56 protein-coding genes and 1 pseudogene (1 of these 57 running past the window's edge) are annotated in these 55213 nt (G+C 67.1%); 27 read left to right on the plus strand and 30 right to left on the minus strand.

Annotation, left to right across the window (positions count from 1 at the left end; genetic code table 11):
• Positions 1–857, minus strand: partial view of a chemotaxis protein gene (locus SMCB_RS08560; RefSeq protein WP_045536318.1) — the 5' portion only. The gene continues 121 nt to the left of window position 1, outside the view; 857 of the gene's 978 nt are visible here — the first part of the coding sequence; its start codon is at positions 855–857; its stop codon lies beyond the left edge, outside the window.
• 92 nt (positions 858–949) lie between these two features.
• Here SMCB_RS08560 and SMCB_RS08565 point away from each other — a divergent pair, with 92 nt between their 5' ends.
• Positions 950–1588, plus strand: coding sequence for a histidine phosphatase family protein (locus tag SMCB_RS08565; protein ID WP_045536320.1), 639 nt, complete (start codon positions 950–952; stop codon positions 1586–1588).
• 49 nt (positions 1589–1637) lie between these two features.
• Here the strand turns inward: SMCB_RS08565 and ruvB are convergent, their stop codons facing one another.
• Together ruvB and ruvA are read right to left on the minus strand one after the other, a co-directional pair.
• A complete protein-coding gene (gene ruvB, locus SMCB_RS08570; RefSeq protein ID WP_045536323.1) occupies positions 1638–2699 on the minus strand; it encodes a Holliday junction branch migration DNA helicase RuvB in 1062 nt (353 codons plus the stop codon).
• 12 nt (positions 2700–2711) lie between these two features.
• Positions 2712–3305, minus strand: a complete 594-nt coding sequence (gene ruvA / locus SMCB_RS08575) for a Holliday junction branch migration protein RuvA (RefSeq protein ID WP_045536325.1) — start codon at positions 3303–3305, stop codon at positions 2712–2714.
• Positions 3306–3335: 30 nt separating this feature from the next.
• Between ruvA and SMCB_RS08580 the strand changes: the two genes are divergently transcribed.
• Both SMCB_RS08580 and ybeY read left to right on the plus strand, forming a co-directional pair.
• On the plus strand, positions 3336–4355 hold the full coding sequence (locus tag SMCB_RS08580; RefSeq protein WP_045536327.1) for a PhoH family protein: 1020 nt from the start codon (positions 3336–3338) through the stop codon (positions 4353–4355).
• A complete protein-coding gene (ybeY, locus tag SMCB_RS08585) occupies positions 4352–4846 on the plus strand; it encodes an rRNA maturation RNase YbeY (RefSeq protein WP_045536329.1) in 495 nt (164 codons plus the stop codon). Before SMCB_RS08580 ends, ybeY begins: the two co-directional genes overlap by 4 nt.
• Here the strand turns inward: ybeY and mrdA are convergent.
• The 4 genes from mrdA to SMCB_RS08605 are packed head-to-tail and all read right to left on the minus strand — an operon-like array spanning position 4822 to position 9419.
• Positions 4822–6858 (minus strand): penicillin-binding protein 2, encoded by a 2037-nt coding sequence (gene mrdA, locus SMCB_RS08590; RefSeq protein WP_045536331.1) that lies wholly within the window; start codon positions 6856–6858, stop codon positions 4822–4824. The genes ybeY and mrdA overlap by 25 nt on opposite strands.
• Before the next feature lie 29 nt (positions 6859–6887).
• Positions 6888–7418: a rod shape-determining protein MreD gene (gene mreD, locus SMCB_RS08595; RefSeq protein ID WP_045536333.1), complete on the minus strand. Its 531-nt coding sequence runs from the start codon at positions 7416–7418 to the stop codon at positions 6888–6890.
• Positions 7415–8353, minus strand: a complete 939-nt coding sequence (gene mreC, locus SMCB_RS08600; RefSeq protein WP_045536335.1) for a rod shape-determining protein MreC — start codon at positions 8351–8353, stop codon at positions 7415–7417. The genes mreD and mreC overlap by 4 nt, the downstream gene beginning before the upstream one ends.
• A gap of 19 nt (positions 8354–8372) precedes the next feature.
• Entirely contained in the window at positions 8373–9419 is a 1047-nt protein-coding gene (locus SMCB_RS08605; RefSeq protein ID WP_045536337.1) for a rod shape-determining protein, read from the minus strand.
• A 123-nt stretch (positions 9420–9542) separates the two neighbouring features.
• On the opposite strand from SMCB_RS08605, the gene gatC reads away from it, so the two are divergent.
• The 3 genes from gatC to gatB are packed head-to-tail and all read left to right on the plus strand — an operon-like array spanning position 9543 to position 12879.
• On the plus strand, positions 9543–9842 hold the full coding sequence (gatC, locus tag SMCB_RS08610) for an Asp-tRNA(Asn)/Glu-tRNA(Gln) amidotransferase subunit GatC (RefSeq protein ID WP_045536339.1): 300 nt from the start codon (positions 9543–9545) through the stop codon (positions 9840–9842).
• On the plus strand, positions 9839–11365 hold the full coding sequence (gatA, locus tag SMCB_RS08615) for an Asp-tRNA(Asn)/Glu-tRNA(Gln) amidotransferase subunit GatA (protein ID WP_045536341.1): 1527 nt from the start codon (positions 9839–9841) through the stop codon (positions 11363–11365). The genes gatC and gatA overlap by 4 nt, the downstream gene beginning before the upstream one ends.
• The gene (gatB, locus tag SMCB_RS08620; protein ID WP_045536343.1) at positions 11362–12879 is read left to right on the plus strand and encodes an Asp-tRNA(Asn)/Glu-tRNA(Gln) amidotransferase subunit GatB; all 1518 of its coding nucleotides are present in this window, start codon (positions 11362–11364) and stop codon (positions 12877–12879) included. The genes gatA and gatB overlap by 4 nt, the downstream gene beginning before the upstream one ends.
• A 1-nt stretch (position 12880) precedes the next feature.
• On the opposite strand, the gene SMCB_RS08625 is transcribed toward gatB, so the two are convergent.
• A complete protein-coding gene (locus tag SMCB_RS08625; protein ID WP_045536345.1) occupies positions 12881–13534 on the minus strand; it encodes a hypothetical protein in 654 nt (217 codons plus the stop codon).
• A gap of 17 nt (positions 13535–13551) precedes the next feature.
• Positions 13552–14349, minus strand: coding sequence for an orotate phosphoribosyltransferase (gene pyrE / locus SMCB_RS08630; RefSeq protein WP_082027324.1), 798 nt, complete (start codon positions 14347–14349; stop codon positions 13552–13554).
• A 12-nt stretch (positions 14350–14361) separates the two neighbouring features.
• Between pyrE and SMCB_RS08635 the strand changes: the two genes are divergently transcribed.
• A complete protein-coding gene (locus SMCB_RS08635; protein WP_045536348.1) occupies positions 14362–15153 on the plus strand; it encodes an exodeoxyribonuclease III in 792 nt (263 codons plus the stop codon).
• A gap of 19 nt (positions 15154–15172) precedes the next feature.
• On the opposite strand, the gene SMCB_RS08640 is transcribed toward SMCB_RS08635, so the two are convergent.
• Positions 15173–16084, minus strand: coding sequence for a 5'-nucleotidase (locus SMCB_RS08640; RefSeq protein WP_045536349.1), 912 nt, complete (start codon positions 16082–16084; stop codon positions 15173–15175).
• 155 nt (positions 16085–16239) lie between these two features.
• Here SMCB_RS08640 and SMCB_RS08645 point away from each other — a divergent pair, with 155 nt between their 5' ends.
• A complete protein-coding gene (locus SMCB_RS08645) occupies positions 16240–17859 on the plus strand; it encodes a peptide chain release factor 3 (protein ID WP_045536350.1) in 1620 nt (539 codons plus the stop codon).
• Here the strand turns inward: SMCB_RS08645 and purN are convergent.
• On the minus strand, positions 17856–18461 hold the full coding sequence (gene purN / locus SMCB_RS08650) for a phosphoribosylglycinamide formyltransferase (RefSeq protein ID WP_045536351.1): 606 nt from the start codon (positions 18459–18461) through the stop codon (positions 17856–17858). The two genes, SMCB_RS08645 and purN, sit on opposite strands and share 4 nt — an antisense overlap.
• 25 nt (positions 18462–18486) lie before the next feature.
• Here purN and SMCB_RS08655 point away from each other — a divergent pair, with 25 nt between their 5' ends.
• The 3 genes from SMCB_RS08655 (at position 18487) to SMCB_RS08665 (ending at position 21779) form a co-directional block, all read left to right on the plus strand.
• Positions 18487–19215 (plus strand): YceH family protein, encoded by a 729-nt coding sequence (locus SMCB_RS08655; protein ID WP_082027325.1) that lies wholly within the window; start codon positions 18487–18489, stop codon positions 19213–19215.
• A 185-nt stretch (positions 19216–19400) separates the two neighbouring features.
• Positions 19401–20582: an acyl-CoA dehydrogenase family protein gene (locus SMCB_RS08660; protein WP_045536352.1), complete on the plus strand. Its 1182-nt coding sequence runs from the start codon at positions 19401–19403 to the stop codon at positions 20580–20582.
• A gap of 21 nt (positions 20583–20603) precedes the next feature.
• Positions 20604–21779 (plus strand): acyl-CoA dehydrogenase family protein, encoded by a 1176-nt coding sequence (locus tag SMCB_RS08665; protein WP_045536353.1) that lies wholly within the window; start codon positions 20604–20606, stop codon positions 21777–21779.
• A gap of 1 nt (position 21780) precedes the next feature.
• On the opposite strand, the gene SMCB_RS08670 is transcribed toward SMCB_RS08665, so the two are convergent.
• The 3 genes from SMCB_RS08670 to SMCB_RS08680 all read right to left on the minus strand — a co-directional run bounded on the left by SMCB_RS08670 (position 21781) and on the right by SMCB_RS08680 (position 26960).
• Positions 21781–23943: a hypothetical protein gene (locus tag SMCB_RS08670; RefSeq protein WP_045536355.1), complete on the minus strand. Its 2163-nt coding sequence runs from the start codon at positions 23941–23943 to the stop codon at positions 21781–21783.
• Between the two features lie 117 nt (positions 23944–24060).
• Complete coding sequence (katG, locus tag SMCB_RS08675; protein WP_045536357.1) at positions 24061–26250, minus strand: catalase/peroxidase HPI; 2190 nt, start codon at positions 26248–26250, stop codon at positions 24061–24063.
• A 152-nt stretch (positions 26251–26402) separates the two neighbouring features.
• A complete protein-coding gene (locus SMCB_RS08680; protein ID WP_045537918.1) occupies positions 26403–26960 on the minus strand; it encodes an HNH endonuclease in 558 nt (185 codons plus the stop codon).
• 196 nt (positions 26961–27156) lie between these two features.
• Between SMCB_RS08680 and SMCB_RS08685 the strand changes: the two genes are divergently transcribed.
• The 3 genes from SMCB_RS08685 to lspA all read left to right on the plus strand — a co-directional run bounded on the left by SMCB_RS08685 (position 27157) and on the right by lspA (position 31714).
• Positions 27157–28218 (plus strand): bifunctional riboflavin kinase/FAD synthetase, encoded by a 1062-nt coding sequence (locus tag SMCB_RS08685; protein ID WP_045536359.1) that lies wholly within the window; start codon positions 27157–27159, stop codon positions 28216–28218.
• Positions 28219–28294: 76 nt separating this feature from the next.
• Positions 28295–31171, plus strand: coding sequence for an isoleucine--tRNA ligase (ileS, locus tag SMCB_RS08690; RefSeq protein WP_045536361.1), 2877 nt, complete (start codon positions 28295–28297; stop codon positions 31169–31171).
• 30 nt (positions 31172–31201) lie between these two features.
• On the plus strand, positions 31202–31714 hold the full coding sequence (lspA, locus tag SMCB_RS08695) for a signal peptidase II (RefSeq protein ID WP_045536362.1): 513 nt from the start codon (positions 31202–31204) through the stop codon (positions 31712–31714).
• Between the two features lie 24 nt (positions 31715–31738).
• Here lspA and SMCB_RS08700 read toward each other — a convergent pair whose 3' ends face one another.
• Together SMCB_RS08700 and SMCB_RS08705 are read right to left on the minus strand one after the other, a co-directional pair.
• Complete coding sequence (locus SMCB_RS08700; protein WP_045536364.1) at positions 31739–32164, minus strand: Hsp20/alpha crystallin family protein; 426 nt, start codon at positions 32162–32164, stop codon at positions 31739–31741.
• 181 nt (positions 32165–32345) lie between these two features.
• Positions 32346–33341: a quinone oxidoreductase family protein gene (locus tag SMCB_RS08705; RefSeq protein ID WP_045536366.1), complete on the minus strand. Its 996-nt coding sequence runs from the start codon at positions 33339–33341 to the stop codon at positions 32346–32348.
• 206 nt (positions 33342–33547) lie between these two features.
• On the opposite strand from SMCB_RS08705, the gene SMCB_RS08710 reads away from it, so the two are divergent.
• The 5 genes from SMCB_RS08710 to SMCB_RS08725 all read left to right on the plus strand — a co-directional run bounded on the left by SMCB_RS08710 (position 33548) and on the right by SMCB_RS08725 (position 36895).
• Complete coding sequence (locus tag SMCB_RS08710) at positions 33548–34483, plus strand: DMT family transporter (protein WP_045536368.1); 936 nt, start codon at positions 33548–33550, stop codon at positions 34481–34483.
• A gap of 112 nt (positions 34484–34595) precedes the next feature.
• On the plus strand, positions 34596–34835 hold the full coding sequence (locus SMCB_RS08715; protein WP_045536370.1) for a DUF4160 domain-containing protein: 240 nt from the start codon (positions 34596–34598) through the stop codon (positions 34833–34835).
• Positions 34807–35058 (plus strand): DUF2442 domain-containing protein, encoded by a 252-nt coding sequence (locus SMCB_RS12510; RefSeq protein ID WP_082027326.1) that lies wholly within the window; start codon positions 34807–34809, stop codon positions 35056–35058. Before SMCB_RS08715 ends, SMCB_RS12510 begins: the two co-directional genes overlap by 29 nt.
• Before the next feature lie 135 nt (positions 35059–35193).
• Positions 35194–36078 carry a restriction endonuclease gene (locus tag SMCB_RS12515; protein WP_231851189.1) on the plus strand — a complete coding sequence of 295 codons (885 nt, stop codon included), beginning with the start codon at positions 35194–35196 and terminating at the stop codon, positions 36076–36078.
• A 22-nt stretch (positions 36079–36100) separates the two neighbouring features.
• Positions 36101–36895 (plus strand): NYN domain-containing protein, encoded by a 795-nt coding sequence (locus SMCB_RS08725; RefSeq protein WP_197539296.1) that lies wholly within the window; start codon positions 36101–36103, stop codon positions 36893–36895.
• A gap of 134 nt (positions 36896–37029) precedes the next feature.
• On the opposite strand, the gene SMCB_RS08730 is transcribed toward SMCB_RS08725, so the two are convergent.
• From SMCB_RS08730 to SMCB_RS08760, 8 genes and pseudogenes are all read right to left on the minus strand, one after another.
• Complete coding sequence (locus SMCB_RS08730) at positions 37030–37824, minus strand: SDR family oxidoreductase (protein ID WP_045536373.1); 795 nt, start codon at positions 37822–37824, stop codon at positions 37030–37032.
• Between the two features lie 64 nt (positions 37825–37888).
• A complete protein-coding gene (locus tag SMCB_RS08735; protein ID WP_045536374.1) occupies positions 37889–38812 on the minus strand; it encodes a DMT family transporter in 924 nt (307 codons plus the stop codon).
• 28 nt (positions 38813–38840) lie between these two features.
• Positions 38841–39854, minus strand: coding sequence for a TatD family hydrolase (locus SMCB_RS08740; protein ID WP_082027328.1), 1014 nt, complete (start codon positions 39852–39854; stop codon positions 38841–38843).
• Positions 39855–40003: 149 nt separating this feature from the next.
• Positions 40004–40711 carry a choice-of-anchor I domain-containing protein gene (locus tag SMCB_RS08745; RefSeq protein WP_052468477.1) on the minus strand — a complete coding sequence of 236 codons (708 nt, stop codon included), beginning with the start codon at positions 40709–40711 and terminating at the stop codon, positions 40004–40006.
• Positions 40712–40751: 40 nt separating this feature from the next.
• Positions 40752–40796: pseudogene (locus SMCB_RS13320) on the minus strand (hypothetical protein); the annotation flags it as partial.
• A 104-nt stretch (positions 40797–40900) separates the two neighbouring features.
• On the minus strand, positions 40901–42088 hold the full coding sequence (gene bktB, locus SMCB_RS08750) for a beta-ketothiolase BktB (RefSeq protein WP_045536375.1): 1188 nt from the start codon (positions 42086–42088) through the stop codon (positions 40901–40903).
• A gap of 94 nt (positions 42089–42182) precedes the next feature.
• Positions 42183–42923 (minus strand): 2OG-Fe dioxygenase family protein, encoded by a 741-nt coding sequence (locus SMCB_RS08755; protein WP_045536376.1) that lies wholly within the window; start codon positions 42921–42923, stop codon positions 42183–42185.
• Positions 42924–43001: 78 nt separating this feature from the next.
• On the minus strand, positions 43002–43235 hold the full coding sequence (locus SMCB_RS08760; RefSeq protein ID WP_045537925.1) for a hypothetical protein: 234 nt from the start codon (positions 43233–43235) through the stop codon (positions 43002–43004).
• Between the two features lie 64 nt (positions 43236–43299).
• On the opposite strand from SMCB_RS08760, the gene SMCB_RS12220 reads away from it, so the two are divergent.
• From SMCB_RS12220 to coq7, 7 genes are all read left to right on the plus strand, one after another.
• The gene (locus SMCB_RS12220; RefSeq protein ID WP_052468479.1) at positions 43300–43761 is read left to right on the plus strand and encodes a hypothetical protein; all 462 of its coding nucleotides are present in this window, start codon (positions 43300–43302) and stop codon (positions 43759–43761) included.
• Between the two features lie 82 nt (positions 43762–43843).
• Positions 43844–45187, plus strand: coding sequence for a TolC family protein (locus SMCB_RS12735; RefSeq protein ID WP_045536377.1), 1344 nt, complete (start codon positions 43844–43846; stop codon positions 45185–45187).
• A 2-nt stretch (positions 45188–45189) separates the two neighbouring features.
• On the plus strand, positions 45190–46686 hold the full coding sequence (locus SMCB_RS08775; RefSeq protein ID WP_082027331.1) for a multicopper oxidase family protein: 1497 nt from the start codon (positions 45190–45192) through the stop codon (positions 46684–46686).
• Between the two features lie 59 nt (positions 46687–46745).
• Positions 46746–47546: a DUF411 domain-containing protein gene (locus SMCB_RS13390; protein WP_144400323.1), complete on the plus strand. Its 801-nt coding sequence runs from the start codon at positions 46746–46748 to the stop codon at positions 47544–47546.
• Between the two features lie 57 nt (positions 47547–47603).
• Positions 47604–47972, plus strand: coding sequence for a copper resistance CopC family protein (locus SMCB_RS08785; RefSeq protein ID WP_034111786.1), 369 nt, complete (start codon positions 47604–47606; stop codon positions 47970–47972).
• Between the two features lie 36 nt (positions 47973–48008).
• Positions 48009–48977, plus strand: a complete 969-nt coding sequence (locus SMCB_RS08790) for a CopD family protein (protein WP_045536378.1) — start codon at positions 48009–48011, stop codon at positions 48975–48977.
• Between the two features lie 127 nt (positions 48978–49104).
• A complete protein-coding gene (gene coq7, locus SMCB_RS08795) occupies positions 49105–49767 on the plus strand; it encodes a 2-polyprenyl-3-methyl-6-methoxy-1,4-benzoquinone monooxygenase (protein ID WP_045536380.1) in 663 nt (220 codons plus the stop codon).
• Between the two features lie 34 nt (positions 49768–49801).
• Here coq7 and SMCB_RS08800 read toward each other — a convergent pair whose 3' ends face one another.
• Positions 49802–50251: an OsmC family protein gene (locus tag SMCB_RS08800; protein ID WP_045537933.1), complete on the minus strand. Its 450-nt coding sequence runs from the start codon at positions 50249–50251 to the stop codon at positions 49802–49804.
• Positions 50252–50583: 332 nt separating this feature from the next.
• Between SMCB_RS08800 and ilvA the strand changes: the two genes are divergently transcribed.
• Positions 50584–52227 carry a threonine ammonia-lyase, biosynthetic gene (gene ilvA, locus SMCB_RS08805; protein WP_082027332.1) on the plus strand — a complete coding sequence of 548 codons (1644 nt, stop codon included), beginning with the start codon at positions 50584–50586 and terminating at the stop codon, positions 52225–52227.
• 75 nt (positions 52228–52302) lie between these two features.
• Here ilvA and rpmG read toward each other — a convergent pair whose 3' ends face one another.
• From rpmG to SMCB_RS08830, 5 genes are all read right to left on the minus strand, one after another.
• A complete protein-coding gene (gene rpmG / locus SMCB_RS08810) occupies positions 52303–52473 on the minus strand; it encodes a 50S ribosomal protein L33 (RefSeq protein ID WP_029462955.1) in 171 nt (56 codons plus the stop codon).
• A 20-nt stretch (positions 52474–52493) separates the two neighbouring features.
• A complete protein-coding gene (gene rpmB / locus SMCB_RS08815) occupies positions 52494–52727 on the minus strand; it encodes a 50S ribosomal protein L28 (RefSeq protein WP_034111793.1) in 234 nt (77 codons plus the stop codon).
• 312 nt (positions 52728–53039) lie between these two features.
• Positions 53040–54398, minus strand: coding sequence for a DUF2325 domain-containing protein (locus tag SMCB_RS08820; RefSeq protein ID WP_082027333.1), 1359 nt, complete (start codon positions 54396–54398; stop codon positions 53040–53042).
• Positions 54382–54876, minus strand: a complete 495-nt coding sequence (locus tag SMCB_RS08825) for a hypothetical protein (protein WP_045536384.1) — start codon at positions 54874–54876, stop codon at positions 54382–54384. Before SMCB_RS08825 ends, SMCB_RS08820 begins: the two co-directional genes overlap by 17 nt.
• The gene (locus tag SMCB_RS08830; protein ID WP_052468480.1) at positions 54873–55196 is read right to left on the minus strand and encodes a hypothetical protein; all 324 of its coding nucleotides are present in this window, start codon (positions 55194–55196) and stop codon (positions 54873–54875) included. The genes SMCB_RS08825 and SMCB_RS08830 overlap by 4 nt, the downstream gene beginning before the upstream one ends.
• Positions 55197–55213: the final 17 nt, after the last annotated feature.

Here is a 55213-nt window from a genome sequence, read left to right on the forward strand (position 1 = left end):
TCGCCGGTGAGCGACGAATGGATCACCACCGGCAGGCCGCGCATAAGCGGGTCTTTTTTGATGTTGCGCGTCAGGGTAAAGCCGTCCATCTCGGGCATTTCGAGGTCGGTGAGCACCAGCGCCACGCGCTCGCGCAACTCCAGCCCTTGGGCTTGGCATTCGGCGGCGATGGCTTGCAGCCGGTTCCAAGCCTCTTGGCCGGTTTTGGTCATCTCGTAGGGCAATTGCAACGCCTTGAGCTCTTGCTCGATCATGGCGCGCGCCACAAAGGAATCGTCTGCGGCCAGAATGATCGCACCGGGGCGCAGCTTGAGCGCCGGTCCGCTGGAGTTGGCCTTGAGGTCGGCTTGGTCGGCAGGCAAAATGCGCTGCAGGATCGACTCCACATCGAGGATTTGCGCCAAGCGGGTGGTGTTTTGGTCGCCGTCCAGGCGCGCGATGCTGGTGACAAAGCCGCGCGCCATGGCTTCGTCGGCCGACAGGATCTGCTTCCAATCCAAGCGCACGATGTCTTCGACCGCCTCGGCCGCAAAGGCCTGCGTGGTGCGCGCATACTCGGTCACCAGCATGATGTTCAGGCCGCTCTTGGGCACGCAGCCCACCACCGCCGGCAGGTCGATCACGGGAATCACTTGGCCGCGCAGGTTCACCACCCCGAGCACGTGTTGCGGCGCGCCGGCCATGGCGGTGACCGCCGGCATGGCAACGATCTCGCGGATTTTGAAGACGTTGATGCCAAACAGCTCGGAGCGCTCGGTGCCGGCGGCGTTGCCGAGGCGAAACAGCAGCATCTCGAACTTGTTCGAGCCGGTCAGGTTGGTGCGTTCGTCGATCTCTTTTTGGGCCGCTGTGGGCATAAACACTCCTCGAAGCGATGGCACCGCGCCATCCTCGTTACCATTCTAGGGCTTGCCGATGAACCGTCGGCTGTTTTTTAGGGGACACGAGCGTGTATTGCACCCGCATTTTGGCGATCCGACACGGCGAGACGGCCTGGAACCGCGACAACCGCATCCAGGGCCAGCTCGACATCGAGCTCAACATGACCGGTCGCTGGCAGGCCGAGCGCACCGCCGAGGCGCTGCGCGGCGAGCCCCTGGGCGCGGTATACAGCAGCGACCTGTCGCGCGCTGCCGACACCGCGGCCGCCATCGCCCGCGCCCAAGGCTTGAGCACGCAGCTGCACCTGGGCTTGCGCGAGCGCCACTTTGGCGTCTGCCAAGGCAGCCGCTGGAGCGAGCTCGAAACCACGCAGCCCGAACTCACCGAGCTCTGGCGGCGCCGCGTGCCCGACTTTGCCCCGCCGGGCGGCGAGTCGCTGCTCGTGCTGCGCCAGCGCGTATTGCAGGCGCTGGAAGAAGTGGCGGCCGCCCACCTGGGGCAGCAGATCGTGGTCGTCACCCACGGCGGCGTGCTCGACACCTTGTACCGCTTGGCCACCGGGGTCGATCTGCAGGCACCGCGCACCTGGCAGCTGGGCAACGCCGCCATCAACCGCCTGCTCTGGAGCCCGCAGGGGCTGCGGCTGGTGGGCTGGTCCGACACCCTGCACCTCGACACCGCACCCAGCGACGAACCGCTGAGCTAAAGGACGGAGGGGCGGCAACGCCTGCTGGGGGAGTGCGCAGAGGGCCCTTTTACTCGGCGGCAAACAGGTCATGAGCGGCGCTGGGCGCGGCCAGCCCCAAGTGCCGATAGGCCGCTTGGGTGGCGATGCGACCGCGCGGCGTGCGCTGCAGGTAGCCTTGCTGGATCAGGTAGGGCTCGATCACGTCCTCGATCGTGCCGGGCTCCTCGCCGATGCTGGCGGCGATGTTGTCCAGCCCCACGGGACCGCCGTCGAACTTGTGGATCAGCGCCTCGAGCAGCTTGCGGTCCATCAGGTCAAAGCCGAGTGCATCGACGTCGAGCATGGCCAGCGCGCGCTGCGCCGCCTCCTCGGTGATGCGGCCATTGCCCTTGACTTCGGCGTAGTCGCGCACCCGGCGCAGCAGCCGGTTGGCGATGCGCGGCGTGCCGCGCGAACGGCGCGCGATCTCAAAGCCGCCGGCGGCATCCAGCGGCACCTGCAGCAAGCTGGCGCTGCGACGCACGATCAGCTCCAGCTCTTGCGGGGTGTAAAACTCCAGCCGCGCCACGATGCCAAAGCGATCGCGCAGCGGGTTGGTGAGCATGCCGGCGCGCGTGGTCGCGCCAACCAGCGTAAAGGGCTGCAGATCGAGCTTGATCGAGCGCGCCGCCGGTCCTTCGCCGATCATGATGTCGATCTGGTAGTCCTCGAGCGCCGGGTAGAGGATTTCTTCCACCACCGGCGACAGACGGTGGATTTCGTCGATGAACAGCACATCGTTGGGCTCGAGGTTGGTCAGCAAGGCCGCCAGGTCTTTGGGCTTTTCCAGCACCGGGCCGCTGGTTTGGCGCAAGTTGACCCCGAGCTCGTGCGCGATGATGTGCGATAGCGTGGTTTTGCCCAGGCCCGGCGGGCCAAACAGCAGCACGTGATCCAGCGCCTCGCGCCGTTTTTTGGCCGCGCCGATGAAGATCTCGAGCTGCTCGCGCGCCTTGGCCTGCCCCACGTACTCGGCCAGACCCTTGGGGCGCAGCGCGCGCTCGAGCGCCTCTTCGCGCGGGCTCTCGGGCTGCGCCGACACGGTGCGCCGGGGCGCGGCGGGGGCAAAATCGTCGGTCTGGATGGTCATGTGGGGATTTTCTTAGCGCGCCAGCGCCTTGAGCGCCAGCCGGATGCCTTCGCTCACCCCCACCGCCGGTGGCAGCGCCTTGAGGGCGGCGGCGGCTTCGCGCTCGCTGTAGCCCAGCGCCAGCAGGGCTTGCTCGATGTCGGCCTGCTCGGCGTTGGCCGGTGCTGCCGCGGCCCCGGCTTGTGTGGCGGGCAGGCCCAGCTCGGACCCGAGCTTGCCGCGCAGCTCGAGCAGCAAGCGCTCGGCGGTTTTGCTGCCGATGCCCGGCACCTTGAGCAGCCGGCGCGCTTCCTGCGCCGTCACGGCCTGCGCCAGCTCGGCCACGCTCAGGCCCGACAACAGCGCCAGGGCGGTGCGCGGCCCCACGCCGCTGATTTTGATCAGATGCCTAAAGGCGCTGCGCTCGGCCGCCGTGGCAAAGCCGTACAGCAGTTGCGCGTCTTCGCGCACCACGTGCTGCGTCAGCAAGGCCACGGGCGCGCCCAAGGCCGGCAGGCCGTAGTAGGTGCTCATCGGCACCTCGACCTCGTAGCCGACGCCGTGGCAGTCGATCACGATCTGCGGTGGCGTTTTTTCTAGCAGGGTGCCGCTCAATTTGCCTATCATTGGGGTTTTCCTTTTTTGCGGATTATCGGTTTGATTCTGCGCCACACCTTCACCCCGCCCGACAACCTGCGCATGGCGCACCTGTGCGGCCCGCTCGATGCCCATTTGCGCCAGATCGAGGCCGCGCTCCAAGTCAAGCTGGTGCACCGCTTCGAGCAGTTTCGCATCGAAGGCCCCAAGGCGCGCGCGCAGCAGGCGCTCGAGGTCTTGCAGGCGCTGTACGAGCAGGCGCGCGCGCCCATCCCCGCAGAAAAAGTGCAGCTCATGCTCAGCGGCGACACCGCCTTGCCCGCTGCGCCGGGGGCCGACGAGGCCCCGGCGCTGCAAACGCGGCGCGGCGAACTGCGCGGCCGCAGCGCCAACCAGCGCCGCTACCTCACGCACATGGCCACGCACGACATCACCTTCGGCATCGGGCCAGCCGGCACCGGCAAGACCTACCTCGCGGTCGCCTGCGCCGTCGATGCGCTCGAGCGCAGCGCCGTGCAGCGCATCGTGCTCACGCGGCCGGCGGTCGAGGCTGGTGAGCGCCTCGGGTTTTTGCCCGGCGATCTGGCGCAAAAGGTGGACCCCTATCTGCGCCCGCTCTACGACGCGCTCTACGACCTGATGGGGCTCGAGCAGGTGCACCGGGCCTTTGAGCGCCAGCAAATCGAGATCGCGCCGCTGGCCTTCATGCGCGGGCGCACCCTAAACCACGCCTTTGTCATCCTCGACGAAGCGCAAAACACCACGCCCGAGCAGATGAAGATGTTTCTGACGCGCATCGGCTTTGGCTCCAAAGCCGTGATCACCGGCGACGTAAGCCAGATCGACCTGCCGCGCACCCAGTTGAGCGGCCTGATCGACGCCGAGCGCGTCCTCAAGCGCACCCAAGGCATCGCCTTTAGCCGCTTTTCCAGCGCCGACGTGGTGCGCCACCCGCTGGTGGCGCGCATCGTCGATGCCTACGACAGCGCTGGCCTTGCTCACGCCAGCGACCACAGCGCCGCACCCGCCAGCCGGCGCAGCCGCCGCCCACCCCCGCTCGCTGCCGAGCCCGCCCCATGAAGCTGCCCACCCTTATGCTGTCGCTGCAATATGCGCGCCCCGAGGCGGCCGACACCCAAGCGGGCCTGAACTTGGCCGCGCACCGCGCCGCCCTGCCCCGGCACTTGGTGCGGCGCTGGCTGCGCCACGCGCTGGAGTGCCCGGCCGAGCTCACGGTGCGCATCGTCGGCACCGACGAAGCCCGGGTCCTGAACCGCGACTACCGCGGCAAAGACTACGCCACCAACGTGCTGACCTTCGACTACGCGGCAGAACCGGTGGTGCAGGCCGATCTGGTGCTGTGCGCCCCGGTGCTGGAGCGCGAGGCCGCCGAGCAGGGCAAGACCCTGCAGCAGCACTACGCGCACCTGCTGGTGCACGGCTGCTTACACGCCCAAGGCTGGGAGCACGAAACCAGCGCCGCCGACGCCGAAGCCATGGAAGCGCGCGAAACGCAGATTTTGGCCGGCTTGGGCTTTTCCGACCCCTACCGGGGCACCGCAGCTGGTTGAGTCGCTGGCGCTGGCTGCGAGACCAGCGCTGGCTGCACGGCCGGCGCTGGTTGCGGGGCTGGCGGCGCTGGGCGCCCCGGCCAGGCGACTTCGCGCGCCAGCCGCTGCAGCCCCGTGGGCGCTCGGGTCTGGCCCAGGGCGGTGGCGGCGATGTCGGCCTCGCTCGGGTACAGGCCCAGCAGCAGGTAGTCGAACACCCGGCGCGCGATCGGGGCCGCGGCCACCGAGCCAAAGCCGGCGTTCTCCACGATCACCGCCAGCGCCACCGTGGGCGCCTCCAGCGGCGCAAAGCCGATGTAGAGCGAGTGGCTGCGCTGGTGCTCCTCGAGCTGCGCGGCGTCGTAGCGCTCCCGTTGCCCGATACCCACCGCCTGCGCGGTGCCGGTCTTGCCACCGCTGCGGTAGGGCGCACCGGCAAACACCCCCGCCGCCGTGCCGCCGGGCAGGTTCACCGCCTCCATGGCCTCGAGCACCGCTTGCAGGTTCTGGCTCTGCCAGCCCATGGGCGTGCCTTGGTGCGTCGCCAGTTCGCGCCCCCGGGGCTCACCCAAGGCGTAGGCGCGCAGCCCCAAGTGCGGCTGATGGCGCACGCCCCCGTTGGCCAAGGTGGCGGTGGCATGGGCCAGTTGCAGCATGGTAAACGCGCTGTAGCCCTGCCCGATGCCCACGGCCACCGTGTCACCAGGGAACCAGCGCTGCTGCGCCGGGTGGCTGTAGGCGCTGCGCTTCCAAGCTTGGTTGGGCAACAGGCCGCGCCCCTCGCCCACCAAGTCGATGCCGGTGCGCTGGCCAAAGCCTTGGGGGTGCATAAAGCCGTGCAGGACGTCGATGCCCATCTCGTGCGCCAGCGTGTAGTAGTACACGTTGCTCGACACCGCCATGCCGCTGCGCAAGTCCACGTGCCCCAAATGGCGCTCGCCCACGCTGCGAAAACGTTGGTTGCCCAGCACCCAAAAGCCCGGGTCATAGACCGTGGTTTCGGGGCGGCGCAGCCCCAGCTCCAGCCCGGCCAAGGCCATGAAGGGCTTGAAGGTTGAGCCCGGCGGATAGGTGCCGCGCAAAGCCCGGTTGAACAGCGGGCGCTCGATCGACTCGTTCAGGGCGCGCCATTCTTCCACGCCGATGCCATCGACAAAAGAATTGGGGTCAAAACTGGGCATGCTCACGAAAGCCAGCACCTCGCCGTTGCGCACGTCGATGGCCACCAAGGCACCGCGGCGCGCGCCAAACAGTTGTTCCACCAAGTGCTGCAAGCGCGCATCCAGCGTCAGGCGCAGCGTTTGGCCGGTGCGGGCGGGCACGGTCTCGAGCGTGCGCAGCACCTGGCCGTGCGAGTTGATCTCGACCCGGCGAAACCCGGTGCTGCCGTGCAGCAACGCTTCGTGGCTTTGCTCCACCCCCAGTCTGCCGATGTGGTCGGAGCCCCGGTAGTTGGCTTGCTTTTCGGGCGGCCATTCGGCCATGCGCTCGCGGTCGCGCTGGTTGATGCGCCCCACATGTCCGACCACATGAGCCGCTGACGCACCCAGCGGGTAGTAGCGCAGGTGCCGCGCCTGGATCGAGACCCCGGGCAGGCGAAACAGTTGCGCCGCCAGCACCGACATTTCTTCGGGCGTCAGCCGACTGCGCAGCGGCAGCGAGGCAAAGCGGTGCGATTCGGCGCGCAGGCGTTGAAAGCGGCGCAACTCGCCCGGGGTGATCGGCACCAGCTCGGCCAGCGTCTGCAGGGTGTGGTCCATGTCGGCCACCAAAGCCGGCGTGATTTCGAGCGTAAACACCGCCAGGCTGTCGGCCAGCAGAACACCGTGGCGGTCCACGATCTGGCCACGCAACGGCGGCAGCGGGATGACGGCGGTGCGGTTGCTCTCGGCGCGGGTCTGTAAATCGGCATGGCGCTGAATTTGCAGCACATACATGCGCAAAGCCAGCAGCCCCAAGGCCAGCAACACCACCACGAGCGCGATCTGCGCCCGGCGTCGAAAACGCAACAGCTGAAGTTCAACGTCGTGCATGGCAGGCGGGCGCTGGCTGTGGCGCTGGCTCAAAGGGGCCGGTCGGCATCGGGGTCGTGGGCGCGCCGCTGCGGCGCCAGCAGCAGCACGGTGGCCAGCGGCCACAAGGCGGCCTGCCACAATGGCGCCAGCAGCATCCCGAGATCGGGTCCGCCGTCGCCCGCCAGCGCCCGCACCAGCCACTGCAGCGCGTGCGCCAACACAAACAGCAACATTACGTGCAAGGCTTGGCGCTTCCAGTCGAACCACAGCAGCCGCCGGTGAATCACGACCGCCAAGTAACACATCACACTGTAGGCCAAGGCATGCTGCCCCAAGAGTGCGCCTTGGTGCACATCGATCAACAAGCCCAGCACAAACCCGACCCCGACACCGACGCGCCGCGGCTGGTGCACGACCCAAAACGCCAGCGTCAGGGCCAACAAGTCGGGCGCCCACGCTGCGCGCCCCAGCAGCGCCACCTGCAGCGCCATTTCGAGCAGCAACGCACCCAGCAGGGTACCCCAGACAAACCAAGGGTTGGCGGGCAGCAGCAGGGTCTGCCCAGGGCTCATGATCATGGCGCAGCCCTCCTATCGGGGGGGGTGGGCGGCGCACTGGCCGCCGCAGCGGCGGGCGTTTCGTTGGCCACCGGGCGCCCCACCGGGTCGATCACCAGCACATGCAGGGCGTGCTGGATGCGGGCCAGCGGCCGGGCGTGCACTTGGGCAAATCCGTCGGCACCCGAGGCCATCACCTGAACGATCTGCGCCACCGGCAAACCAGCCGGATAAACCCCGTCGATGCCGCTGGTGGTGAGCACATCGCCCACCATGGCCTGGGTGGCGATGGGCTCGAAGCGCAGCTCGATCTGTGCGTCTGCACCCCAGTCCGCCGGCAGGCCAAAAGCCAGACTGCGTTGCCCGGTGCGGGTGTTGATCACCGCCATCGCCTGCCGGGGATCAACCAACAGGCGCACTTCCGCCGTGGCCCAATGCACCCGCGTCACCTGCCCCAGCACGCCAAAGCCATCCATCACGGCCGAGCCGGGCTGCACGCCATCTTGTTGCCCGCGGTCGATCACCACCGCCAGCGTGTACGGGTCGGCCAGCTGATACAAAATCTGCGCGCCCCGGGTCGTGGCGGGCAGTCGGGCGCGCATACCCAACAAATCGCGCAACTCGCGGTTCTCTTGGGCCAGGTGCTCGACGATGGCGGCGCGCTCGGCTTGGCGCATCAGCTCGGCGCGCGCCAGCGCCGCCTCGTCTTGGGCGGCTCGCAAGCTGCCCAGGTATTGTCCCGACCAGCGCGCCGCGTGCAGCGGCTGCAAGGCCAACCATTGCAACGGGCTGAGCGCCACCGCCACGGTCTGGCGCACCGGCGCTGCCCACTGCAAGCGGGCGTCGAGCACCATCAGCAACACCGCCAGCGCCCCCAGCACCAGCAGCTTGGACAAAGCCGGCGTGCCCTGCCTGAAAAACGGCGGCGGGGATTGGTCGATGGTCCCCAGCGACATGGCCGGATGCAGCGAAAAATTACTCGGCGGTAAAAATGCTGCCGCCCAAACGGTCCATCTGGTCCAGCGCCATACCGCAGCCCAGCACCACGCACAGCAACGGCTGCTCGGCCACCAACACCGGCAGCCCGGTTTCTTCGGCCAGCAGGCGGTCGAGGTCGCGCAGCAGGGCGCCGCCGCCGGTGAGCATCATGCCGCGCTCGGCAATGTCGGCCCCGAGTTCGGGCGGGGTTTGCTCCAGCGCCGTCTTGACCGCTTGCACGATCTGGTTGATCGGGTCGGTCAGGGCTTCGAGGACCTCGTTGCTCGAAATGGTGAAACTGCGCGGCACGCCTTCGGCCAGGTTGCGGCCCTTGACCTCCATCTCTTTGACCTCGGAGCCCGGGAAGGCCGAGCCGATGGTTTTCTTGATGGTCTCGGCGGTCGGTTCGCCGATCAGCATGCCGTAGTTGCGCCGGATGTAGCTGATGATGGCCTCGTCGAACTTGTCGCCACCCACGCGCACGCTGCCCTTGTAGACCATGCCGCCCAAGCTGATGACGCCGACTTCGGTGGTGCCGCCACCGATGTCCACCACCATCGAGCCGCGCGCGTCGGACACCGGCAGCCCGGCGCCGATGGCCGCCGCCATGGGCTCTTCGATCAGATAGACCTGCGAGGCCCCGGCCCCGAGCGCCGACTCGCGGATGGCGCGGCGTTCGACTTGGGTCGAGCCGCAGGGCACGCAGATGATGATGCGCGGGCTGGGCCGAAACATCGAACGCGGGTGCACCATCTTGATGAACTGCTTGAGCATCTGCTCGGTGACGGTGAAATCGGCGATGACGCCGTCTTTCATGGGCCGGATGGCTTCGATGTTGCCAGGCACCTTGCCCAGCATCGCCTTGGCTTCTTTGCCCACCGCCTGGATGGATTTTTTGCCTTGCGGGCCGCCTTCGTGGCGGATCGAAACCACCGACGGCTCGTCGAGCACGATGCCCTTGCCGCGCACGTAGATCAGGGTGTTGGCAGTACCGAGGTCGATGGCCAAATCGGTGGAGAAATGCTGGCGTATGGATTCAAACATGATGAGGGTTGCCCTGCACCGCCGGACACGGATGCCGACTGGTTTAAGCGCGGGCACAAACCGGGGATAATACCCGATCGACGCCGCTTTGGGAGGCGCTTAAGCTTTCTTACATATTGCCCCATGTCATTGACTTTGCAAGAAATCGAACGCCTCGCGCAGTTGGCGCGGCTGCAACTCACGCCCGAGCAGGCGCTGGATGCTCAGCAGCGCCTGAATGGTTTTTTGGGCTTGGTCGAGCAGATGCAGGCCGTGGACACCAGCGGCGTCGAGCCCTTGGCGCACCCAACCGCCGTCATGCAAGCGGTGCAACTGCGCTTGCGCCCCGATGTGGTCAGCGAGCCCAACCAGCGCGAAGCCAACCAAGCCAGCGCCCCGGCCGTGGAAGACGGCCTCTACCTCGTGCCCCGGGTGATCGAATGAGCGCCGCCACCCTTGACCTGCACCAGATGGGCGTGGCCGAACTCGGCGCCGCCCTGCACGCCCGCCAGACCTCGGCCACCGAGGTGGCGCAGCATTTGCTGGCGCGCGCCCACGCCCACAGCGGCCTAGGGGCTTATCTGGCCCTAAATGAAGCGGCCACACTAGCGCAGGCCGCCGCCGCCGATGCGCGCCTGAGCGCTGGCGAACGCGGCCCCTTGCTGGGGGTGCCGCTGGCGCACAAAGACGTGTTCGTGACGCGCGACTTCCCCACCACCGCCGGCTCGAAAATGCTGCAAGGCTACCGCAGCCCCTTCGATGCCACCGTGGTGCAGCGCTTGGCGGCTGCCGGCGCCGTCAGCCTAGGTAAGCTCAACTGCGACGAGTTCGCCATGGGCTCGGGCAACGACCAATCCGCCTACGGCCCGGCGCACAACCCCTGGGACCGCACGCGCGTACCCGGCGGTTCATCGGGCGGCTCGGCGGTGGCGGTGGCGGCGCGCCTAGCCCCGGCGGCCACCGGCACCGACACCGGCGGCTCGATCCGCCAGCCCGCCAGCTTCTGCGGCGTCACCGGCATCAAGCCCACCTACGGCCGCTGCTCGCGCTACGGGCTGGTGGCCTACGCCTCCAGCCTCGATCAAGCCGGCCCGATGGCGCGCAGCGCCCACGACTGCGCGCTGCTGCTCAGCGCCATGGCCGGACCCGATGTCGAGCGCGACTCGACCAGCCTCGAGCAGCCGCCCGAAGACTACAGCCGCTATCTGGCCCAGCCGTGGCCGGGGGCCAGCGCCAGCCGGCCGCTGCAGGGGCTGCGCATCGGCCTGCCGCGCGAGTTCTTTGGCCCCGGCTGCGCCAGTGACGTGCTGCAAGCCGTGCGCGCCGCCCTGAGCGAGCTCGAGCGCCTTGGCGCCACCTTGCTCGACATCGATCTGCCGCGCACCGAACTGGCGATCCCGGCCTACTACATCATCGCCCCCGCCGAGGCCAGCTCCAACCTCAGCCGCTACGACGGCGTGCGCTACGGCCACCGCGCCGCGCAGCCCAGCGACTTGCTCGACCTGTACCAGCGCTCGCGCAGCGAGGCCTTCGGGCCCGAGGTGCAGCGCCGCATTTTGCTGGGCACCTATGTGCTAAGCCACGGCTACTACGACGCCTACTACATCAAGGCGCAGCAGATCCGGCGCCTGATCGCGCAAGATTTCCAGACCGCCTTCGGCCAGTGCGACCTCATCGCCGGCCCGGTGGCTCCCAGCGTGGCCTGGGCCATCGGCGCCAAAACCGCCGACCCGCTCGCCGCCTACTTGGCCGACATCTACACCCTGCCGGCCTCGCTCGCCGGCCTGCCCGGCATGAGCGTGCCCGCCGGCTTTGGCGCCGACCCACTGCCCGTGGGCCTGCAACTGATCGGCAACTACCTCAGCGAAGCCCGGCTGCTGCAAGTGGCGCACCAGTTGCAGCTGGTGAGCGACTGGCACACCCGCACGCCGCCCCCCTTCACGCCCTGCCCCGGATCCCATTCATGAGCGCCCCTTTGGTCCAAGGCTACGAAGTCGTGATCGGCTTCGAGACCCACACGCAGCTGGCCACGCGCAGCAAAATCTTCAGCCGCGCGCCCACCGCCTTTGGCGCCGAACCCAACACCCAGGCTTGCGCCGTCGATCTGGCGCTGCCCGGCACGCTGCCGGTGATGAACCGCGAAGCGGTGGCCTGCGCCATCCGCTTCGGGCTGGCGGTGGGGGCGCACATTGCCCCGCGCAGCGTGTTTGCGCGCAAAAATTATTTCTACCCCGATTTGCCCAAGGGCTACCAGATCAGCCAGTACGAAATCCCGGTGGTGCAAGGCGGCAGCGTGGCCTTTGAGCTCGCGGGCGCGGCGCACATGGTGCGGCTGGTGCGCGCCCACCTCGAAGAAGACGCGGGCAAGAGCCTGCACCAAGACTTCCACGGCATGAGCGGCATCGACCTCAACCGCGCCGGTACGCCGCTGCTCGAGATCGTCACCGAACCTGATCTGCGCTCCAGCGCCGAAGCGGTGGCCTACGCCAAAGCCTTGCACCAGCTCGTCACCTGGATCGGCATCTGCGATGGCAACATGCAAGAGGGCTCGTTTCGCTGCGACGCCAACGTCAGCGTGCGCCGGCCCGGGGCGCCGTTGGGCACCCGGCGCGAGATCAAAAACCTCAACAGCTTCAAGTTCATGCAGCAGGCCATCGACTACGAGGTGCGCTGGCAGATCGAGCGGCTGCAAGACGGTTACGCGATCGAACAGGCCACGGTGCTGTTCGACCCCGACAGCGGCCAAACGCGCGCCATGCGCAGCAAAGAGGACGCGGCCGACTACCGCTACTTCCCCGACCCCGACCTGCCGCCGCTGTGCATCGAGGCGCAGTGGATCGAGCAGCTGCGCGCCGAGCTGCCCGAGCTGCCACGCGCCATGGTCGCGCGCTTCGTGGCCGACTACGGCCTGCCCGAATACGACGCCGCCACGCTCACGCAATCGCCACAGATGGCGGCCTACTTCGAGGCCGTGGTGACCGCAGCCGGCAAGGCTTTGGCCAAATCGGCCAGCAACTGGATCATGGGCGAGGTCTCGCGCCGCCTCAACGCCGAAGAACGCGACATCGCCCAAGCGCCGGTGAGTGCGGCCCAACTGGCGGCCTTGCTCACACGCATCGGCGACCAAACGGTGAGCAACAACGCCGCCAAGCAGGTGTTTGATGAACTGTGGAGCAATCCTGTGGTTACCGGATCTGGGAGTGCCACTGAGTCGGGACATGACACTGCCGTTGGAACGGGTGATCTGGCCCGAGTCGATCAAGTGATCGCCGCCAAAGGCCTCAAGCAGATGAACGACAGCGGCGCTCTGCAAGCCATCGCCGAGCAGGTGTTGGCAGCCAACGCCAAGAACGTGGCCGAATACCGCGCCGGCAAAGAAAAAGCCTTCAACGCCCTGGTGGGCCAAGTGATGAAAGCCAGCCAAGGCAAGGCCGACCCAGCTGGCGTCAACGCGCTGCTCAAGCAGCTGTTGGGCACTTGATTCAGCGCATCGCTGCGGCGTCGCGCTCGGCCCAGAGGCGCTGCAGCAGCCGCAATTCGGCGTCAAAACGCTGCTCGATGCGCTCGAGTTCGCGCTGATGCCCTTGCACCAGCGCATCTTGCGATACCAACTGTTGCTCAAGATCGGCCTTGCGCTGGGCCAGCCTAGCGGGTGGGGCTTTGGTGGGGTCGGCGCGCTGCAGTTCCGCCCATTCGTCGGCAGCGGCGCGGCGCTGCTGCTCCAGCTCCTGCTGCCGCTGCAGCGCCGCCTGGCGCATGGCTTGGATCGGCTGCAGGGCCAAAGCGCGCTCGCGCTGGTGCGCGGCTTGGTCGCGGTAGCGCATCAGCAGCGCCTGTTGCAAGCGCCGCTCGTCGTTGGAGCGGGCCCGCACCTGCGCCTCGGCGCGGGCGCGTTCTTCTGCGCGCAACCGCTCCTCGGGGCTCAGCGTAGGCGCAATCACGCGGCGCAAGACACCGCCCGGGCCGAGTTCGCGCTGTTCCCGGTCTAAGCAAGCCACGATCAGCCGATCCGAGCTCAAGTGCCGGCCCTGGGCATCGGTGCAGGTGAAGATGCTGCCAGTTTGCGCAAACGCAGGAGCGATCAGGAGCGCCGACGCCCACATCAACCCCAGCTGCACCCCTCTAGCGTATCGCATCTGCACCCCTTAAAAATCTATTTTTGCCAGTTTACACCGTAACGCTGGCGGTAGGCCTGCACGCGCTCGCGGTGCCCGGCCATTTCGGGGCTGTGTTGCCCTTGCAGGTAATCGAGCAAATCGCTCAGGCGCGCAATCGCGCACACCTGCAGCCCGAGCTGCTCGCGCACGTATTGCACCGCGCTGTGCGGCAGGTCGTGCAGGGTGCCGTCGGGGCCGGTTTCGGTGGCGCGCTCTTGCCGATCGAGCGCAATCGCCACCGCGTACGGCGTCGCGCCCGCGGCCCGAATCAGGCCGATCGACTCGCGCACCGCCGTGCCCGCGCTCATCACGTCATCGACGATCAGCACACGGCCGCGCAGCGGCGCGCCCACCAGTGTGCCGCCTTCGCCGTGCGCCTTGGCCTCTTTGCGGTTGTAGGCAAAGGGGTGGTTGTGGCCCAGCCGCGCCAGCTCCACCGCCAGCGCCGCCACCAGCGGGATGCCCTTGTAGGCCGGGCCAAACAGCATGTCAAACCCGATGCCCGAGGCCACGATGCGCCGCGCGTAACATTGCGCCAGTCGCTCGAGCTTGGCGCCGTCGTCAAAACCGCCGGCATTGAAAAAATACGGGCTGATGCGCCCGGCCTTGGTCTGAAACTCGCCCCAGCGCAGCACGCCCGATTCAACCGAAAATCGCACGAATTCTTGCGCCAGATCGTCTTGCACCGGCTTGTTTGGCTGCGCGGCGGCCTGGCCCGACACTTGGCCACCTTGAGCCCCTTGGCCCAACTGAACCCCACAGCCCACTTTAGCCCCTGTCGTCACATCTGCCATGGAGAACCATCCTTGTTTCGTTTGACCAGCCTGAACCTGAACGGCATCCGCTCCGCCACCCGCAAGGGCCTGGCCGATTGGGTGCGCGCCGCCGCGCCCGATTGTATTTGCGTGCAAGAGCTGCGCGCCCAAAGCAGCGAACTCGGCCCCGGCTTGGCCGAGCTGGCGGGCTTGCGTGGGCATTTTTATTGCGCCGAAAAAAAAGGCTACTCCGGCGTGGGCATCTACAGCCGCCACGAGCCCAGCGCGGTGCACTGCGGCATCGGCGTGCCCGAGTTTGATGCCGAAGGGCGCTGGATCGAGCTGCGCTTTGACACCCCGGCGCGGCGCTTTTCGGTCATCAGCGGCTACTTTCCCAGCGGCTCCAGCGGCCCCGAACGCCAGCTGGCCAAATACCGCTTCCTCGACGCAATCGGGCCGCACCTGCAGGCGCTGCGCGCCGAGCGCGAATTTGTGCTGTGCGCCGACGTGAACATCGCGCACCACGAAATCGACCTCAAAAACTGGAAGGGCAACCTGAAAAATTCCGGCTTCCTGCCCGAAGAACGCGCTTGGATGACGCAACTGCTGGGCAGCGGCGGCCTGATCGACGTGTACCGGCGGCTGCACCCCACCGAACAAGAAGCCGCCTACACCTGGTGGAGCAACCGCGGCCAGGCCTGGGCCAAGAACGTGGGCTGGCGCATCGACTACCACCTCGCCACCCCGGCGTTGGCGGCGGCGGCGCGCAGCGCACAGGTGCACAAGGCGCAGCGCTTTTCGGACCATGCGCCGCTGACGCTGGACTACGACTGGGCGCTGTGAGGCGCCAGTAAGGGCGGCCTCAATCCGCCCCGCTGTACGCGTTGGCCACCCCGCTGGCCACATGGCCCGAGGGCACGTGGCGCGCGGCGTGCTCGATGTGGCCGGTCTGGTCGTCGAAAAAGAAGTCGGGCTCGAACTCGCGCAAAAACTCGCCCTTGGGCAAGCCACCCAAAAACAGCGCCTCATCGACCTCGATGTTCCAGTTCATCAGGGTGCGGATGGCGCGTTCGTGCGCCGGGGCGCTGCGCGCCGTCACCAGCGCGGTGCGGATGCGCATCTGCGCCGTGCCCGCGCTTTGCAGCCGGTGCAGCGCCTCGAGCAGCGGCTTGAACGGCCCGCCCGGCAGCGGCAGGCTGGCCTTGCTCACTTCGTGCTGCTGAAAGGCGTTCAGCCCTTGGGCCTGATAGACGCGCTCGGCCTCGTCGGAAAACAGCACCGCGTCGCCGTCGAAGGCGATGCGCACCTGGTTCGGGTGCGCATCGCTGGCGTGCACCGACTGCGGATAGACCTGCGCCGCCGGCACCCCGACCTCGAGCGCGGCGCGCACGTCGCTTAAGTGCGTCGACAAAAACAGGTTCGCGCGCAGCGGCCGCAGGTAGCGCCAAGGCGGCTGGCCGCGCGTGAACACGCCGCGCTCGATCGACAGACCATAGTGCTGCGCCGAGCGAAACACGCGCATGCCCGAAACCGGGTCGTTGCGCGACAAAATCACCACCTCGACCCGCGGCTGCGCGGCGCTGTTGAAGCGCATCAGCTTTTGCACCAGCGAAAACGCCACCCCGGCAGCGGCGGGCTGCTGCAGCCGCTCGAGCTGCAGTTGCATGTAGGCGCGGTCGTCGTTTTGCTCGAAAACCCGGTTTTCGGCCTCGAAATCGAACAACGCACGCGACGAGATAGCGACCACGAGCTGGCCGTCGAGGGTGGTGGGCATGGTGGCTTCATTCTCGCATGGGGCAGGCGACTGCTCAAGCCTATCTGCTCAAGCCGCCCCAATGCGCTTGTGGAGTGGCCGAGCGACACAAACCCGCTAGCGGAGCCTGGATTGGGTTTCAGGCTCCGCTAGCCAATCCCGGATAATCCCACCCCATGCCCGATCTCGCCCTTGAGGTGCGCCGCCGCCGCACCTTTGCCATCATCTCCCACCCCGACGCCGGCAAGACCACCCTGACCGAAAAGCTGCTGCTGTTCTCGGGCGCGATCAACATCGCCGGCTCGGTCAAGGCGCGCAAGGCCGCGCGCCACGCCACCTCCGACTGGATGGAGATCGAAAAGCAGCGCGGCATCTCGGTGGCCAGCTCGGTGATGCAGATGGAGTACCGCGACTGCGTCATCAACCTGCTCGACACCCCGGGGCACCAGGACTTTTCTGAAGACACCTACCGCGTGCTCACGGCGGTGGACGCGGCGCTGATGGTGATCGACGCCGCCAATGGCGTCGAGCCGCAGACGCGACGCCTGCTGCAGGTCTGCCGCGCACGCAATACGCCCATCCTGACCTTCGTCAACAAAATGGACCGCGAAGTGCAAGCGCCGCTGGACCTGATGGACGAGATCGAGCGCGAGCTCGGCATGACGGTGGTGCCCTTCACGTGGCCGGTGGGCATGGGCAAGCTGTTTCATGGCGTTTACGACCGGCGCTCGGACCAGATGCGGGTGTTTGATGCCGGCGCCGACCGCGTGGGCGGCGACGAAGAGGTACACGCCGGCCTAGACAACCCAGAGAGCGTCCGGCGCTTTGGCCTCGAGTGGCAGCAGGCCAAAGAGGAGATGGAGCTGCTGGCCGGCGCCGCCCCGGCCTTTGAGGCCAACGCCTTTTTGGCCGGGCAGCAAACGCCGATGCTGTTTGGCTCGGCGATCAACAACTTTGGCGTGCGCGAGGTGCTCGACGCGCTGGTCGATCTGGCCCCGCCGCCGGGCCCCAAACCGGCCTTGCAGCGCACGGTGCAGCCGACCGAGCCCAAGTTCAGTGGCGTGGTGTTCAAAATCCAGGCCAACATGGACCCGGCGCACCGCGACCGCATCGCTTTTGTGCGCTGCGCCAGCGGGCATTTCGAGCGCGGCATGAAGCTCAAGGTGGTGCGCTCGGGCAAAGAGCTGCGCCCCAACACCGTGGTCAGCTTTCTGAGCCAACGGCGCGAACTGCTCGACGAGGCCTTTGCCGGCGACATCATCGGCATCCCCAACCACGGCGTGCTGCAACTGGGCGACACGCTCACCGAAGGCGAGGCGCTGCAGTTCACCGGGCTGCCGTTTTTTGCGCCCGAGATCATCCGCAGCGTCGAAGTGGCCGACCCGCTGCGCGGCAAGCAGCTCAAGGCCGGTCTGACGCAGCTGGGCGAAGAAGGCGCGATCCAAGTCTTTAGGCCGATGGCGGGCACGGTGCTGATGCTGGGTGCCGTGGGGCAACTGCAGTTCGAGGTGGTGCAGCACCGGCTCGAGAGCGAATACGGTGTCAAGGCGCGCATCAGCCCCAGCCCCTACCAGGTGGCGCGCTGGGTCACCTGCGCACCCGAAGACGGCGGCGAGGCCGAGCTCAAGCGATTCATGCAAGCCAACCTGCACCGCATGGCCTGGGACGCGGTCGATGCGCCGACGCTGCTGGTGGACCACCAAGCGACGCTGCGCGCCGTCGAGGCCAATTGGCCCAAAATCCAGTTCCACGCCATGCGCGAGCACGCGGGGCTGGTGTTTCACAAGGCGATCTAGGCGGCTGCCGCCAACCAGCGCTCGACCGCGCGCGGGTAGATGATGTGCTCTTGCGTCAGCAGCCGGGCGGCCAGGGTGGATGCGGTGTCGTCGGGCAGCACCGGCAGCACCGCCTGCTCCAGAATCTGGCCGCTGTCCACCTCGGCCGTGACGTGGTGCACCGTGGCCCCGACAAAGCGGCAACCCAGATCGAGCGCGCGCTGGTGCGTGTGCAGCCCCGGAAACGCCGGCAACAGCGAGGGGTGGATGTTGAGCAGGCGCCCGGCGTAGTGCTGCACAAAGTCTGGCCCCAAGATGCGCATGAAACCCGCCAGCAGCACCAGCGCCGGCCTGCCGTGGGGGTCGAAGCGGTCGATGGCCTGCATCAGCGCGGCGTCGAAGGCGGCGCGGCTGGGGTAGTGTGCGTGCTCGAGCAGCGCCGTGGGCAAGCCCTGCGCTTGCGCCCAAGCCAGCCCGCCCGCCTGCGCCCGGTTGCTGAGCACACCAGCGATGCGCGCCCCGAAGCGCTGCTCCCAGTGCTGCTGCTGCGCCGCGCGCACCAAGGCCTGCATATTCGAGCCGGTGCCCGAAATCAGTACGACAATGTTCTTTGTTGCAACCATACAGATGCCTAGTGTAATGACTCCCATGAACCTGCCCGACCCTGCTGCGGACCCCAGCGTTGCCCCCAACGAGCACGACACCCCATCGCCCACCGCCTTCGAGCCGCTGACGGCGGTGCAGGCGCGCGTGCTCGCCACCCTGATGGAGAAAGCGCGCACCGTGCCCGACAGCTACCCGCTGACCCTCAACAGCCTGCTCTTGGGCTGCAACCAAAAATCGGCGCGCGACCCGGTGCTCAACCTGAGCGAGAGCGAAATCGCGCTGGCGCTCGACGGCCTGCGCCAGCGCACCCTGGTGTTCGAGAGCAGCGGCGGGCGCGTGCCGCGCTTTGAGCACAACTTCCAGCGCGCCGTGGGCGTGCCCGAGCAAGCCGCCGTGCTGCTGGGGCTGCTGATGCTGCGCGGGCCGCAGACCGCGGGCGAGCTGCGCCTGAACGCCGAGCGCTGGTACCGCTTCCTCGACATCGCTTCGGTCGAGGCCTTTTTGGAGGAACTGCAGCAGCGCCCGGCGCAAAAGGGCGGGCCGCTGGTGGCGCTGCTGCCGCGCCAGCCCGGTGCGCGCGAGCCGCGCTGGGCCCATCTGCTGTGTGGCGCACCGGCACCCGAGTTGCTGGCCGAGGCGGGGGGCGCTGGGCTGGGAATTGGAAAGGGGACGGAGCTGGCAACCCAACTGGCCGCGCTGGCCGAGCGCGTGCAGGCCCTAGAGCAGCAGGTGCAGGATTTGCAGCAGCGGCTGGAGCAGGCCGGGGTCTGAGCAGGCGTTGGCCCACAAGGGCCTTTGGCTGCTGCAGCCTAGGCCAGTTTTTGTGGTACGGCCCTACCCTGCCCGGCCCCACTCGGCCCTGCCTGAACCCGCTGTCACCGCCCGGACAGCGCTGCCGTTGGGTGCGTGCTACAAAGCGATGGTCGTGCCACGACGCCACAAAGGAGACCCACCCCATGGACTTGGCTTTTACGCCCGAAGAACAGGCTTTCAGAGCCGAAATCCGCGCTTGGGTGCGCGCCCACTTGCCGCCCGAACTGGCGCACAAGGTGCACCACGCCCTGCGCCTGAGCCGCGACGACCTGCAAGGCTGGGCCCGCATCCTCGGGCGCAAGGGCTGGCTGGCCAGCGGCTGGCCCAAGGCCTTCGGCGGCCCGGGCTGGACGGCGGTGCAAAAACACCTGTTCGAAGAAGAATGCGCCCTCGCCGGGGCTCCGCGCGTCATCCCCTTCGGCCCGGTGATGGTGGCCCCGGTGATCATGGCCTACGGCAACGCCGAGCAGCAGCAGCGCTTCCTGCCCGGCATCGCCAGCGGCGAGGTCTGGTGGTGTCAGGGCTACAGCGAGCCCGGCGCCGGCTCCGATCTGGCCAGCCTCAAAACCCGAGCCGAGCACCGGGGCGACCACTACTTGGTCAACGGCCAGAAAGCCTGGACCACGCTGGGCCAGCACGCCGACTGGATTTTTTGTCTGGTGCGCACCAGCCACGAAGGCAAGCCCCAGAGCGGCATCAGTTTTTTGCTGATCGACATGACATCGCCTGGCATCACGCTGCGCCCGGTGCGCCTGCTCGACGGCGAGTACGAAGTCAACGAGGTCTTTTTTGACGATGTGCAGGTGCCCCTCGGCAACCTGATTGGGGCCGAAAACAAGGGCTGGAACTACGCCAAGCACCTGCTCAGCCACGAGCGCACCAACATCGCTGAAGTCAACCGCGCCAAGCGCGAACTCGAGCGCCTCAAGCGCATCGCCCAAGCCGAAGGGGTGTGGAACGACAGCCGCTTTCGCGACCAGATCGCGCTGCTGGAGGTCGATGTGGTGGCGCTTGAGATGCTGGTGCTGCGCGTGCTGTCGGCCGAAAAATCGGGCAAAAACCCGCTCGACATCGCCGGCTTGCTCAAAATCCGTGGCAGCGAAATCCAGCAGCGCCTGGCCGAGCTGATGATGCTTGCCGCCGGCCCCTTTGCCCTGCCCTGCATCTTTGAAGCGCTGGAAGCCGGCTGGCAGGGCGACTTCCCCGGCGGCCCGAGCGCCAACGCGCCGCTGGCAGGCACCTACTTCAACTTGCGCAAAACCACGATTTACGGCGGCAGCAACGAGGTGCAACGCAACATCGTGGCCCAAACCCTGCTCGGCTAAGCCCCCTTTTTGGAGACCGTGATGGATTTCAATTTTTCCGACGAGCAACTGCAGCTGCGCGAGGCCGTGCAGCGCTGGGTGCACAAAGCCTACCCCTTCGAGCGTCGCCGCGCCGCCACCGCCGCCGGCGGCTTTGATCGTGCCGCTTGGAACGAACTGGCCGAACTCGGCCTGTGCGGCCTGACCGTGACCGATGCCCACGAGGGACTGGGGCTGGGCGCGGTGGAAGCCATGCTGGTGCAAGAGGAGCTGGGGCGCGGCTTGGTGCTCGAGCCCCTAGAGCAGACCTTTGTCGCCGCCTCGGTGCTGCAGGCCTTTGCGCCCACCAGCGTGCAAGCGCAGTGGTTGCCGCGCTTGGCCAGTGGCACGGCGCTGCTGGTGTTGGCGCACGTGGAACGGGGCTTGCGCCACCGGCTGGGGGCCGTGGCGACCCAAGCGGTCGCGCAGCCGGCCACTTCGCAAGCGGGGCGGCCTAGTGCCCAAAGCGCGGGGCAAGCCGAGCCGCAGGGCGAAGTCTGGCTGCTCGACGGCGCCAAGAGCCTGGTACCCGCCGGCGACTGCGCCGACGCCTTTCTGGTGCCGGCCCAGACCGCGCAGGGGCTGGCGCTGTTTTTGGTGCAACGCAGCGCCGCCGGGGTGCAAACCCGAGCCTACCAAACCCAGGACGGCAGCCGCGCCGCCGAAGTCGGCTTTGCGCACAGCCCGGCGCAGCTGCTCAGCGCCGATGGCTTGGCGGCGCTGGAGTGGGCCGCCGACGTCGGCATCGCCGCCGCTTGCGCCCAAGGCGTGGGCGTGATGGAGCAAACGCTGGCACTCACGCTCGAATACCTGAACACACGCCAGCAGTTCGGGGTGCCCATCGCCAGCTTTCAGGCCCTGCGCCACCGCGTGGCCGACATGAAAATGCAGCTCGAGCTGGCGCGCAGCATGAGCTACTACGCCACCCTCAAGCTCGGTGCGCCCGCCCCCGAACGGCGCCAAGCGCTGGCGCGCGCCAAGGTGCAGCTGGGGCAGTCGATGCGCTTCGTCGGCCAGCAAGCGGTGCAACTGCACGGCGGCATCGGCGTCACCGACGAGTACATCGTGAGCCACTGCTTCAAAAAGCTGACGCAGCTCGAGCTCACCTTGGGCGACACCCTGCACCACCTCGACGAGGTGTCGGCGCGCATGGGCGCCAGCGCCGGGGTGTTTGTCTAATTCAGCGCAGCAGCAGCCAAGTCAGGGCCAGCACCAGCATCAGCAAGGCCGTCAAAGCATACCAGGACCAAGGCCGTTTGGGTTCGGCATAGGGGTCTTGTAGGCTGCGCTCGGCCCCAGCAGGCAGCTGCGCCACACCGGTGAGCGCCGCCCCGAAGGGGATGTTGAGCCGCGCCCGGATGTTGACCGCCCAGCCGTTGGCATCGAGCAAAGGGCCTAGGTTGCGCTGGCGCAGCTTGAACCAAGCCAACAACATCGCCGGGCCGGAAATCAGCAGCAGCAGACCCACCAGCACCAGCGGCATCTGCCACAGCGGCAGGCGCAAAAAACCACCCATGATCGCAGCCAGCGCCGTGCCCAGCGCACCCAGCGCCAGCCCGATGGCGGCAAAAATGCCGGCAAAGCGCGCGATGTCGAAAGCCTGCGCGGACACCGGCGCGGCCGCACCCGGCGCCGCTGCCGCCGCCCCGGCTGCCGATTGGGCCTCGACGTTTTGCTCGCGCGCCGCCGCCAGACGCTGCGCCTGGGCGCTGATGAATCGGGCCAAACGCCGGTACGGCATCCAAAACGCTTGCCGCACGCTGATGGGTGCCTCGACCACGCGCAGCACCTGCGCCTTCCAGTCGCGCCCTTGGCGGTCGTAAAAGAGCGCATTGCGCCCGGCCACCAGCATCTCGTCGGCGTCGCCGCCGGTGAGGGCAGCGACGATGGTGATTGGCTCCTCGTCGGGGCGCACGCATTCGCAGTAGAGCAGGTAGGCGCCCGAGAGCGGGGCCAACTCGCTGTGGCGCTCTAGGTCGGACACGCGCAGGCACAGCGTGCAGCTGCGCTGGTCAATGTAGAGCGTGCCGGCTTGGAAGATGGCCGGCTCTTTCTGGCCGTAAAAATCGCTCAGGTTGACGAAGTTGCGCAGCAGCGGCACGAGGTCGCGGCGCAGCCGCAGCAGCAGCTCGAGCGCTTCGATGCCGGCGGCACTGGCATCGGCGCTGCGGTCTTGTTCGATCAGGGCCGCCAGCCGAGCCGGCGCGGGGCTGTCGAGCAACTGGCGCAGCGCGGCGGGGCTCCAGTCGGCCAGGGCGCCGTTGGGGCGCGCCGCCAGCCAAGCGCGGCAGTCGGCCAGGCGCGCACCCAGATCGTCCCACTGGGCGGGCGTCAGCGCTTCGCAGTCGCCCAGCAGCGGTTGCACCGCCACCTCGCGCAGCGCGGCCAAGCGGCTCTGCCACGCCGGGTTGACCCCTGCGCACAGAGGCAGAGCGGCCCCCGGCTGCACCCGTGCCAGCGGCAAGGCGGCCAGTTCGGCGCTGGCTGCGTGCAGGGTGAGGGGGGCCATCTCGGTGTAGCGCGCCTCGTCGGGGTTGAGCGCCGCCTCGGCGCGGGGGTCGAAGTCGAGCAGCCGGCAGCGGGTAAAAAAATCGTCCACCTTGGCCTGCACGGCGTCGTAGGCTTGCAGGGCGGCCGCTTCCTGTAAACCCGAGAGCGGCGGCGCATTGGTTGCCGCTTCTGGCGGCACTGTACCCGGCCCGTGCGGGGCGCTCAGGTGCCAGTCCAGCGCCTGCTGCGCCTGCTCCAAAAAGGCCGTCAGGCCCGCTTGCGTGGCCCCGGGCTGGCCGCTGCGGTCGGTCTGAGCGCCTTGGGTGGCGATGATGTGCGCGATCAGCTCGGCGCAGGCGGCGTCTGGGGCCAGCTCGGCCGGCACCACGCCATCGCCGTTGGGCAGGGTGGGCGGGAACAGGCGCGCCGGATCGCTCAGGTCGTCTAGGCACAGCTGCTCGGCTGTGGCTTTGCCCAGGCGCTGCAGAACCTGCTGCGCGGCGGCAAACAGGGAAGCCCCGGCTGCCGTGTCGGAGCGCAAAGCATCCAGCGGCAAGTCGGCACCGGGTTGAAACAGCAGCTGTGGGTTGTGCAGCTGCTCGCACACCCAGCGCACCGCGTGCAGCAGCTCAGGCACCCGGATGCTGCCGTCGCCGTCGGTGTCGATGCGCTGCAACGTGCGGCTGTCGAACTCGAGGCCACTGGTCGGGCAGGCGAGCACGGCCCACAGCTTTTGGTCAAGCTGATCGAGGCTGCGCAAATCCTGCGACGTTTCGATGCGCACTTGGTCAAAGCCGCCACTGCGAAAAAAACGCCAGCGATGCAGGCCGCTCATCTCCAAAGCTTCGCCCATTGTTGCCTCCAAAGAAAAAACCGCTGCCAGCGACCCAAGTGGCTGACAACGGTTGCAGATCCTAGCACTTTGCGCGGGCCCGGTGCCACCACCACCGCACCGAGCCCGTGCGCTGTATCAACGCAAGTCGAAGCGGTCCAGCTCCATCACCTTGACCCAAGCGGCGACAAAGTCCTGCACGAACTTGCGCTCGTTGCCGCGCTCGGCATAGACCTCGGCCAGGGCCCGCAGTTGCGAGTTGGAGCCAAACACCAGATCGGCCACGGTCGCGGTCCACTTCAGGGCGCCGCTCTTGCGGCAGCGGCCCTCGAGCACGTGCGGATTGGCGGCCGAACGCGCCCACACCGTGCCCATGTCGAGCAACTGGGTGTAGAAGTCGGTCGAGAGCACGCCGGGGCGCTGCGTGAACACGCCGTGGCGGCTGCCGCCGCTGTTGGCCCCGAGCACGCGCAGGCCGCCCACCAGCACCGTGAGTTCGGGCGCGGTAAGGGTCAAAAGCTGCGCGCGGTCGATCAGCAACTCGGCGGCGTGGGCTTCGCAGCCGGGAGCGGCGTAGTTGCGCAAGCCGTCGGCGCGCGGCTCGAGCACGGCAAACGAGGCCACATCGGTTTGCTCGGGCAGCGCGTCGGTGCGCCCGGGGTGAAACGGCACCTCAATGGCATGGCCCGCAGCCTTGGCCGCCGCCTCCACCGCTGCGCCGCCAGCGAGCACGATCAAGTCGGCCAGCGAGACTTTTTTGCCCGAACTGGCGTTGAAGCGCTGCTGGATGGCTTCGAGTTGGGCCAGCACGCTGGCGAGCTGCACCGGGTCGTTGGCGGCCCAGTCTTTTTGCGGCGCCAGCCGGATGCGCGCGCCGTTGGCGCCTCCGCGTTTGTCGGAACCGCGGAAGGTGCTCGCCGCGCCCCAGGCCGTGGCCACCAGTTGCGCCACGCTCAGGTTTGATGCCAGCACCTGGGCTTTGAGCGCCGCCACGTCGGCGGCGTCGATCAGCGGCTGCGTGGCGGCCGGCACCGGGTCTTGCCAGATCAGGACCTCGGGCGGCACCAGCTTGCCCTGGTAGCGCGCGCGCGGCCCCATGTCGCGGTGCGTGAGCTTGAACCAGGCGCGGGCAAAGGCGTCGGCGAACTCGGCCGGGTTTTGCTGAAAGCGGCGCGCGATTTTGTTGTAGGCCGGGTCGAAGCGCAGCGCCAAGTCGGCGGTGGTCATCATGGTCTTGACGCGCTTGGCGGGGTCGTGCGCCGCTGGGGCCAGGTCTTTGTCGGCCACGTTGACCGGCTCCCACTGCCAGGCGCCGGCCGGGCTCTTGACCAGATTCCAGTCGTAGCCAAACAGCATCTCGAAGTAGCTGTGGTCCCACTGCGTCGGGGTCGGGGTCCAAGCGCCTTCGATGCCGCTGGTGATGGTGTCGCCGCCCTTGCCCGTGCCCAGGCTGTTGGCCCAGCCCAAGCCCTGCTGCTCGATCGGCGCGCCTTCGGGCTCGCGCCCCACGTGCGACTCCAGCCCGGCCCCGTGCGCCTTGCCAAAGGTGTGGCCGCCGGCCACCAAGGCCACGGTTTCCTCGTCGTTCATGGCCATGCGCGCGAAGGTCTCGCGGATGTCGCGCGCCGAGGCCAGCGCATCGGGCACGCCGTTGGGGCCCTGCGGGTTGACGTAAATCAGGCCCATCTGCACCGCGCCCAGCGGTTTGGCCAGATCGCGCTCGCCGCTGTAGCGCTTGTCGCCCAGCCACTCGGTTTCGGGGCCCCACCAGATGTCGTCCTGCGGCTCCCAGATGTCGGGGCGGCCACCGGCAAAGCCAAAGGTCTTGAAGCCCATAGACTCCAGCGCCACGTTGCCGGTGAGGATGAGCAAATCGGCCCACGACAGGTGCTTGCCGTACTTTTGCTTGATCGGCCACAGCAGGCGCCGCGCCTTGTCGAGGTTGCCGTTGTCGGGCCAGCTGTTCTCGGGGGCAAAACGCTGCGCGCCGTGGCCGGCACCGCCGCGGCCGTCGTGGATGCGGTAGGTGCCGGCGGCGTGCCAGGCCATGCGGATAAAGAAGGGGCCGTAGTGGCCGTAGTCGGCCGGCCACCAGTCTTGCGAGTCGGTCATCAGCGCCTTGAGGTCTTGCACCACAGCGTCGAGGTCGAGTTCGGCGAAGGCTTTTTTGTAATCAAAGTCTTTGCCCATCGGGTTCGATTTGCAGCCGTGCTGGTGCAGGATGCGCAGATTGAGCTGCTCGGGCCACCAGTCGCGGTTCGAGCGCACGCCCGCCACCGCCGGGGCGGTGGGCGCACCGTGGAAAGGGCATTTGGATTCGGTCGTCATGGTCTCATCTCCTGGTTGAAAAAGTGGACGGGGGGGGTGGACAGGTGCGTACAGTGTAGGCCGAGGCTATCGGGTGCGGGGATTGGTTTTGTCTAATCGATCAATAGGATCGGTGCGCGGTTGCGGGCCGGCCAATTCGCGCTGCACCGTGCTCAGGCGTGCAGCCGCGAGTGGCGTGGCAGGCGCGCGGCCAGAAACTCCATCTGGTCGGCCAAGATGCGGCGGTTGCGCAAAATAAAGTCCTCCCACAAGCTGGGCACGTAGGGGGTGTAGAGCAGCGGCATGCGCGCTTGTTCGGGCGTGCGGTTGCCCTTGCGGTGGTTGCAGCTGCGGCAGGCCGTGACCACGTTCATCCATTGGTCGCCGCCTTTTTGGGCCAGCGGCCGGATGTGCTCGCGCGTTAGAAACGATTCGGGGAACGAGTCGCCACAGTAGGCGCACAGGCTGCGGTCGCGGGCGAACAGCTTTTCGTTGTTCAGGCTGGGCTTGAGCTCGAAGGGGTTGATGTTGGGCACGCCGACCGTGCCGATGATGGAGTTGACCTCGATCACCGACTGCAGCCCGCTGGCGGCGTTGATACCGCCCCGAAACCGCGCCACGCGCAGGCCCGCCTCCCAGCGCACCTCGCCGGCTGCGTAGTGCAGCACGGCCTGCTCTAGGCTGATCCACGACTGCGGCACGCCCTGTGCCGACAATTTCAAGACCTTCACCAAACCTTGCCTCCGCGTGCTTTGGCCTTGGCCGCCACGCGCCGCGCAGCCACCCGAACCACCACAGAAACCCGGCCCACCGGCAACCGAGCCAAGGCAGCGGCGGGCAGAGGCGAAACCCATGTGGGTTTGTGTCAATATAGCGCGCTTTGGTTGCGGTTCGGCGACACCCGGCCCAAATCTTTACCCTTTACGCATGAAAATCATCCAAGGCATGGCCAACCTGCTGCGCCAGACCCGCTCCCAAGGGGGCTGCGCGCTCACCATTGGCAACTTCGACGGCGTGCACCGTGGCCACCAAGCCATGCTGGCGCTGCTGGGCAATGAGGCGCGCCACCGCGGCCTGCCCAGTTGCGCCCTCACTTTCGAGCCGCACCCGCGCGACTATTTCGCGCAAAAATACCGCCAGCCCGATCTGGCCCCGGCGCGCATCGCCACCTTGCGCGACAAGCTGCACGAGCTGCGCCGCTGCGGCGTGGAGCGGTGCGTGATCCTGCCCTTTGACGAGCGCTTGGCGACGCTGCCGGCGCAGGCCTTCATCGACCAGGTGCTGATCGGGGCGCTGGGCGCGCGCTACGTGCTGGTGGGCGACGATTTCCGCTTTGGCGCCCAGCGCCGCGGCGACTACGCGCTGCTCGATGCCGCAGGCAGCGCCCAGGGCTTCGACGTGGCGCGCATGATGAGCTACGAGGTGCACGGTCTGCGCGTCTCCAGCTCCGAGGTGCGCGAGGCGCTGGCCGCTGGCCGCATGACCGATGTGGCCGCCCTGCTGGGCCGGCCCTACGCCATCAGCGGCCACGTGGTGCATGGGCGCAAGCTTGGGCGCGCGCTGGGCGCGTCGGCCAGCGGGGCCGACGACGGCTTTCGCACCCTGAACCTGCGCTTTGACCACTGGAAGCCCGCCGCCAGCGGCATTTTCGTGGTGCAAGTGCACGGGCTGGACCCAGACCCGGCGGCACCGCCGCTGCCCGGCGTGGCCAACCTTGGCGTGCGGCCCTCGCTCGACCCCAACGACGCCAACGGCGGCCGCGTGCTGCTAGAGACCCACTGCCTAGACTGGCCCGAGCGCGTGCAGCAGGCCCTGCGCAGCGCCACCACGCCGGGTGAGGCCTACGGTAAAATCATTCGCGTCGAACTGCTGCACAAACTGCACGACGAGCTGCGCTACGATGGCCTCGAGGCCCTCACGCGCGGCATCGCACAAGACTGCGCCGACGCCCGCGCCTGGTTTGCCGCCCGGTCTGCAGCCCCCACCTGAGCACGCCCATTCGGGGCTGGCGCGGCACCCTCTCTGTCAGCCGGCCCGCTCACCGCACCCCCCTACCGCCATTGCCATGCCAGACGCCACCCCGACCGACTACAGCGCCACGCTGAACCTGCCCGACACGCCCTTTCCCATGCGCGGCAACCTGCCGCAGCGCGAACCGGGTTGGGTGCAAGAGTGGAACGAGCACGGCCTGTACCAGCGCCTGCGCGCCGCGCGCGTGGGTGCGCCCAAGTTCATCTTGCACGACGGCCCGCCCTATGCCAACGGCCAGATCCACATCGGGCACGCGGTCAACAAGGTGCTCAAAGACATGATCGTCAAAGCGCGCCAGCTGGCCGGCTTTGACGCGCAGTACATCCCGGGCTGGGACTGCCACGGCCTGCCGATCGAGAACGCGATTGAAAAGCTGCACGGCCGCAAGCTGTCGCGCGATCAGATGCAGACCAAGGCACGCGCCTTCGCCACCGAGCAGATCGCGCAGCAGATGGCCGACTTCCAGCGCTTGGGCGTGCTGGGCCAGTGGGGCCAGCCCTACAAAACCATGGACTTCGCCACCGAAGCCCACGAGATCCGCGCCTTCAAGCGCATGATGGAGCGCGGCTTCGTCTATCGCGGCCTCAAGCCGGTCTATTGGTGCTTCGACTGCGGTTCCTCGCTGGCCGAGTTCGAGATCGAGTACCAAGACAAGCAAAGCCAGAGCCTGGACGTGGGCTTTTTGTGCGCCGAACCGGCCAAACTGCTGCACGCCTTCTTTGGCCACAGCGGCCTGCCGCACGTGGATACCGCCGAGCTTGCGCGCCAGCCCATGTACGCCGTGATCTGGACCACCACCGCTTGGACCATTCCGGCCAACCAGGCCCTGAACCTCAACCCCGAGCTGATCTACGCGCTGGTGCACACGCCGCGCGGCTTGCTGGTGCTGGCCGAATCGCTGGTGGAAAAATGCCTGGTGCGCTTTCAGTTGCAAGGCAGCGTGCTCGCCACCGCCCCCGGCCGGGCGCTGGAGCTGATCAATTTCCAGCACCCGCTGGCGCACGTGCACCCCGGTTACGAGCGCTCAAGCCCCATTTATCTGGCCGACTACGCCACCGCCCAAGACGGCACCGGCATCGTGCACTCGGCCCCGGCCTATGGCGTGGAAGACTTCAACTCCTGCGTCGCCCACGGCCTGAAGCTGGACGAAATCCTCAACCCGGTGCAGGGCAACGGCCAGTACGACGAGGCGCTGCCCCTGTTTGGCGGCCTCAACATCTGGAAGGCCTGCTCGGTGATCATCGACACCCTGCGCGCGCACGGCCGGCTGTTTGGCACCGAGACCATCAGCCACAGCTACCCGCACTGCTGGCGCCACAAAACGCCGGTGATCTACCGCGCCGCCGCGCAGTGGTTCGTGCGCATGGACGCAGGCAGCGGCGTGTTCACGCAAGACGCCGCCGAGCAGACGCTGCGCCAGTCGGCGCTGCAAGCCATCGAGCAAACGCGCTTTTACCCCGAAAACGGCCGCACCCGGCTGCGCGACATGATCGCCAACCGGCCCGACTGGTGCATCAGCCGCCAGCGCTCCTGGGGCGTGCCGCTGCCCTTTTTGCTGCACCTCGACAGCGGCGAGCCGCACCCGCGCACGCTCGAGATCATCGACCTAGCCGCCGAGGTGGTGGAAGCGGGCGGCATCGAGGCCTGGAGCCAGCTCAGCGTGGCCGAGATTTTGGCGCGCATCGACGACGCCGCCGACCCGGCGCACTACAGCAAGAGCAGCGACATTCTGGAAGTCTGGTTCGACTCGGGCACCACCCACACCACCGTGCTCAAGGGCAGCCACGCCGGCGCCGGGCACGAGCACGGCCCCGAGGCCGACCTCTACCTCGAAGGCCACGACCAGCATCGCGGCTGGTTCCACAGCTCGCTGCTCACCGCCTGCGCCCTGTACGGCCGCGCGCCGTACAAGGGCTTGCTCACGCACGGCTTCACCGTCGATGGCCAAGGCCGCAAGATGAGCAAGAGCGTGGGCAACGTGGTGGCGCCGCAGCAGATCAGCTCCAAGCTCGGGGCCGAGATCATCCGCCTGTGGGTGGCGGCCACCGATTATTCGGGCGATCTGGCGATCGACGACAAAATTCTGGCGCGCGTGGTCGATGCCTACCGGCGCATGCGCAACACGCTGCGCTTTTTGCTCGCCAACATCAGCGACTTCGACCCCGCCACCGACGGCGTGCCCGAGTCCGAACTGCTGGAGATCGACCGCTACGCCCTGAGCCGCGCGGCCGCCTTGCAGGCCGAGGTGCTGGCGCACTACCAAGAGTACGAGTTCCACCCCGTGGTCGCCAAGCTGCAAGTCTATTGCTCCGAAGACTTGGGCGCCTTCTACCTCGACGTGCTCAAAGACCGCCTCTACACCAGCGCCCCCAAGAGCCTGGCACGGCGCAGCGCCCAGACCGCGCTGCACCAGATCACGCACGCGCTGCTGCGCTGGATGGCGCCGTTTTTGAGCTTCACCGCTGAGGAGGCGTGGAAATTGGTCGGCCACACCGAGTCGATCTACACCGAGACCTACCTGCCGCTGCCCAGCCCCAACCAGGCCTTGCTGGCCAAGTGGGGCCGCCTGCGCGAGCTGCGCACGGTGGTCAACAAGGCGATCGAAGATGTGCGCAGCAGCGGCAGCCTAGGCTCCTCGCTGCAAGCCAACCTGAGGCTCACGCTCGACGCCGAAGACTTGGCGCTGCTGCGCAGCCTAGGCGACGAGCTCAAATTTGTGTTCATCGTCTCGGCCGTCGAGCTGCAGCCGGGCGCGCAGCTGGCGGTGCAGGTGCGCCCAGCCAGCGCCCCCAAGTGCGCGCGCTGCTGGCATTACCGCGACGACGTGGGCCACGACCCGGCGCACCCCGAGCTCTGTGGCCGCTGCACCAGCAACCTGTACGGCAGCGGCGAAGTGCGCCACGTAGCCTAAGAGGCTGCACCTTTTTATACAAAGCGCCCCATGGCCAAATCATCCCCCACCAGCCTCTGGCTCTGGCTCGCGCTGGCCGCCGCCATCGTGCTGGCCGACCAGTTCACGAAAACGCTCATCGTCGCCACCTTCGACCACGGCGAAGCGCTGCGCATCAGCTCGTTTTTCAACCTCACGCGGCACCACAACCCGGGCGCGGCCTTTTCGCTGTTGGCCGACGCCGGTGGCTGGCAGCGCTGGTTTCTGAGCGCGGTGGCGGTGGCGGCCAGCGCCTTCATCGTATGGCTGCTGCACAAGCACCACAGCCAGCGCCTGTTTGCTTTTTCGATCGCTTGCATCATGGGCGGGGCCATCGGCAACCTGATCGACCGGCTGCTGCACGGCCACGTGATCGACATGCTCGACTTTCACTTCCGCTGGCTGCAGCCGGTGTTTCACGGCGGCCACTTTCCCACCTTCAACTTGGCCGACATGGCGATCACGCTAGGCGCGTGCGGTATCATCATCGACGAAATCCGGCGCGTGCGGCGCTCGCGCGCCTGAGTTGGTGCGCCGGCCCCGACGCCCTCACTCGATCGTCAGCCGCTGGCCGCTGCGGCCGCGCTTCTTGGGCAGCGTGAGCGTCAACACGCCGTGCTCGTACTTGGCTTTGGCCTCGGCCTCGTCGATCTCGAGCGGCAACTGAAAGCTGCGCGCCACCGAGCCGTAGTAGCGCTCGCTGCGCAGCAGTTTATCGTCTGAGGTCTGGCGGTCCTGCTGCCGGACCTCGGCGCGCAGGCTCACGATGCTGCCATCGATGTTGACGTGAATGTCTTCACGCGCCACACCCGGGATTTCGGCCTGCACCTGGTAGGCCTCCGGCGTTTCGCTCACATCGACCTTGATCGACTGCGGCAGCGCGTCGCCGTGCAGCGGTTTGATGAAAAAACCGGGCGAGGCCATGTCTTTGAAAAAGTCGTCGAACAGGCTGCCCCGTGGAATCAGGTGGTTCATGATGCGTGCACTCCTTTGCTAGACACTGCGGTTGATGAGACCCTTGTTGGGCCGCAAACCCTTGCGGCCACAGGCACAATCTAGCGGCGACGGATGGCGATTTCAAGACCCCAAAAACGCCCACAACGGCGCCCACAATGGCGCCCACAACGACGCCCGCAACGGCGCCCTGCCGCCGCCTTTAGGGCAACAGCACCGTGGCGCCCACGGTCTGGCGCGCCTCCAGCGCTTGGTGCGCCTGCTGCACCTGCGCCAGCGGGTAGCGCTGCTCGACGTGGATCTGCACCGCCCCGCTGCCCACCACGGCAAACAGTTCGTCGGCCATGGCTTGGGTGCGCGCGCGGCTGGTGATGTGGTGAAACAGAGTCTGGCGCGTGACATAGACCGAGCCCTTGGCCGCCAGCAGCGCCGGGGCAAAGGCCGGCACCGGGCCCGAGGCGTTGCCAAAGCTCACCAGCAGGCCAAAAGGCGCTAGGCTGTCGAGCGAGCCCTCCCAGGTGTCTTTGCCCACGCCGTCATAGACCACCTTCACGCCGCTGCCCGCAGTCAGGGCGCGCACGCGTTCGGCCACGTTTTCGTGCCGGTAGTTGATCGCGTGCACGGCCCCATTGGCCAGCGCCAGCGCGCATTTTTCGTCCGTGCCCGCAGTGGCGATCAGGCGCAGGCCGAGCGCGCGCGCCCACTGGCAAACGATCAGCCCAACGCCGCCCGCCGCCGCGTGGAACAGCACCCAGTCGCCCGCTTGCAAGCCCTCGACCGGCTTGCAGTGGCGCAGCAGGTATTGGGCCGTCAGGCCCTTGAGCATCATGGCCGCGCCCTGCTCAAAGCCGATGTCCTCGGGCAGGCGGCAAACGTTCATGGCCGGCAGCACGCGCGCGTCGCAGTAGCTGCCTGGCGGCTGGCTGGCGTAGGCGGCGCGGTCACCGACCTGCAGGTGCTCCACGCCCGCGCCCACGGCCTCGATCACGCCCGCGCCCTCCATGCCTAAGCGCAATGGCAGCGGCAGCGGGTACAGGCCGCTGCGCTGATAAACGTCGATGTAGTTGAGCCCGATGGCGTGGTGGCGGATGCGCACCTCGCCCGGGCCGGGGTCGCCCACCGGGGCCTCGATCAGGTGCATCTGCTCGGGGCCGCCGGTTTGCTCGATCACGACGGCGCGGCTGTGGGTGGTGCTCATGGGGGGGGGTTCCTGAAAATGAGTGGGTTGGGGCAATACCGGCACACCAGCGAGCGGCGCAATGTGTGCACCGCAAAGGCTGGAGCCAAAGGCTTGCATTGCTGGCGGCCAAAACGCCAATGGTGCCACGAAATCAGCAGCGCCCAAAACCGGCACTGCAAACCCCTTGCCAAGGCCGCGAGCGCGCAGGCGTTACAGTCGCAACGATGTCTGCCACACCATTTGCGCCCCTGACCTTGGGCACCGCCGCCATGCTCACCATCGCCCCGTTGCTGTGGGCTGGCAACGCCGTCGTGGGCCGTCTGGCGGCGGACTGGATTCCGCCCATGACCTTCAACTTCCTGCGCTGGTTGGTGGCTTTGGCCATTTTGCTGCCGCTGGCGGCTTGGGTGTTGCGCCGCCACAGCGGTTTGTGGCAGCACTGGCGCCGCTTTGCCCTGCTCGGGCTGCTGGCGATTGCCGGCTACAACTCGCTGCAATACCTGGCGCTGCACACCTCGACGCCGATCAATGTCACGCTGGTGGCAGCCAGCATGCCGGTCTGGATGCTGATCATTGGGCGCCTGTTCTTTGGCGCCGCCATCACGCGCCAGGCGCTGCTGGGCTCGGCGCTGTCGCTGCTCGGGGTGCTGGTGGTGCTCACGCAAGGCCAAGTGCAGCGCATACTCGAGCTGCAACTGGTGCCGGGCGACGCCTGGATGCTGCTGGCCACCTGCACCTGGGCGCTCTACAGCTGGCTGCTCACGCGGCGCGACGAACCGGCCCCGATCCGCGCCGATTGGTCGGCCTTTTTGATGGCGCAGATCATTTTTGGCCTATTCTGGTCGGCCGCGCTCAGCGCCGGCGAGTGGGTCTTGTGGCCAGCGGCCACCGGCACCCCCTTGCCGCAGATCGACTGGAGCTGGGCGCTGCTGGCGGTGCTGGTGTTCGTGGGCCTGGGGCCGGGCGTGATCGCCTACCGCTTCTGGGGCGAAGGGGTGCAGCGCGCCGGCCCCACCGTGGCCGCGTTCTTCAGCAACCTGACGCCGCTGCTGGCCGCGCTCATGTCCGCCGCCCTGCTGCGCGAACCCCCGCAAGCCTTCCACGTCGCCGCCTTCGCGCTCATCGTGGCCGGCATCGCGGTCTCGTCGCTGCGGCGTTGAGGGGCGGGCCCGCAATAACCAAAACGTTCCCACACCAGCTCCGGGGAACATGGCAAAATGACCCCTGCACCCTGAACCAACGCCCACAAATCCGCTCGTGCATTGAAAACAAATGGCACCGACCATCGTCAGAGACGGCAAATTCAGGCTGTACTTTTTCTCCAGAGAAGAAACACGAATACACGTACACATTTCTCACCCGGATGGCGAAGCCAAGTTCTGGCTCACGCCTCAGATCGAGTTGGCGGTCAACGTCGGATTGAGTCAAACACAGCTGCGGCAAGCGCACGCTATCGTGAGCACGCACATCAAGGAGATTCAGGATGCCTGGAACCATCACTTTGGAAGCTGAAGTCACAAACATTTCCAAGCATTGCTTTTGGCTGCTACTCGGAAACGAAGAGCTTGCGGTTTCGTTCAACGATTTCCCATGGTTTAAAAATGCCACCGTAGAACAACTAACCGATATCCAATGGCCCAGTGCCGATCATCTGTACTGGCCCAAGCTGGACATTGATTTATCCGTTCAGTCGATTCGCAATCCGGCTGCATTTCCGCTGGTTTCTAAAACTTGAGTCAATAAGGTGACCGCCGGAAATAAGGATCAAGCAAGACTCTCTTTTTTGCACCTCCCCTACAACCTCTAACGTTGAATCTTAGCTGCGCCGGCCGCCCTTAGAAAAATGCCCATCCCTGACTACCAATCCTGCATGCTTCCGCTGCTGAAACATTTGTCAGACGGGTCCGAGCACACATTACGCGACGCTGAAGAGCACTTGGCTGAGCACTTCAAATTGACGCCCACTGAGCGCGCAGAGTTACTACCCTCTGGCCAGCAGGGTGTTTTTAAGAACAGGATTGGTTGGGCACGCACCTACCTTAAAAAGGCAGCACTCCTTGAGTCACCGAAGCGAGGTGTTTTCAAAATAACAGATCGAGGCACCAAGATACTTTTATCTAGCCCGAGCAAGATCGATACAAAATTTTTGGAACAGTTTCCAGAATTTTTGGATTTTCGTGATCCCACAAAGTCCCTGAACGGGGCTGAGACCCAATCAGAGCTGCCGCAATCAAGAACCACGCCAGAAGAATCAATCGAGCTGGCACACCAAAGCCTTCGAGACCAACTCGCTGCAGAGCTCCTGACACGAATTCTTGGCTGCTCCCCAATGTTCTTTGAGCAGCTTGTTGTTGAACTGCTTGTAAAAATGGGCTATGGCGGCTCTCGACGAGATGCTGGTGAACGCATAGGCCAAACCGGCGATGGTGGCATTGACGGAATCATCAAAGAAGACCGACTCGGTCTGGACACAATCTTCATCCAAGCAAAGCGCTGGCAAGGATCGGTAGGGCGACCAGAAATTCAAAAATTTGTAGGCGCATTGCAAGGGCAACGCGCCCAAAAGGGGGTTTTCATCACAACCTCCAGCTACACAGCTGAAGCAGCGGACTATGCATCCCGCATAGACACAAAAGTGGTTCTCATCGACGGAAGGCAGTTGGCAGCCCTCATGATTGATTTTGACGTCGGTGTTGCTCCAGCCGCCACCTTTATAGTCAAAAGAATAGATTCTGACTACTTCGAAGAATCATAAACAAGTATCAGGTGGAGCGTCATTGAACACATCGCCCAACGAGAGCCGCGTCGCTGTTTTGGTGGATAGCGACAACACAACGCCTGAGATTCTGGATCACGCTTTGCGCATCGTCGCCCAGTTTGGCCGCGTGGTGCTGTGTCGCGGGTACGGCAACCACGGCACCTTGGCCAATAGATGGCAAGAAGCTTTGGTGCGTCAGGCTTTTACGCCGTGCCTGCAATATCAATATGCCGCCGGCAAGAACACCGCAGACATAGCCTTGGCCTTGGATGCACTCGAGGCCATGTTTGATGACCGGGCCGACACCTTCTGTCTCATCACCAGCGATTCCGACTTCGCCTATTTGTGCCGCAAGCTGCGTGAACGCGGGGCCACCGTTTATATCGTTGGCGAAGCCAAGACGCCAGATGCACTTCGCAACGCAAGCGACCAATTTTTCGAATGGGTGCGGCCGATCGTCCACACCGCTGCGGATGAACCCTGCCCAGACAACAAGTCGGCAAAGTCAGACACTGCCAAAGCCGAACCGCTCAAGCCTGTGGCCAAACGCCGCCCCCGGTTGCTGGTTGACGCGGTTTCGCTTTTGGCCGCCGATACCACCGACGGCAAGGTGGGCATGAGCCCGTTGGGTTCTTATCTCAAGCGAGCCGATCCCTCATTTACTCCGCAGATGTACGGCCACTCGGGGCTTCTGAGCATGGTCAAGACGTACGACCTGTTGACCACGCAGCAAGAGCCTAGTGGCCACTGGTCTGTGCGTCTGGCAGAGTGCAAGGCTGAAAATGGGGAAGCGACATCCAAAGAGGCAGATTAAACTGCCAACTGCGGGAGGAACAGCAGGCGCGCAAAAACTGCCCCGCCGTGAATAACAGGTCACGGGCCAGCAAGCTCAGCAATGCCCCAAGCAACTGGCCGTCGCCATCGGGGCTTGCAGCGCACGATGGTTCATCAGTACACCCCCGGATAAGCCCCGCCGTCGAGCAAAATGTTTTGGCCGTTGAGGTAGCCGGCGTGGGTGCTGCACAGAAAGGCGCAGACGGCGCCGAACTCTTGCAGGCTGCCAAAGCGGCGCGCCGGTATCTGCGCCAGTTGCGCTGCGCGCACGGCCTCGAGCGGCTGCCCGCTCTTTTGGGCCCCGGCGGCCAGGGTGGCGGCCAGGCGCTCGGTGTCGAACTTGCCGGGCAGTAGGTTGTTGATGGTCACGCCGCGCGCCGCCAAGCCGCTGCGCGCCAGCCCGGCGACGAAGCCGGTCAGGCCACTGCGGGCGCCATTGCTCAAGCCCAAGATGTCGATCGGGGCCTTGACGGCGCTGGAGGTGATGTTGACGATGCGGCCAAAACCGCGCTCGGCCATGCCGTCCACCGTGGCCTTGATGAGCTCGATCGGGCTCAGCATATTGTCCTCCAGCGCCTGCAGCCACTGCTCGCGCTCCCAGTGACGAAAGTCGCCCGTGGGTGGGCCAGCGGCGTTGTTGACCACGATGTCAAAGGCCCGCCCCGGCCCGCCGGGCACCGCAAACAGCGTCTCGCGCCCGGCTGCCGTGGTCACGTCGGCCGCCACCGGCAGCACCGTCACCCCGCTTTGCTGGCGCAGCTCGGCAGCCACCTGCTGCAAGCGCTCGGCCCCGCGCGCCGCGATCACCAAATTCACTCCCGCACTCGCCAGCGCCTGCGCGCAACCCCAACCCAGCCCTTTGCTGGCCCCACACACCAAGGCCCAGCGGCCCGCGATTCCCAAATCCATTGTCTTGCACTCCAAAAATGGCCCGAGCGGGCCGGATTGAGCGATTTGCTTGATCCGATTATCCTCACCGGCTGGGCCGGCTCACCCACAGCACGCCCGCCAGCACCAGCGCGGTGCCGGCCAAAATCCAAGCGTTGAAGGGCTCGCCCAGTATCAGCGCGCCCATGAGCAGCGTGGCCATGGGGCCGACCATCCCGACTTGGGCCGTGAGCCCGGCGCCGATGCGCTCGATCGCCAGCATCACCAGCACCACCGGCGCCGCGGTGCAGAGCACGGCGTTGAGCAGCGAGAGCCAGATCACCTCGGGCGCCACCAGCGCCGCTTCGAGTGGGCGCAGCAGCACAAACTGGCCGATGCACAGGATGCAGGCCACGGTGGTGGCCCAGCCCACCAGCCGCAACGCACCGATGCGCTGCACCAGCGCGCCGCTATAGACCAGATATACGGCGTAGCTGAGCGCGCTGCCAAACACCAGCGCCGCCCCCAGTGCCGTGCTCCAGCCGTCGAAGCGCAACTCGTGCCCAAACACCAGCAGCACGCCGGCATAGCTCAGGCCCATGGCCCCGAGCTGGCGCGGCGTGACGCGTTGGGCAAACAAGAGCCAGCCCAGCAGCAGCACAAGCGTGGGGTTGAGGTACAGAATCAGCCGCCCGAGGCTGGCGCTGATGTACTGCAAGCCCAGAAAATCGAGAAAACTGGCGAGGTAGTAGCCGCAAAAACCCAGCCCAAAAATGGCCAACCAGTCGCGCCGCTGCAGCGGCTGCACCGGCTTGGCGCTGCGGTAGGTGGCCCACCAGATCATGGCCAGAAACAGCGGCAGCGCAAACAGCATGCGGTACATCAGCAGCGTGACCGGATCGACGCCGTAGCGATACGCCAGCTTGACGATGATGGCCTTGCCACTGAAGGCCACGGCCCCAGCCAGCGCCAGCAGCAAGCCGCTTTGCAGGCGGCTAAGTTTGGACAAACCGGTGGGGCGCAGTGGCATAGGCTTGCTTGGAGCGCGGCGGTGGCACTCAGGGTGCGACGCCGGGCGCCGCGCTGGTGGATGACTGGGGCAACTGGCCCATTGCGGGCGTGGGCGTGGGCGTGGGTGCGGATGCAAGCGCTGCTGGGCCCGAATTTGGCCGCAGCACTGCCAGCCGCGGCAGCACGCGCCGCACGCTGGCGCTGGTCTGGGCGGCTAGTGCGGCGCAGTCCAAGCCGCGCAACGCCGCCAGCGTGGCACCGATGCGCGGCAGCTCGGTCGGGGTGTTGGGCGCTTGGCTGGCGCCGCTGGCGCGCGCCGCGGCCGGGGTATAGAGCCACTGGGGCGGCATGTCGGGGGCGTCGGTCTCCAGCACCAGCGCCTCGGCGGGCAGTGCGCTGGCCAGCCGGCGCAGGCGCCGCGCCGCCTCGAAGGTGCAGGCACCGCCAAAGCCCAGGGCAAATCCGAGTTCGATGAAGGCCTGCGCCTGCTGTAAGCTGCCGCTGAAGGCATGCGCGATGCCGCCGCGCGCGCTGACCGGGCTGGTTGCTAGGCGTGTGGCCGAGCGCGTTGCCGGGCCTGCCGTGGCCGCACCCGGCCCGCCCCGATCGCGCTGGCGCAAGCCGCGCAGCAACTCGTCCGCCGAACGCCGCACGTGCAAGATCACGGGCAGCCCAAAGCGCTGCGCCAGCTCCAGTTGGGCGGTGTAGAAGTGCCACTGGCGCTGGCGCGCAGCCGGCGCGCACAGGGCGGGAACAAAAAAATCGAGCCCAATCTCACCCACCGCCACCAGCTGCGGGTCGGCGTGGCAGCGTTGCAACTCGAGCGCCAGCGCCTCGAGGTCGGCGTCGTCGGCCTGCATCACATAAAGCGGGTGGATGCCCAGCGCGTAGGCGTCGCCGGTGGTGTGCGCCAGTTCGCGCACACGCGCCCAGTTGGCGCGCTCCACCGCCGGATAGACGCACACCTCCACTCCAGCGACACGCGCTTGCTGACGCAGCGCCAAGCGCTGCTCATCCGTCCAATCGGGGGCGTCGAGGTGGCAATGGCTGTCGATCCACATGCGCAGCGATTATGCGCTGCGCCACTCCAGCCTGCAGCCAGCGCACGCGCCTAGGCCGCACAGCGCCCCGCCCCTGCAGGGCCTAGAGGATCAGCACACCAGTCCACCAGCCCATCAACAACCATTGGGCCGATCGGCCGTTGAACCGCTTAAAACCCCAAGTTGATTTGCAGTATGCGCGTGGTGCCGCTGATTTCATTGGCCACCACCAGCAGGGGCCGGCCGTTGGGCGATTGCACCGCCGGGATGAAGGTCAGGCCCTCGGGGCCGCGGTCGCCGGTGACGCCGTTGCGCGTGCCGTTGAAGTAGGTCACGAAGCGCGCCTCGGCCGGGTTGGTGACTTCATAGACCATCACGCCGCCGACGCGCTCGAGCCCGATGAAGGCGAAGTGCCGGTTGCCAAACTGGGCCACCACCACCGCCTCGGGTTCTGGGCCTTTGCTCGGGCTGCGGGCGTCGAGCGTGTTGTTGTTGTGGCTGGCGTTGAAGGCGACCTTGGGCAGGGCACGGGTGCGTTGCTCCAGCTCGTCGCCCGAGTCATAGACCTGCTGCAGGTTGCTGGCGTCCCAGATCGAGAACGAGCGCGCGCCAAAGCTGAACAGCTCGGTGCACTGGCCGGCGGCGTTGCGCCCAGTTTGACCGGCGTTGGGGGTGTTGGTGACGAGCAGTCGGCCCAAGCCCGAATCCATGATCAGCGCGGCCGCATTGGGAAAGACGGCCGGATCCAGACCTTGGGGGCAGTGGGCGCGCACGCGCACCTCTTCGTTGAAGCCGGGCCAGTCGCGCGCGTCGCCCTCGTTGGCCGTGACCAGCAGGGTGCGCCCGCCCACGCTGTAGGCGGCCATGGCGTCGGGCATTCTGGCAGCCGGCCAGCGCCACAATGGCTAGGGCAGCCGCCGCAGTCAAGCGGGCTAGGGCGAAGGGGGTGGGGGTTTTGGGCATTGGGTAGGGCGGTTGGGTTTGAATCGCCGCACTCTACGCAAGCCATATGACAAATCTGTGAACATGCGCTCCCGCCCGGCCAGCCCTACGCCGCCCCAGCGCGGTCAAAGGCGCTCAAAAATCGCCGCAATCCCCTGCCCGCCGCCGATGCACATCGTCACCAGCGCGTAGCGGCCGCCGGTGCGCTGCAGCTCGTACAGCGCCTTGACGGTGATGATGGCGCCGGTGGCCCCGATCGGGTGCCCGAGCGAGATGCCCGAGCCGTTGGGGTTGACCTTGGCCGGGTCTAGGCCCAGCTCTTGCGTCACGGCGCAGGCTTGGGCGGCGAAGGCTTCGTTGGCTTCGATCACGTCGAGGTCGGCAATCGTCAGACCGGTGCGCTCGAGCACTTTGCGTGTGGCCGAAATCGGGCCCACGCCCATGATTTTGGGCTCGAGCCCGGTGTGCGCGTAGCCCACCAGCCGCGCCATGGGGGCTAGGCCGCGCGCGCGCGCCGCGCCGGCTTCCATCAGCAGCACGGCGGCGGCGGCGTCGTTGATGCCCGAGGCGTTGCCCGCCGTGACGCTGCCGTTTTCTTTGACGAACACCGGCTTGAGCTTGGCCATGTCGGCCAGCGTGCAGCCGGGGCGGAAGTGCTCGTCGGTGTCGAACGCGACCTCGCCCTTGCGGCTCTTGAGCAGCACCGGCACGATCTGCGATTTGAAGCGGCCCTCGGCACTGGCGCGCTCGGCGCGGTTGTGGCTCTCGACCGCCAGTGCGTCTTGCATGGCGCGGCTGATGCCAAACTGCGCCGCCACGTTTTCGGCCGTCACGCCCATGTGGATTTTGTGGAAGGGGTCGTGCAGCGCGCCCACCATCATGTCCACCAGTGTGGCGTCGCCCATGCGCGCGCCAAAGCGCGACACCAGGCTGAGGTAGGGCGCGCGGCTCATGTTCTCGGCCCCGGCGCCGATGGCGACGTCGCAATCACCCAGCAAGATCGCTTGGCTGGCGCTGACGATGGCCTGCAGCCCCGAGCCGCACAGGCGGTTCACGTTCATGGCCACGGTGGTGTCTGGGCAGCCGCCGTCGAGCGCGGCCACGCGCGATAGGTACAGATCGCGCGGCTCGGTGTTGACGACGTGGCCAAAGACCACGTGGCCCACGTCGGCACCGGGCACGGCAGCGCGCGCCAGCACCTCGCGCACCACCAGGGCGCCGAGTTCGGTGGTGGGGGTGTCTTTGAGGCTGCCGCCAAAGGTGCCGATGGCGGTGCGCGCAGCGCTGACGACGACGACTTCTCGGTTGCTCATGGGTTTGGTCTCCTAGGGGGTGGTTTGGATTGACGTATAAATGGCTCGGGCAGCTACCGCGCCCCAGGCCGGATCTTAAGGCCAGCGCGGCGGCTCAATCGCCCTGAAAGCCGCCCGAGCGGCACGTCAGCACCAGCGTGTCGCGCCAGCCCAGCTCGCCCGGCACCAGCGGCTGGATCGGGGTCGATTCGTGGATCACGCGCTCGTCGTCGAGCAGCAGCAGCGACCAAGGCTCGGTCAGGGTGAAGCGCTGGCCGTGCGGGCCATCGGCCTCGAACACCCGGCTCTCGCCGCCCTTGATGCCTTGGCGAGCGAGCAGATAGACGGCCACCAGCTCCATGCCGTCGCGGTGCGCGCCCTCGGGCGTGGGGCGGCCGATGCCGTCGGTGGTGTCGATGCGAAACTGGTGCGCTTCCACGTACCACGGCTGCGCGCCCTTGAGCGCCGAAGCCGCCGCCGCGGTCTGCTGTAGCAGGCGCTGCCAAGCGGGTTGGGCCACGACCTCGGGCTCGATCGGCTCGAACCAGCGCTGCATGCCGCCGTGCAGCGCGTTGTACTGCAGCGGCTGCCAGTGCACCCGGTGCGGCACCTGGCGCACCTGCGCGCCCTCGACCACGAAGCAGCTGTGGCGCCGTTTGCGGTAGCGCCCGCCATCGCGCAGATAGTGGTCGGGGCAGAGCCGCTCCCAGCTCGGTTGCAGGGCCGCCAGCGCCTGCGCCTCGAGCCCAAGCCAGCGCTGCACCGCAGCCGCATCGAGCAGGGCAAAGCCCTGGCGCGCCAAGGTGGCATCGAGCTGCTCCAACGGCACGGTGGGGGGTGGGAAAACGGCGTTCATGGGAGGGTTGACAAAGGCAAGCGGCTTTGTGCGGGTGGCACTAGTGTAAACCCGGGCACGCGCCAGCCAGCACCCTCCCTAGGTGCTGCGCCACAGCAGCCACAGCAGCAGCATGCCCGCAGCCGCATTGGCCAGCGCCAGCAGGGTAAAGACCAGCAGCAACCAACCAGCGGGCGGTGACAGGTGCAGAAACCAAGCCATGCCGGTCGAGAGGCCGTTGAACAGCAGCATCAGCCAGAACAGCCCGTTGTGCGGCTGCCAGAGGCGGCGCAGGCGCTGCGGCAAGGGGGTGGGTGGGGCGGAATCGGGCATGGGGGCCATTGTGCCGCGCGGCGCAGCGATTGCACGCTGTGCCCAAATGCCTTAACATCGAAAGATGCGTCGCTGGCTGATCATCTTGTTCGTGCTGCTGCTGCCTTGGCGGTTGTGGGCGGGCGACGCCATGGCGCTGGCGGTTTTGCATTCAGTCCCTGCCGCTGCGTATGGCCCAGCCCAGATGGCGTCAATCAACCCGGCAGCACTCTGTGGCCACGCCGACTTGGCGCTGCACGAGGCTGCGCACGCCTGCTCTCCCGACCCCGCTCACGACCTCCACCTCGGCGCAACGCACGAGGCTGCGCAGGCCATAGCTCAGGCCGCCGACCCCGCCTGCCCCGGGCACTCTGAAGCGGGCGCGCATGGCCTGTGTCTTTTGTGCGGGATTTGCCACCAGGCACTGGCGGTGCCGCTGCGGTTAGGGGCCCTGCCACCCACCTTGCCGCTGGGCGCACCGGTGCCCGCGCGCACCGTGATCGTGCAGGCCACGCCGCAACCCGAGCTCAAACCGCCCATTCTCTGATCTCGACACCCGCAGTGCGCCCGCTTGGTTCTTGCTTCGGCAGCGGCGCGGCGTTTCTTGGTTCTTGATCGGAGAGTTTTCCATGTTTTTTACTTTTTGGGCCCCAGTGCAGCGCGTGCGGCGTGTGCAGCGCGGCGGGCCGAAAGCCTTTTGGCATCCCCTGTTGGGTGCGGCGCTGCTGGCGGCCGCTTGGTCTGGCCCTGCCTGGGCCAATCCCGAGCCGGAGCAGCAGTGGCGCGCGGCCAACGAGCTGGTCGGCGCTTTCCCCCGCGGCCACGCCGACATCGTGCAGTGGGAGGCCCAGCAGCAGCCGCACGCCAGCGCCGCGCCGCAACCCGCCGCCGCCCAGCACTTGCGCCTGTCTGATGCTCTGATGGCGGCACAGCGTGCACGCCCCGATTTGCTGGCGCGACCGGGCCTAAACGCGCTCGAGCGCGACGCGCTGCGGCTGGCGCAGGCCGATCTGGCTTTGCAGGTCGAGCGGGCCTGGCTGCACGCCGTGGCGGCAGGCAGCAGCGCCCGCTACCAGGCTCAGGTGCTGCAAGCCGTGCAGGCCGGGGCCGAATTGGCTGCGCGCATGGTGCGCATCGGCAACTGGCCGCAGATGCGCTTGCTGCAAGAGCAACTGCTGCTCAACCAAGCCCAAGCGCAGCAGCGGGTGGTGCAGCACCAGCAGCACCTCGCCGTGCTCGCCCTGTGGCGCCTGGCGGGCGACGGGCTCACGCCCTGGCAATTGGAGCAGCGGCTGCCGGCCGACTGGCCGAGCGTGAGCGCCCCGGTGGCCGCCACCGCCCCGCCTGCCACGGCCACCACGGCCACCACGGCCACCTCCCCGGCCGCGCCCGCCTTCGCCCCCTTGGCCACTCTGGAAGCGCAGGCGCTGCAGGCGCATCCGCGCTGGCCGCTGCGGCAACTGCAGGCCGCACGGCTGGAGCGCGGCCTGACGCCAGCCGAGCGCGTGCAGCTTGCCGCCGCGCTGGCGGCTGCCGTCGCGCCACAGCCCCAAGCACCAGCCGCGAGCGCGCCAGCCGACCACATGGCCCCGCCCACCCAGCCCGCGCTGGCTGCGCGCGCCCTTTGGCCGCACAGCTGGGACCAAGCCGCCCAAGCGCGCGCCGAGGCCGATGCGCTCGAGCGCCAGATACGCGCCGACGTCCACAGCGCCTACAGCGCCTGGCAAACCGCCACCGAGTTGGCCGAGGGCGCGGCGCAAGATGCGCTGCGCCTGCACAGCGCCTTGCTCGACGAAACCCAGCAGCGCTACAACGGCATGCTCAAGAGCACCTGGGAGCTGCTGGCCAGTGCCAGCGCCCGGGTGCAGGCGAGCGAGGCCGCCCTGCTGGCGCGGCGCGACGCCGCCGTGGCCGCAGCCGAACTGCGTGCCGTGCTCGCCGGCCTATCTTACGAAACCGCGAAAGGAAATTGATCATGCAACGCCGCCAATTTTTCCAGGGTGCCTTGGCTGCCGGGGCCTTCACAGCCGCCGCCAGCGCCACCGTCGGCCGCCACGCGCTGGCCGCTTTGCCCGAGCCGGTGCTCAACCACAGCGCCGCCACCGCCGCGCCCTGGGTGCCGCCCGGCGTCACCGGGGCCGGTTTGCCGTATAGACCAGTGGTCACGCTCAACGGCTGGACGCTGCCATTCCGAATGCGCGACGGGGTGAAGGAGTTTCACCTCGTGGCCGAGCCGGTGGTGCGCGAAATGGCACCCGGTTTCGTGGTCAATATGTGGGGTTACAACGGCCAGAGCCCCGGCCCCACGATCGAAGTGGTGGAGGGGGATCGGGTGCGCATCTTCGTCAGCAACCGCCTGCCCGAGCCGACTTCCATCCACTGGCACGGCCAGCGCCTGCCTGCGGGCATGGACGGCGTGGCGGGCATCAACCAGCCCTCGATCGGGGCTGGCAAAACCTTCGTCTATGAATTCCAGGCGCGCCGCCCGGGCACCTTCATGTACCACCCGCACGCCGACGAAATGGTGCAGCTCGCCATGGGCATGATGGGCTTTTGGGTCACGCACCCCAAGCTCGATGCGCGCGGCCGGCACCCACAGATCGATGCGGTGGAGCGCGACTACTGCTTCTTGCTCAACGCCTTCGACGTCGAACCCGGTGCCAAAACGCCCACCGTCGCCACCATGCTCGACTTCAACACCTGGGCTTTGAACAGCCGCGTCTTCCCGGGCACCGACCCGCTGGTGGCGCGCCTGGGCGACCGGGTGCGCATCCGCATGGGCAACCTGACCATGACCAACCACCCCATCCACGTACACGGGGTCGAGTTCGAAGTCACCGGCACCGACGGCGGCCCGGTGCCCAAGGGTGCGCGCTGGCCCGAGGTGACGATCGACATGGCGGTCGGCCAGATGCGCCAGATCGAGTTCCTGGCCGACGAGCCCGGCGACTGGGCCGTACACTGCCACAAAAGCCACCACACCATGGGGCCGATGGGGCACGACGTGCCGACCATGATCGGAGTCGATCACCGCGGGCTGGTCGGCAAAATCCAGGGCCTGGCGCCCGACTTCATGGTCATGGGCGAGCGCGGCATGTACGACATGAAGCAGATGCCGATGGAACTGCCCCCCAACACCCTGCCCATGATGGCCGGCCAAGGCCAGTTCGGCCCGATCGGCATGGGCGGGATGCTGACCGTGCTCAAGGTGCGCGCCAACCAGCCGCCCAACGACTACCGCGACCCCGGCCCCTACGCCTTCCCGAGCGGCAGCGTGGCCTTTGAATACCGGGGGCCGGTACCCGAGGCGGTGCGCCCACCCAGCCCGCCCCAAGCTGCCCACGGAGAAGTCCGTAGAGGGGCGCAGGGAGGCCACGGAGGAGGAGCCCACGGAGCCCACGGCGCAGCGCCACCGCCCAGTCCGGCAACACCGGCAACACCCGCACCGGCCGCCCCGGTGCATCGGCACTGAACTTGCGGCCTGTGCCGGGCATCAAACCCGGCGCTCCCTTGACTCAAACCACACCCACCATGCAACGACGCACCTTGCTCCACAGCGCCAGCGTCGCCCTCACCGGGCTGGCTGGCACCACCTTGCTCGCCCTGTCGGCCCCAGTCGCGCTGGCGCAGGCGCGCCGCAACCCGCCCGTGATGGAGGTCTGGAAAGACCCCCAATGCGGCTGCTGCAACGACTGGATCACCTACCTGGAAAAAAACGGCTTCGAAGTGCGCCCCTTCGACACCGGCAACATCGCCGTGCGCCAGCGCTTGGGCATGCCCGAGAAATACGGCTCTTGCCACACCGCGCTCATCGGCGGCTACGTGGTCGAGGGCCACGTGCCCGCCGCCGACATCCAGCGCCTGCTGCGCGAGCGCCCGGCGGCGCTGGGCCTGAGCGTGCCGGGCATGCCCATCGGCAGCCCCGGCATGGACGGCCCGCTATTCGGCGGTCGCCGCGACCCCTTCCACGTGCTGCTGGTCGGACGCGACGGCAGCTCGCGCATCTGGGCCTCCTACCACCAACCACCGGCAGGGGCTCCGGCGGCGCAGCCAGCAGCCGACGGCGCCGACGCTGCGGGCGCGGCCACGGCCACCGACCGCGACGGCCGCCCCTGGGTCGAGGCCGAAGTACGCCGGGTGGACCGCAGCAACCGCCGCGTCAGCCTGCGCCACGGCCCCATCCCCAACCTCGACATGGGCGGCATGACCATGGTGTTCCAGCTCAGCGACCCGGCCCTGCTGGAACAGGTGCAGCCGGGTCAGCGCATCCGCTTCAGCGCCGCGCTCATCCAGGGCGAATACACCGTGATGCAGATCGCACCCCTGCCTTGATTTTGTCCAATCCCGTCGCGCACCCACACCCCTTCCCTTGCACACCGGAGTCTGACCATGAACCGTTTGAAAACCTTGCTCAAGATCGCCCCCGCTGCGCTGGCGCTGCACCTGCTGCTGGCCACGCCCCATCTGCACGCCCACGCCCAGCCCGAGGGCTCGCTGCCCGCGCACGGCAGCACCGTCAGCGGCAGCCCGAACCGGATCGCGGTCTGGTTCGATCACCCGATGCGGCTCACGCTGTTTGAAGTGAGCGGCCCGCGGGGCGTGGTGCCGCTCAACCCCGCCCCCGGCCGCGAGGTGCTCACCCGCTTCGAAACCAGCCCAGCCACCCCGCTGGGGCCCGGCAAATACACGGTGCGCTGGCGCGGCCTGGCGGCGGACGGGCACGTCATGGCCGATGAAATTTATTTCACTGTGCGCTGAGGTGGGCGCTGACACCTGCATGAATCGGCCCCCGGCATGAGCACCAGCCTATCGCTTCAACCCCTGCTGGAACTGCTCGCCCAGACCGACGGCTGGACTGGGCTGCGAGTGCTGGCGGCAGCGGGCTTTTATGCCAGCGCCTTGGTCGCCGTGGGCGGGCTGCTGTTCCGGCTGGTTTTCGGTGGCAATCCAGAGTTGGATCGGGCCACCGGGCTGCGCACGCTGGTGCCCGCTGCCGCCACCTTGGCGCTCGTCCTGCTGCTCTTGCAGTGGCCCTTGCAGGCGGGTTTCTTGGGGGGCGGTTCGTGGGCGGCGGCCTTCGACCCCGGCTTGCTCGCGCTGGTGTTTGAGGGCGCCACAGGCCAGCGCATGCTGCTGGCGGGCAGCGGGCTGCTGCTCTTGCTCGGCGCGGCGATCGCGTGGGAGCGCGGGCACGAGCTTGGCATGACGGCCAGCCAGATCGGAGCGGCGCGGGTGTTGCGCAAGCTGCCGGGCCTGCTCGGTGCGGCGCTGGTGTTGCTGTCTTTCACTTGGGTGGGGCACAGCACAGGGGAGCCGCGCTTGTTGCTGGCCAGTTTGCTGCTGTTGCACTTGGGCGGGCTGGCGTTTTGGGTCGGTGCCCTGCTGCCCTTGTACCGCATCAGCGGCCCGCCGGGTTTAAGCCAGCCGGCGGCCCGCGTGCTGCTGCGCTTTGGCCAGGTGGCGGGGCCTGTGGTGGCGGCTCTGATCGCGGCGGCGCTGTGGTTGGCCTGGCGCTTGCTGGAAGGCTGGGAGCCGCTGCTGCACAGCGCTTACGGGCAAGTCTTGTTGCTCAAGCTCGCCGTGCTGCTGCTGCTGCTGGGTTTGGCTGCGCTCAACCGCTGGATTCTGGTGCCGGCCTTTGCGGCACAAGCCCAGCGTGCCCGCCAGCGGCTGCGCACCAGCATTGCTTGCGAAGGATTTTTGGTGGCCCTGATCCTGCTCCTGACGGCTTTTTTAACCACCACCACCTCGCCGCCGGGCTGAGCGTGGGGCTGAGAGGCCCAAAGCCAGTGCAGGCTTATGCAACTAGACACCAGGGTTTGCAATCGGATTGCAATCCGGCCCGGCGCAGCCGATAATTCCACCAGACCTTTAGCCCTCGGAACCGACCATGAGCACTGCCTTCATCGACGCCCACCTGATCGCTGCCGACGGCGCGCTGCGCGCCCTGTTTGCGCCGCACCGTGCCGCCCGCCCGTGCCCGCGCCCGCCCGCCGATGTGGCTGTGACGGCGTTGAGCGAAGCTGAAAAGCGCCACGCCGGTGCGCTCATGCGCGTCAACCACGTGGGCGAGATCTGCGCCCAAGCGCTCTACACCTCGCAGGCGCTGGCGGCGCGGCTAGGGCCGGGCTCTGAGGCCGAAAAAGAAAAACTGGCGCACCATCTCGAGGCCGCCGGGCAGGACGAAACCGACCACTTGGCTTGGTGCAAGCAGCGCTTGGATGAGCTGGGTGACCGGCCTTCGCTGCTCAACCCGCTCTGGTTCGCCGGCGCCTTTGGTCTGGGCCTGCTGGCCGGGCGCTTCGGTAAAGGCGTGAGCCTGGGCTTTGTGGTCGAGACCGAACGCCAAGTCGAGGCCCACCTCGACAGCCACCTCGGGCGACTGCCGGCGCACGACCACGCCTCGCGCGCCATCGTCGAGCAGATGAAGGCCGACGAAGTGCGCCACGCCAACGAGGCCAAACGCGGCGGCGGCGTCGATCTGCCAGCGCCCGTCAAGGGTCTGATGCGGCTGGCGGCCAAGGTCATGACCACGGTGGCGCACCGGGTCTAGAGCGCGCTGCCAACCCTCCCAGCCTCTCAGCCTCTTAGTCCTCGATCAGTTCGAAGCTGGTGGTGATGGCGGCGGTTTTGCCCAGCATCACGCTGGCCGAGCAGTATTTTTCGTGGCTCAGTTCGATCGCGCGCTGCACCGCCGCCTCGGGGATGCCGTGCCCGCGCACGGTGAAGTGCATGTGGATCTGGGTAAAAACCTTGGGGTCGGTCGGGGCGCGTTCGCTGCTGAGCTTGACGCTGCAGCCGCGCACGTCGTGGCGCCCGCGCTTGAGGATCAACACCACATCGTAGGCGCTGCAACCGCCGGTGCCGGCCAGCAGCGCCTCCATGGGGCGCGGGGCCAGGTTGGCGCCGCCGTGTTCGGGTCGCGCCGAGTCGGGCGCGCCGTCCATGTATAGCACGTGGCCGCTGCCTGTTTCGGCCACAAAGCCCATGGATGAACGGGTGCCGGCGGCGCCGGTCCAGGTGACGGTGCATTCCATTTCAATCATTACCTCAAAAACAACAGGGGCTTACAAAAAAAGATGTTGCATTGCAGCAAATCCGGGTTTACACTAGCGCCATTGTATGCAGGAGTGGCTCGATCAGCGCCTGTAGCGTCCGCAGCCCCCTTGCTGCGTTACCAGTTGTCTCCTCTGCCCTTCAACGGGTGGTTAAGCCCGGTCATCGCGACCGGGCTTTTTTTTGACCGCGCTGGGCTGACTGCCCCCCATGGATTTCGGGCCGCCACAGCGCTTTCCCCTATGATGCCGGGCTGCCCTGCCACATTAGCAACTGGCCTGCCGCCCTGCCCTAGATTTACGCTTTTGCCCCCATGCCCGCACCCCAACCTGCCCCGCCCGCCGCTGTGTCTGCTGCCCCTTTGGCGGAGTCCCCTGCCGGCGCAGCGCCGGCCGCTACCGCCGCCACCGACCTCAGCCCCGCCGACTACCTCAAGCTCATCCTCACGGCGCGCGTCTATGACGTGGCGGTCGAGTCGGCGCTGGAGCCGGCGCGCCAGCTCAGCCGCCGCTTGCACAACAAGGTGCTGCTCAAACGCGAAGACCAGCAGCCGGTGTTCAGCTTCAAGCTGCGCGGCGCCTACAACAAGCTCGCGCACTTGGCGCCCGAGCAGTTGCAGCGCGGCGTCATCTGCGCTTCGGCCGGCAACCACGCCCAAGGGGTGGCGCTGGGGGCGCATCGGCTCGGGGCGCGGGCGGTGATCGTCATGCCCGTGACCACGCCGCAGCTCAAGATCGAGGCCGTGCGCGCCCTCGGTGGCGAGGTGTTGCTGCACGGCGACAGCTATACCGACGCGCACGCGCACGCGCTGGCACTGCAAGCCGAGCACGGCTACACCTTTGTGCACCCCTTTGACGACCCCTACGTGATCGCCGGCCAGGGCACGGTGGCCATGGAGCTGCTGCGCCAGTTGCAAAGCCTGGGCAACCAGCGCCTCGATGCGGTGTTCGTGGCCGTGGGCGGCGGCGGCCTGATCAGCGGCGTGGCCAACTACCTCAAGGCGCTGCGGCCCGAGATCAAGGTCATCGGCGTGCAGATGAACGACTCCAACGCCATGCTGCGCTCGGTCGCGGCGGGCCAGCAGGTGACGCTGGCCGAAGTCGGGTTGTTTTCGGATGGCACCGCCGTCAAGCGCGTGGGCGACGAGACGCTGCGCATCAGCCGCGCTCTGGTCGATGGCTTTATCGAAGTCGATACCGACGCCGTCTGCGCCGCCATCAAAGACGTGTTTGTGGATACGCGCAGCATCGTCGAGCCCGCCGGCGCGCTGGCGGTGGCGGCGATCAAGCAGTACGTGGCCACGCACAAAACCCGGGGCGAGACCTACGCCGCGATTTTGTGCGGTGCCAACATGAACTTCGACCGGCTGCGCTTCGTGGCCGAACGCGCCGAGGTGGGCGAGCAGCGCGAGGGCCTGTTTGCCGTCACCCTGCCCGAAGAGCGCGGCAGCTTCAAACGCTTCCTCGGGGCCATCGGCAACCTGCCGGGCGGACCGCGCAACGTGACCGAATTCAGCTACCGCATCAGCGACGCGAGCGAAGCACACGTGTTTCTGGGCCTGAGCACGCACGGCCGCGGCGAGAGCAGCAAAATTGCCGCCAACTTTGCCCGCCACGGCTTTGCCGCCCTAGACCTGACGCACGATGACCTGGCGCAAGAGCACATCCGGCACATGGTCGGCGGCCACTCGCCGCTGGCGCACGACGAGCGCCTGCTGCGCTTTGTGTTTCCCGAGCGCCCCGGCGCGCTGCTGAAGTTTTTGAACCTGATGCGCCCGGGCTGGAACATCAGCCTGTTTCACTACCGCAACCAGGGCGCCGACTACGGCCGCATCTTGGTCGGGCTGCAGGTGCCCGAGGCCGAAGAGGCCGAGTTCCAGACCTTTCTGACCACGCTGGGCTACCCGTGCGTGGACGAAACCGCCAACCCGGTATATCGGTTGTTTTTGCGCCGTTGAGGGCCGTGCACCGGCGGCCCCAAAAAGCAAAAACCGCCCAAAGTGGCGGTTTTTGCTGGCGACCCAAGCTGCGTATTACTTCAGCTTGACCTCTTTGTACTGCACGTGTTTGCGTGCTTTGGGGTCGAACTTGGCGAAGGCCAGTTTTTCTGGTGTGGTCTTCTTGTTCTTGGTCGTGGTGTAGAAGTGGCCGGTTCCTGCAGTGGATTCCAGCTTGATTTTTTCGCGTCCGCCTTTGCTTGCCATGGTGCTGCTCCTTTAAGCGATCAGGCTTGACCGCGGGCGCGCAGATCGGCGAGCACCGCTTCGATACCGTTTTTGTCGATCAGGCGCAGCGCGGCGCCCGAAATGCGCAGGCGCACCCAGCGCTTTTCGCTCTCGACCCAGAAGCGGCGCGACTGCAGGTTGGGCAGAAAGCGGCGCTTGGTTTTGTTGTTGGCGTGGGACACATTGTTCCCCACCATGGGCTTTTTGCCCGTGACTTCACATACCCGTGCCATGTGGGCACTCCTATCAAATAAAAACAGCCCGAAGGCTGCACCTCGCTCGCGTCCTGTGTTGCGCCGCCTGCCTTGGGGTGCCCTGCAAGCCATGCCTGCAGGCTTTTTCAAGGACGGCTCCGGCTCGCGAGCGGTCGAGGGAGGTTGACCAAGGGCCTTGCATTGAATGCAAGCATGGCGCGGCTTGAACACGCCACCCAACTTGGACAGCCCGCTATTCTAAACCATCAGCGCGGCTGAGTGGCAAATTTTTTTGACAGGCTGAGTGGCAAATTTTGAGTGGCAAATTTTTTGCTGCCTGCAATCCCCCATTCACACCGCTGCAGCGGGACAAACGGGAACCTGTTGCGCCGTATGGATGCGCTGCATGGCGCGTTCGAGCGCACTGCGGCTGGTGCTCTCAACGTACAGGCAGGGCTTGCCGGTGCGTTTGCAGTGCTCTTTGACGCGCCAGTAGGCGTTGTGGCTGATACAGCCCACTTGGCAGATGACCCAGTCGGCGGCCGCCAGGGTGGCTTGCAGCTGGCTCAGGTGGTGTTCGTCACCGCCGTCGTGGTGCAGCAGTTGCGCACCGTGCGCTTCCACCACCTCGCGGAAAGCGGGCAATTGTGCCGTGCGGCCGCCCACGCATGCGACTTTGGTGCCCGGGACCGCGCGGCCGGTCAAGGCGGCGCAGTCGCTGGTGCAACCCGATTCCGGCACCGGTTGCGCCGCGTGCGCTTGCAGAACTGGGGTGGCCTGCTGCGCTTGGGCTTGTGCCTTGCTACCAACCGTTGCCACCACCGGGGCCAAGCAGGTCTGAACCGACCCCTGGGGGCTGGTCGCGCATGGACGCACCGCTGCACGCAAGGCACGGTTGGCCTGCTGGCACTGCTGGCGCAAATCGGCGTTTTCCAGCCGCAGCGCCTCCAGGGTCTTGGCGTCGGGGCGCTCGACCTGCAACTGCTGGCAGCGTGTGGTCAGCCGCTCCTGTTCGGCCACGGCCTGCAGCAGGCTGTGACGCAGCCGCTGCAGCTCGGCTTGCAGCTCGTGCTGGCGCTGCTGCGCCTCATGCTGCTGACGCTGCGCACGCCCTTTGTGCTCGACCAATTCGGCGCGCAGTTGCGCCATTTGGCTGCGCTGCTGCTGCCACTGCTGCTGCTCGACGCGCGTCACCATGCCCACTTGGTGCTGCATCATGTGCACATCGCCCAGCAGCTCGTGCTCCAGCGTGAGCAGGCAGGCCGGGTGAGTGAGCACGGCCCACATCACACCGCCCCATGCCGGCTCTGCCCTTGCCTGCTGCCAGTGCTGGCGCAGCTCGTCGGCGCTGCGCAAATCGGCCACTTGGCGCAACTCGAGGGCGAAGTGCGCGTCGAGCCACTTTTGCAAGCGCTCGGCCAAGGGCGTGCGGCGCCGGCACTCCGAAACCCCGATCTGGTGCAGCTCGTAGTCGCCGCGTCCGTGTACGTCGATGCCACACTTGTGCATCAGCGCACGCTGCTCGCACATCGGCAGACAGACCCCCAGCACCGGGCAGGCGGCGCTGGCGCTCAGCTCCCACAAGGAGCGTCGGCGCTTGGCGGCTTTGCTGGCGCCGTCCATCGACGGCACCTCGAACACCAGTGGCCGCAGACCGTCGGCGCCCGATTCAGACGACCACACCGCCGTGGCTTTACGTGCCAGACACATAAACGTCTCCTACGGTTTGCACCCGCTCGCAGTCCCCGCCCTTGCGCTGGCACTGGCCATCTGCGCCCAGCCAATGGTGGGCATGGCCGACGCAAGCGGTTTGGCACAGCACCTCATCGGATGCGCGCCATGCATCGGGAGCCACATTGGAAGCCGCAGCCTGGTCCAGGGGTTGACTGTGAAAAACCAGGCGCACGAGCGCTTTTTGGGCCACGCTGGCCTGCCCTCTGGGCCACGCACGCCACGAGCGGCGGCTGCGCAGCGGAATCGCCCACCATTTGGCGGTGCGCTCCAAAACGGCCTTGGCCCGGTGGCGCAACAGATCGGCCTCCAGCGCCTCGATGCGGGCGGCCATCTGGCGCACGGTTTCGCTCACCCTTTGCTGCACGCGGGCGTGGTGGCGCAGCCAAACCATCTGCTCATCCATTGGCATGGCGTCCGATGCCGCGCCAGGCACGCAGTCGAAGGCGGCGCTCATTGCAAACCCGCCGTCAGCGGTTGGCCGCTCCAACCCGGGGCGCACGGGGGGCACACCAGCGCTTGCCGGGCTGGCGCCTTGGGCAACGCCTGCCAATGGGCATGCAAGCGCCAGACCATGGCGCGCATCGATGCGCTCAGGCTGGTCTGCTCGGTGAGTGCAAGCAACAAGGCGCCGATTTTGTCCGCCAAAGCGGCTCGCTGGCGCTCGCAAGCGCTCTGGGCGTGGCCGGTCATGAGCGCCAAGGCAGCCGCGAGCATGGCCTCTGAGGCGGGCAACAGGTAGGTATCGGCTTCGGGCCAGTCGAGGTCTCGTTCCATGGCAGCTCCTAGGATGG

Origin of the sequence: Serpentinimonas maccroryi (assembly GCF_000828915.1) — a bacterium.
Classification (GTDB): domain Bacteria; phylum Pseudomonadota; class Gammaproteobacteria; order Burkholderiales; family Burkholderiaceae_C; genus Serpentinimonas; species Serpentinimonas maccroryi.

Coding starts and splice junctions, on each gene's coding strand:
- SMCB_RS12510 (WP_082027326.1), top strand. CDS start 34,807: ATGCCTGGAACCATCACTTTGGAAGCTGAAGTCACAAACATTTCCAAG.
- SMCB_RS08755 (WP_045536376.1), bottom strand. CDS start 42,923: ATGAACGCCGTTTTCCCACCCCCCACCGTGCCGTTGGAGCAGCTCGAT.
- SMCB_RS08640 (WP_045536349.1), bottom strand. CDS start 16,084: ATGCCCACCACCCTCGACGGCCAGCTCGTGGTCGCTATCTCGTCGCGT.
- SMCB_RS08700 (WP_045536364.1), bottom strand. CDS start 32,164: ATGAACCACCTGATTCCACGGGGCAGCCTGTTCGACGACTTTTTCAAA.
- gatA (WP_045536341.1), top strand. CDS start 9,839: ATGAGCGCCGCCACCCTTGACCTGCACCAGATGGGCGTGGCCGAACTC.
- SMCB_RS08655 (WP_082027325.1), top strand. CDS start 18,487: ATGAACCTGCCCGACCCTGCTGCGGACCCCAGCGTTGCCCCCAACGAG.
- katG (WP_045536357.1), bottom strand. CDS start 26,250: ATGACGACCGAATCCAAATGCCCTTTCCACGGTGCGCCCACCGCCCCG.
- SMCB_RS12220 (WP_052468479.1), top strand. CDS start 43,300: ATGCGTCGCTGGCTGATCATCTTGTTCGTGCTGCTGCTGCCTTGGCGG.
- SMCB_RS08705 (WP_045536366.1), bottom strand. CDS start 33,341: ATGAGCACCACCCACAGCCGCGCCGTCGTGATCGAGCAAACCGGCGGC.
- ileS (WP_045536361.1), top strand. CDS start 28,295: ATGCCAGACGCCACCCCGACCGACTACAGCGCCACGCTGAACCTGCCC.
- coq7 (WP_045536380.1), top strand. CDS start 49,105: ATGAGCACTGCCTTCATCGACGCCCACCTGATCGCTGCCGACGGCGCG.
- SMCB_RS08825 (WP_045536384.1), bottom strand. CDS start 54,876: ATGAGCGCCGCCTTCGACTGCGTGCCTGGCGCGGCATCGGACGCCATG.
- ilvA (WP_082027332.1), top strand. CDS start 50,584: ATGCCCGCACCCCAACCTGCCCCGCCCGCCGCTGTGTCTGCTGCCCCT.
- ruvB (WP_045536323.1), bottom strand. CDS start 2,699: ATGACCATCCAGACCGACGATTTTGCCCCCGCCGCGCCCCGGCGCACC.
- SMCB_RS08605 (WP_045536337.1), bottom strand. CDS start 9,419: ATGTTTGAATCCATACGCCAGCATTTCTCCACCGATTTGGCCATCGAC.
- SMCB_RS08685 (WP_045536359.1), top strand. CDS start 27,157: ATGAAAATCATCCAAGGCATGGCCAACCTGCTGCGCCAGACCCGCTCC.
- SMCB_RS08760 (WP_045537925.1), bottom strand. CDS start 43,235: ATGCCCGATTCCGCCCCACCCACCCCCTTGCCGCAGCGCCTGCGCCGC.
- ruvA (WP_045536325.1), bottom strand. CDS start 3,305: ATGATAGGCAAATTGAGCGGCACCCTGCTAGAAAAAACGCCACCGCAG.
- gatC (WP_045536339.1), top strand. CDS start 9,543: ATGTCATTGACTTTGCAAGAAATCGAACGCCTCGCGCAGTTGGCGCGG.
- mreC (WP_045536335.1), bottom strand. CDS start 8,353: ATGTCGCTGGGGACCATCGACCAATCCCCGCCGCCGTTTTTCAGGCAG.
- SMCB_RS08645 (WP_045536350.1), top strand. CDS start 16,240: ATGCCCGATCTCGCCCTTGAGGTGCGCCGCCGCCGCACCTTTGCCATC.
- SMCB_RS08715 (WP_045536370.1), top strand. CDS start 34,596: ATGGCACCGACCATCGTCAGAGACGGCAAATTCAGGCTGTACTTTTTC.
- SMCB_RS12735 (WP_045536377.1), top strand. CDS start 43,844: ATGTTTTTTACTTTTTGGGCCCCAGTGCAGCGCGTGCGGCGTGTGCAG.
- SMCB_RS08740 (WP_082027328.1), bottom strand. CDS start 39,854: ATGTGGATCGACAGCCATTGCCACCTCGACGCCCCCGATTGGACGGAT.
- SMCB_RS08820 (WP_082027333.1), bottom strand. CDS start 54,398: ATGTGTCTGGCACGTAAAGCCACGGCGGTGTGGTCGTCTGAATCGGGC.
- SMCB_RS08710 (WP_045536368.1), top strand. CDS start 33,548: ATGTCTGCCACACCATTTGCGCCCCTGACCTTGGGCACCGCCGCCATG.
- SMCB_RS08670 (WP_045536355.1), bottom strand. CDS start 23,943: ATGGGCGAAGCTTTGGAGATGAGCGGCCTGCATCGCTGGCGTTTTTTT.
- SMCB_RS08660 (WP_045536352.1), top strand. CDS start 19,401: ATGGACTTGGCTTTTACGCCCGAAGAACAGGCTTTCAGAGCCGAAATC.
- SMCB_RS12515 (WP_231851189.1), top strand. CDS start 35,194: ATGCTTCCGCTGCTGAAACATTTGTCAGACGGGTCCGAGCACACATTA.
- gatB (WP_045536343.1), top strand. CDS start 11,362: ATGAGCGCCCCTTTGGTCCAAGGCTACGAAGTCGTGATCGGCTTCGAG.
- SMCB_RS08735 (WP_045536374.1), bottom strand. CDS start 38,812: ATGCCACTGCGCCCCACCGGTTTGTCCAAACTTAGCCGCCTGCAAAGC.
- SMCB_RS08730 (WP_045536373.1), bottom strand. CDS start 37,824: ATGGATTTGGGAATCGCGGGCCGCTGGGCCTTGGTGTGTGGGGCCAGC.
- lspA (WP_045536362.1), top strand. CDS start 31,202: ATGGCCAAATCATCCCCCACCAGCCTCTGGCTCTGGCTCGCGCTGGCC.
- SMCB_RS08745 (WP_052468477.1), bottom strand. CDS start 40,711: ATGCCCGACGCCATGGCCGCCTACAGCGTGGGCGGGCGCACCCTGCTG.
- SMCB_RS08830 (WP_052468480.1), bottom strand. CDS start 55,196: ATGGAACGAGACCTCGACTGGCCCGAAGCCGATACCTACCTGTTGCCC.
- SMCB_RS08800 (WP_045537933.1), bottom strand. CDS start 50,251: ATGGAATGCACCGTCACCTGGACCGGCGCCGCCGGCACCCGTTCATCC.
- bktB (WP_045536375.1), bottom strand. CDS start 42,088: ATGAGCAACCGAGAAGTCGTCGTCGTCAGCGCTGCGCGCACCGCCATC.
- SMCB_RS08790 (WP_045536378.1), top strand. CDS start 48,009: ATGAGCACCAGCCTATCGCTTCAACCCCTGCTGGAACTGCTCGCCCAG.
- SMCB_RS08775 (WP_082027331.1), top strand. CDS start 45,190: ATGCAACGCCGCCAATTTTTCCAGGGTGCCTTGGCTGCCGGGGCCTTC.
- SMCB_RS08625 (WP_045536345.1), bottom strand. CDS start 13,534: ATGCGATACGCTAGAGGGGTGCAGCTGGGGTTGATGTGGGCGTCGGCG.
- purN (WP_045536351.1), bottom strand. CDS start 18,461: ATGGTTGCAACAAAGAACATTGTCGTACTGATTTCGGGCACCGGCTCG.
- SMCB_RS13390 (WP_144400323.1), top strand. CDS start 46,746: ATGCAACGACGCACCTTGCTCCACAGCGCCAGCGTCGCCCTCACCGGG.
- mrdA (WP_045536331.1), bottom strand. CDS start 6,858: ATGCACGACGTTGAACTTCAGCTGTTGCGTTTTCGACGCCGGGCGCAG.
- SMCB_RS08665 (WP_045536353.1), top strand. CDS start 20,604: ATGGATTTCAATTTTTCCGACGAGCAACTGCAGCTGCGCGAGGCCGTG.
- SMCB_RS08785 (WP_034111786.1), top strand. CDS start 47,604: ATGAACCGTTTGAAAACCTTGCTCAAGATCGCCCCCGCTGCGCTGGCG.
- mreD (WP_045536333.1), bottom strand. CDS start 7,418: ATGATCATGAGCCCTGGGCAGACCCTGCTGCTGCCCGCCAACCCTTGG.
- pyrE (WP_082027324.1), bottom strand. CDS start 14,349: ATGGCAGATGTGACGACAGGGGCTAAAGTGGGCTGTGGGGTTCAGTTG.
- ybeY (WP_045536329.1), top strand. CDS start 4,352: ATGAAGCTGCCCACCCTTATGCTGTCGCTGCAATATGCGCGCCCCGAG.
- rpmB (WP_034111793.1), bottom strand. CDS start 52,727: ATGGCACGGGTATGTGAAGTCACGGGCAAAAAGCCCATGGTGGGGAAC.
- rpmG (WP_029462955.1), bottom strand. CDS start 52,473: ATGGCAAGCAAAGGCGGACGCGAAAAAATCAAGCTGGAATCCACTGCA.